Origin of the sequence: Shewanella eurypsychrophilus (genome assembly GCF_007004545.3) — a bacterium.
Taxonomy (GTDB): domain Bacteria; phylum Pseudomonadota; class Gammaproteobacteria; order Enterobacterales; family Shewanellaceae; genus Shewanella; species Shewanella eurypsychrophilus.
On sequence record NZ_CP045503.2, the window covers coordinates 5,308,528 to 5,366,198 of the forward strand.

A 57,671-nucleotide genomic window follows, 5' to 3' on the forward strand; every position below is an offset into this window, starting at 1 on the left:
AAAACAGGCGCCCGCGCCTAAAGGTTTTCCGTTGGTCTTACTGCTAGTCACCCTGACTCTCCTCGGTGGCTTTGGTTACTTCCTTTGGAGCATCAATAATAGTGCTGATGATACAGAGCAGACTGAAGCATCGAAGGTTGAGCAAACTGATAAATCGGTAAAATCTAAGCCTAAGAAAGATCCTAATGCGCTGCCTCCAGCTCCTAAAGAGGAATGGACCTATCAGCATGAACTTGAGAATAAAAAAGTCGAGATTGATCTTCCCGAAGAGGTGAAGCCAACTCGCCCTTATCAGATGCAATGTGGCTCTTTCAGAAAGGAATCCCAGGCTAATGAGATGAAAGCTGTCATTGCTTTCCAAGGACTCGAAGCCCAGGTTCGCAAAGTAAAAGGTACCAGTGGTTACTGGTATAAAGTCGTACTTGGGCCCTATGAACGAAAACGAGCAGCAGAAAAGCATAGACACACACTACAACGTGGTGGTCTAAACGGTTGCTTGATTTGGTTCTGGGAAGGAAGCTAAAAAAGTATCTAGAGCCTAGAATCTAGGCTCTAGATAACATCTACGACTCACAGCGTCTTTCATTATCTCTTAGTCATCAGCCTTATAGACAGTTTTCCCCCTTTTCTTCCTTGATATTTAGCTAACCACCCCCATATATCTTCTATCACCCACTGACGAACACCAGTTCGTGAGTTTGAGAAGAGGATTCAGTCGTGACCACAATCGTATCAGTTCGCCGTAATAACCAGGTCGTTATCGCTGGAGATGGCCAAGTATCACTTGGTAATACCGTGATGAAAGGCAATGCTAAGAAAGTTCGTCGCCTATATCACAATAAAGTTCTCGCTGGTTTTGCAGGCGGTACCGCCGATGCTTTTACCCTATTCGAACGTTTCGAAGCCAAATTAGAGATGCATCAGGGTCACCTGATGAAAGCTGCCGTTGAGATGGCTAAAGACTGGCGTAGCGATAAGATGTTACGCAAACTTGAAGCCTTACTTGCCGTTGCCGATGACAAATGCTCATTAATCATTACGGGTAACGGAGATGTGGTACAGCCGGAAAACGATCTAATCGCTATCGGTTCAGGTGGCAACTTTGCCCAGTCTGCAGCCACAGCCCTACTCGAAAATACTGAACTATCCGCGTTAGAGATTGCAGAAAAATCGCTAACCATCGCTGGTGATATCTGCGTGTTCACCAACCAGTTCAAAACTATCGAAGAATTAAACTACTGATCTTGAGCTGCTTAGCTTGAACAGCAAGTAGCAGCTTATTTTCAATACTGATGCGAACGCATGAGGAAAGAATATGTCTCAAATGACTCCACGTGAGATTGTCCATGAGTTAGACAGTCACATTATCGGCCAACACAATGCTAAACGCTCCGTGGCTATCGCACTGCGTAACCGCTGGCGCCGTATGCAACTTGACAGCGATCTGCGTCAAGAAGTAACACCGAAGAATATCTTAATGATCGGCCCAACAGGTGTCGGGAAAACCGAGATTGCCCGTCGTTTGGCTAAACTCGCTAAAGCACCTTTTATCAAGGTCGAAGCGACTAAATTCACCGAAGTGGGTTATGTCGGCAAAGAAGTTGAACAGATCATTCGCGACCTTACGGATTCAGCGATCAAGCTAACCCGTGAAGCGCAGATGAAAAAGTGTAAGGTTAAAGCCGAAGAAGCCGCTGAAGAGCGAATTCTAGATGCGCTACTGCCTAAGCCAAAAGAAGATTGGGATAGCGAGAGTAAAGATAACTCAGGTACCCGCCAAATTTTCCGTAAGAAATTACGTGAAGGTCAGCTAGACGATAAAGAGATTGAAATCGATGTCGCTGCACCTCAGGTTGGTATCGAGATCATGTCACCTCCTGGCATGGAAGAGATGACCAACCAGCTACAGAGCATGTTCCAAAATATGGGACCTGGCGACAGCAAGCGCCGCAAACTAACAATCAAAGAAGCTTACAAGCTGATGATTGAAGAGGAAGCGGCAAAGCTGGTCAACCAGGACGATCTGAAAGAACAGGCTATCGAGCTTGTTGAACAGCACGGTATCGTATTCTTAGATGAGATAGATAAGATCTGTAGGCGTGGCGAAAGCTCAGGACCTGACGTCTCACGTGAAGGTGTACAGCGCGATCTACTGCCATTAGTTGAAGGTTGTACCGTAAACACTAAACACGGCATGGTTAAAACTGACCATATCTTGTTTATTGCCTCCGGCGCTTTCCAGATGTCTAAGCCGTCGGATCTTATCCCTGAGCTTCAAGGCCGTTTACCGATCCGTGTCGAGCTAGACGCACTAACAGCCAATGACTTTAAGCGCATCTTAACCGAGCCACATGCTTCGCTTACCGAGCAACATGTTGCCATGATGGGTACCGAAGGGGTTAAAATTGAATTTACCGAAGATGGTATTGAGAGCATAGCCCAGGCGGCTTGGCAGGTGAATGAGCGCACCGAAAATATTGGCGCACGTCGTTTACATACTGTGATGGAAAAGCTAACCGAGGAGCTATCTTACGAGGCTTCAGATAAATCGGGAAGCACCTTCGTTATTGATGCTAAATACGTTAGCGATCACTTAGATAACTTAGTGCAAGACGAAGATCTCAGCCGCTTTATCTTGTAATAACTACTAGGACCTAGGTATCAGAACCTAGGTCCTAGTAAATACCTTTTATATCTCAGGCCTAATATTATGACTTCTCCAGACTATAATCCTGTCGTTACCGCCCTTAACCTTAAGCGTAAATCTCGCATACTTGAGGTGACATTTGATAATGGGCAGACCTTTCAGCTCAGCTGTGAAATGCTACGTGTTTATTCGCCTTCTGCAGAAGTGCACGGACACGGCAATCCAGTGTTAGTGACTCATAAGAAGAACGTTAACATTAAAGCCTTAGATCCAGTGGGTAACTATGCAGTTAAGATCACCTTCGATGATGGCCACAATACAGGACTATTTTCATGGAAGGTACTGCATGATCTCGGCACTCATCAAGTGGACTTATGGGAAAAATACCTTGCCAGACTAAGGGCTGAAAAAGCCAGTCGTGAACCCTTGATAGACATGGCTGTTAAGTACCATAATTGATTGAAGATTTTAGTATCTAGAGCCTAGGTACTCGATCCTAGGGCCTAGGGCCTAGGTACTAAGTTCTAGGACCTTAATTTATTTAATCTTAATTGAACTCTGTTTTTGAGTGCTTACATTCAGGGTGAAAATATCTGGCCTCGAATAATGGCCCGCTACATCTAAAACCCTTTTGGATAAGGCTGCCTGCTTAATATCGATTTCAGCATAGAGGATCCCCTTCTCTTTTGTTAATGGGCCAGCCACTATTTCACCACCTGGTGCTACCACGACTGAGTCCCCAGGGTTTATCCACTCATCTTCATCAGGATACAAGCTAGCCTTATCAGGAAAGTCTTCAGGTAGATCGCTGTGCTCTAGCGCTACACCACAGCTCAGGACCCAACAGCGCCCTTCTCTAGCAATATGTTGCATGGTGCCAATCCAAGCCTCACCACTATCATAAGTTGGCGCAATATAAACCTCCACTCCTTGAGAATAAAGAGCATACCTGGCTAAAGGCATATAGCTCTCCCAACATAACAAGGTACTCAATCTTCCCGCTGGTGAATCAACCACCTTCAAACTTGAGCCATCGCCAAAGCCCCACACCATTCTCTCAGGATTAGTCGGCATTAACTTCCGATGTCGATTTAATAGCTTTCCCTCCTCAGAAATCACCACAACGGTGTTATATAGTGTCGCCCTACTTTGCTCCGTTCCAAGTTCATTCATACCGCAAATGACGCTAACTTGATGCTTTTTAGCCGTCTCGCATAACGAAACCAGGTCGCCAGCTTCGATATTGACTGAACTATCAAGCAATCTGCTATGCAGTGCCTCACTGGTTCCCCAGTCTGCGCCTGGCCGTAATCGCCAAATCCAGGCTGGATAGCCAGAAATAAATGCTTCAGGAAAAACCACCAATTTAGCACCAGACAATGCAGCTTCTTCGATTAGCTGCTTGGCTTTCTCTATGGTTTTATCGCGATCTAATATAACCGATGACTCTTGAACGATAGCAACTTTAGGCATATTGGTTACATCCATCTACAGAGCAAACTCAGATATAAAGCAGACTCTGATATAAAGAGTGTTTAATTAAAGCTAGCTGAATGGGAGCGTAACGCCAATATTCTGAACGACAGAAGTGCCGCTATAGGTGCTATAAGAGGTGCACTTCTACTTTGGACAAGGGAGGTGCTATAAGAAGTGCTATAAATTGAGGGTTTATCTTACCAAGGGTAAGTCTCATCAAGGAGTTAGGACACCTGACGATGCCCTTAAACATAAGCTAAAACGAAGTCGCAAAAGCTAGTCTTTCTTCTCTATCGTGATCTCTAGATTTTTACTGTCAGTGGCAAACCACTTCTGCACATATATCGTGCCTAAAACAGGTGCCTGTCCCGGTTCAGGAAGCTCTTGATAGCGCACACTGTTCTTAGTCTCTTTCTCATATTCAAACTTAATGGTTTTCTTAGTCACTGTTTTCTCTCAATGTTGACGCATATTTAGCTAAACATTTTGTTAAACTATCACGCTAACCATTCAAATGCAGCCCACCATGTCCAAGCTCAAACCAGATATTAAGATTATTTATAGCGGTATCTTCACCAAGTGGGATGAACACAAGGATGAGCTACCTAGGCTCACAAAAGCAACCGTACATGTACCAGCCGAAATCGATATTGAATTTGGTTTTATCGCACAGATAAAGAAAGCCAAAAACCAGAAACTCAGATATTGCATCTACCATCCCGATATTCCTGATGATAATGGCAATATCAGGCCCCCTTTCGATGGGGAGGTCTACGTGGAAGAAAATGATTGGAAGTTTTATCTAGGCGATACAATCTGGGCGCCTGAGCATAATAAGGTTGGCAATTGGCGTATGACGCTTGAGCTTAAAGGTAAAATTATCGCCGATAAAACCTTCAAGGTACACATGAGTGACAATACCAGTTCCATTAAATAAGTGATCATTCAGCGGGAGTTAAAAACGCTGTAAGCAAGTAAGGGGATTGAAGCTAATAGTTATTCTATATCGAAAGCCACTTACGAAGCATAAAGTGTTTTTAAACCCGCACTCCGTGAGCTTCTCAGGACTTCCACTTCTGCGTTGCATTGCCTTAAAAGGGAATAACCATTTCTTCAGCAATGCGTCTTGAATTTAAAGCCCTGAGAAAGCTCTGAATAGGTCATACATTTAGTGGAATTGGTATAACCACCACAGGATGGCACTCAAACAAAAGCGAACTCTGATACAGAAAAAGTCGCTTCATTCAGGAAGAAGCGCGGACTTTAAACAAGAGGAACCCTGAGGGTTCACCTCCCTATCAAGCTATTTCTTTCCTGAACGAAAAAAGGCTCATCATTTCTGATGAGCCTTTCGTCTTTAATGTGGCACAGGGATAGCTGACTTTAAACAATAGGAACCCTAGGGTTCACCTCCCTATCAAGCTATTTCTTTCCTGAACGAAAAAAGGCTCATCATTTCTGATGAGCCTTTCGTCTTGAATGTGGCGGAGGGATAGGGATTTGAACCCTAGACGGGCTATAAACCCGTGCCGGTTTTCAAGACCGGTGCATTCGACCACTCTGCCATCCCTCCGAACGACGCTGATAATAGGGATTGTTAGCCTCAATGTAAAGCCCTTCATGAATCAAACGACCAAAAAACAGACCAATAAGCCATAATAACGTTTAAGCGGTTATTTTTTAAGTTGAATGGCCATAAAACAGCCTGGATTTAATGCCCCTGGATATTGTCAGGCTCATGAGGGTGACAGGATGACCATTCACAGCATCTCTAGTATTTGCACCATCACGATAAAAATACCGGCTAAAGTAGCAATGATTAATCCTGCCTGCCCACCTTTAACACGATAGCCTCCGAGACCCGTTTGCTTTCGCTGCGACACCACCATAGCCACCGGCAGAAAAATAGCTAATACGACCAAGGAAAATGCCGCATAGCCTAGTGCCACAATAAAGCCGCGGGGATAGAACATGGCAAATCCAAGCGGGGGAAGAAACGTCACCAGCGCCACCAGAAGCCTGTTACTCGGCTTGGCCTGGCGTTGCAATAGATCGGACATATAATCAGACAAGCCCAGACTCACACCGAGAAATGATGTCATCAGGGCCAAGTCGGCAAATATAGATACCAGGTTGGTTATCATTGGTGCATGCAGCAAATGGCTCAAGGAGCCTATGAAACCGTTAAGACTCTGGCTCTGCATAAGCTCAGCTTGTGATAATACCCCCTGACTTACCACCAACCACAGCAGATAAACCACCAGAGGTATGGCTGAACCAACAACCATCACCAACACCAAGCCCTTAGGTTCTTTACCCAAGTAACGCACGATGGACGGAATAGATCCATGAAAACCAAAGGAAGTAAAAATTACCGGCAGTGCTGCCATGATGACCCCCTGGTGTACGGGTAACTCAAGCAAATAATCCAGCGATACCTTAGGCATCAAAAGAACTAAGACTATCACCAGGGCGATGAGTTTTAAGGCAAACAGGCTACGATTGATTATGTCTACCGATCCAGTCCCTAGGGTAACCACGCTGCCAATAACTAAGGTAAAAATAATGGCCCCCGCCTGTATTGGTATATCAAGACCCAGCCAATTCGCTAACTTACTATGCAGCTGCTCTCCACCGCCAGCGATATAGGCTGCACACAAGGCATAAAACAGCAACATCATGGCGATACTGGCTACAACCTGGCCCTTACGGCCTAGAAGTTTATACGCCAGCGAGTGTAGGGTCGCATCGATAGGGGCAAATTGATGCACCTCAATCATCAGTAAGGCGGTATAGATCATCAAGGCCCAAACGAGCAACATGATCAAGCTGGTGACACCGTAACCAAGCCCAGCGGAGGCCAGCGGAAGAGCCAGCATGCCGGCCCCTATTGTCGTGCCAGCTATGATGAGTGTGCTGCCGACGATCTTACTGTGATTCATTTATACAGTTCCAAAACTGAAGAGAAGAGCTCGGAACTGGCACAACACCGGCTGGCCAGATTCCGAAAAGAAAATAGCATTGCCACAATGGTGAGAATTTAGCTGGTAGGTTTTATCTAAATTACCCTCTATCCATGCCACTGTGGCTACAGATAGTGATAATAACGTTCTATTAATGTCACGTTGACACCTTTCGAGGGTACTGTTAATAGGATGTTCTTTTGTAACAATGAGTTGCATTGCAACATCTAAGTTATAATCTCGGCCATACCTTGTCAATCCTGTCGGCTATAACGATGAAAATAAATACTCTGATAGCAAATCGGCTCGAGCCGGGATAATGCTGCTGGCCTTAGTTCGGCGCTAATAGCAGATGTTGCAATTCCAACAATGAACTCACCTGATAATGAGGATTGATCCCTTCAGGCACATCCCTACCTTCACTATTGAGCCAACAGGTATCAAACCCAGCATTTAACCCACCTTGTATATCTGAGTGTGGATTATCGCCTACCATTAATACTTTTTCTCTGGGTGGATGCTGCATATGACCCAAGGCATGCTCGAAAATGGCAACATCAGGTTTAGCAACCCCGACTTGCTCTGAGATAACCACAGGGGAGAAACTTTCTAATAGGCCTGTTCGTTGTAAACGTATCGTCTGCAACTCAGTAAAACCATTGGTGATGATCCCCATCTTAACGCGGCCAGTTAACGAGTCTATAAGTTCTCTAGCACCAGGTAACAAACTACAAATATCTGCCATAGCCGCTAAAAACGCACTATTAAGATGCTGAGTCGTCACTGACAGCTTATTCGCCCAGAATTCAAATCGAGTATTTTGTAGTTCTAACGCAGAAATATGGCCATCTTGATACTTAACCCACAGTGGCTTATTCACCTGCTGGTAGATATTGAAATCACTTAAAGAAAAGTCGACATCAAATCTTGAAAACATCAGCTGCAAACCTTTAAAGGCATCGAAATGAAACAGGGTTTCATCGGCATCAAATAAAATCCATTGGTACTTCATTGTATTTTGCGCTCCAGATAAGCAAAGCAATCATTATGCGCCGACAATAAGCTCCCTACTCATTTGTGTCAAACTCTCCTCATGGGTTTATCCCTCTGCAAAATAGCCAGTTTGTTACATCTGCTTACCTTTATCCCGAGCTAATTGAATCATCAAACGGAACTGACAAGTTAATCCAAGAGTCACACCTAGGTACAACAGTAATAAACAGGTAATAAACAAGGAATGAATAGATGATAAATGGAATGCTCAAGCTACTGAAACAGAACCGTTCTTTCTTACTTTTCATGCTATTAATGCTGGTATTTAGAAGCGCTGTTGCCGATTGGAACTCAGTGCCTACCGGCTCGATGAAACCGACAATTCTTGAAGGAGATAGGTTACTGGTTAATAAGATGGCTTATGATCTCCGAGTCCCTTTTACACATCTATCCCTCGTTAAAATGGCCGACCCAGCTCGAGGTGAGATTATCATCTTCGATTCGGTAAAAGCAGATAAAAAGTTAGTTAAGCGGGTTATCGGTATACCCGGTGATCTCGTCGAGATGAAACACAACAGACTCATCATTAATGGCAAGCCACTCAAATATCATCCGCAGAAAAAGTTAGCATCCAGTGCCGATAGCATAGAACAACTGTTAGGCGTCGATCACATGATTCGAACCCACGACACCCCTTCTCGCCTCGCCGATTTCGGCCCGGTAACTGTGCCTGATAATTTTTACCTGGCACTTGGCGATAATCGCGATGCTAGCGCAGACTCCCGCGTGATAGGTTTTATTCCTCGAAATGAGATCACTGGCAGAGCTAAGACTGTCGCCTTCTCCAATGATCACAATAATTATTACCTGTTTAGGCCCGAACGGTTTATGCACACTCTCTAGAAAGGAGCTAGGTTATAGGTGCAAGGTTATAGGTGCGAGACATCAGCGCTTAACATCTTCTAACGCTTCAGCTTGAATCATGCTCTACACATAAAAGCCGATTTTTGCTATTTTAAAGCCACTTTGTATTAAATGGATTTGTGATGAAACAGCTTATTTCGGCCTCTTTACTTTCATTAACCCTTCTAGTCTCTGGCTGTGCTACGACAACTGACAGTGAACAAGTTGAATACCTGACTTATGTAGAAGCTGGGCAAGAGGTTCCGATAACGACATTTACCGATACCCAAGGTAATTTAATTGATTTGAAGCAATCGGGTAACGCTAAATTATTAGTACTGTTTGCCACCTGGTGTCCTGACTCTCAGCGCGCGATGAAAGCCTTGGAAGCATCAGATCTGAATCTGGATCCCAATGTCGACATCATAGCGATAGGCCGCGAAGATAATAAAGAGGCATTAGACAAGTTTGCCACTGACTATGAAATTAACTTTCCCCTGATTGTTGATACCGACAGAGCTATTTATGCCAAATTTGCCAATGCTGGGATCCCCAGACTTATTCTTCTCGATGCTAATAACACTATTGTTAAAACCATCATAGCTGAAGGTGAAAATCCATTGGCCGAGGTACAGTGGTAACTGCCAGCGAGAATAGACCAAACCTGAAACGCAGAAAGTCTAGTGTCCAACCTGTATCGATAGTGGGCAGGTTTGATTGCTAAAAAGCACCTTGAAGTGTGCCTGTGTCATGGTGCGATACTGACAGATGAGTACTGTGCCATCGGCTTCTGATTTTACGAGCTGTGCAGTGACAGCCGTTTGACTCGAGGCAAATACCAAACTGGTAGAGAAGATAAACGAACAGACTAAAACCACTGCTTTTGGCATAAATTTTTGCATCATGTTTTTTATCATTCAGACATCCTTTGTGCGGGAAATACAGCAGAACACTGCATACGGTATAACTCTACCAGCACTAGCTGAACCTCCACTTAACAACAAGTTAGCTTTTAAGATTCCCCAGCTAATGAATCACTTAAGCGTTAACTGGCTCATCAAGATAATCACTAATCACGTGAGCGAGTCGAATGATCCCCTGCTCCATTTTTTCATTCCAAGGCAGAGCAAAAGTGATCCGAAAATAGTTGTCATACTGCTGTGAAAAAGAAAACATAGCACCTGGCGCAATCGATAGTTTTTTCTGAATAACTCGATTCCACAGCGCCTCACTGGAATAGCTATCTGGTAATCGACACCAGATACAGGGGCCACCCGTTGGCAGGCTCATGTAAATTGAATCATCCAGCACTGAGTTCATCAAGCTTTTCATTTTAAGATAATTAATATTCATCTGAGCTCTGAGTTTCCCTGTCAGCGTATGATACTCACCAGATGACATTAGGTTTGCCACCATATACTGCAATGCAATACTTGGCTCTTCGGCAATGATCTGTTTTGCATGCTGGCAGGCATTGAACGTATCGTTACACAACAGATAACCTAAGCTGATAGCAGGTGAAATAGTGTCGTAGAAATCACCTATGCTTATCACCTTACAATGGCTAGATTCACTCACTAGACTTGCGATAGTCACAGGTCGAGTTGCGCCAAAATATAGCTCACCGCGATCATATTCAATCAAGGTCACATCATGTTCATTTGCCCAGTTAATCAGGGATTGTTTATCCTCCAAGGACAAGACTCGGCCAGTGGGATCGGCAAAGTTGGGGTTAACCAGATAAGTATCAAAAGCCTGCTCTGTATGGGCCTTTGAAAGTAGTGCCAGCTCGTCTTCATAGTTCACTTGCATAGGCACTTCAATCACATCGGCATTAAACTGCTTCAATATCGCCTGAAAGAAAAATGATACTGGCGACTCCACCGCCACCGTTCTCCCTATGGCTTTAGCTGCTGTTAATGCCAACAGCAAGCCCTCTTGCCTACCGTTAGTCACTAACACCCGATCTTTAACAAACACTTGACCTGAGCGTAGTAGGTGGCGGCAAATTTCGTGCCTTAGCTCAGGGATCCCCTCGATAGGATCTTGCATCAAGAGTTTATAGGGACGATGCTTTATAACTTGCTTGTGCAAACGGTTAAGCAATAACTCTTGATCGATAACAGTACAGGGAGCCGTGCAAGAAAGAGGCAGAATCTCTGGATCGTTAAATGAATATTGCACCGCATTGGCTAAATCTAACTGTGCATGAACTCGATTGATGCTAGAGCCATAATCAGGTGCTGTTACTGCAGTTTTTTTTGCAATGAAGTAGCCTCGTTTTGGCTTAGAATCGATCCAACCTTGTCTTTCAAGCTCATGGTATGCCTGGATCACTGTCGACACTCCGACACCTTTATCTTTAGCATACCGCCTTACAGACTCGAGCTTATTACTCCCGGCAATATCTGAGTAAATGCCCGATTCAATCGCACGAATGATCTCATCGATGATTTGCTGATATTTAAACTCAGTCATAATTAGGGCTTAGCCATCTGTATTGGGTTTTATTGGCTTCAACTGTATCTGTTTTGGTTTTAAAGCTCCAGATAAAGTAAAACCCAATACAGTTACCTTTCAAGTAACAAAAATGAAAATTACAGGTACCCCGAATGAGCAAAATTATAACTGAAACCCAGCGCCTTATTATTCGAGAGTTTAATCTCGATGATGCTAAGGCCGTTTACCATTTTAATGCCCCGAAAGAGGTTAATCGCTTTACTGGTGATGCAGACATGTGTGAAAGCATCGAAGATGCAGAGAAGATTATTGGTGATATCTGGTTAGTGGAATATAAAAAGTTCGGCTATGGCCGCTGGGCCGTGGTACTCAAGGAAACTAATGAAGTGATTGGATTCTGCGGTTTTAAGAACGAAAGCCGTATCAAGGCCGTTGATATCGGTTATCGCTTTCATCCTGACTATTGGGGCAAAGGCTATGCGACAGAATCAAACATAGCCTGTATCGAATATGCCAAACAACATATGGATCTCGATAGGGTACTTGGAGACGCTGTAGCCGAAAACCTAGGTTCTATCAAGGTGCTAATCAAGCTGGGCATGAGCTACATCGAGCAATATCAAGAAGACGAATTTACCGTCAATCGATATGAGATTTTTTTAAAATCTAAATCTTAGCTATTTACCCTCTAAAACAAGCCCATCAATCATAGAGACCATGCGGCCAATCTCAGGTTTGGTGATGGTATCATCGGCCCCAAGTTGCAGTGCCTTGACACGATTACCTTCACTCATAAGTGATGAAAACATCACGATAGGCGTCTTTGCATAATGAGGACCATCACGTAAACGCTTGAGTAAGTGCAGGCCATCCATTCGGGGCATCTCCACATCAGAGACTATGGCATCAACAAAATTATCAACTGAGCCACCTTCCTCTTCAGCAAGTCGGACAAAGTCCTCTAAGATATCCAGCGCATCTTGGCCATCTTTCGCATCCAGAATATTATAGCCGGCCGACTGTAATGTCTTTTCTATCATCTTGCGAATAAAAGCTGAATCATCAACAACCATCACGGTTTTAGCCTGACGCAGAGCCAACATGCTGTCGTTGATAAGTACATTTTTATCCTGAGTCACATCGTATTTATCCATGCTCAACTCAGGATTAATATCAGAGATGATCTTTTCAAAGTCTAATATCATGATCAGATGATCTTCGCGCCTTACCACCGCCACCACACAATCTTGCTCACCAGATTCTAAAAACTGGCTAGGCGATTCAACATGCTCCCATGAGACCCGGTGAATACTCAGCACGGTGTCGACTAAAAAACCATTTATCATCTTATTGAAATCAGTAACGATAACGATCTTATTGGTTAGATCATCACAAGTCGGAATGCCTAACCAACTTGCCAAGTCAACCAAGGGAATTAAGTTGTCGCGCAATGAAAACACGCCCACCATATGCGTTTTGGCATTGGGGTAGTCTTCGGTTTCTGGCACGCGGATCACTTCTCTGACCTTGGCAACATTGATGCCATAATGACAGATCTTATGGCCGCCACCAGGTAGCGTTTTATGCAGGTGGAACTCGATAATTTCAAGCTCATTGGTGCCACTTTCCGTGAGAATTTCTGGTTTTTTGATGTCATTCATACTCGAAACTGCCATATCGTTAAATAGCACTAAAGAAAAATAGCGCGAAACAAAAACAATGCTAACTATGAGTATAGGAAGGGAATAGCGCTTAGTGTATTAATCAAGCAGGAAGGAAGATTAAAAGGGGAAAATAGAACTACAGTGACAACTGAAGCTCTAGATTAAATACCCCTAAAAAGTATTCGGAAATTATAGCTGCTGACCAAGGTGTTTATCCAAGAAGCTTAATATCGCCTTGTTCGCTTCGAGTATATTCTGCTCCTTATAGAAACCATGGCCCTCCTTGTCTTTTACTAACCACTCATAAGGATGCCCGGCCTTATCTAACGCTTTTTTTAGCGCCTCTGCATGTTCAATCGGAGCTCGTTCATCATCCTCTCCATGTATGATTAACACCGGTGCTTTAAGCTTACTGACATGATTAACGGGTGACTGGGCGCGCTGTTCCGCTTTGTCTGAGCCTAGAGTTTTATCCAGATAAGCATCCCCCCACCTCGTCGTTTTGATATCTCCTTCGTTGTAGAGCATCTCGAGATCGTAAACCCCTGCATAACCAATAGAACACTTGAAGGTATCAGGCTCCCTAATCGCACTCTGCAAAGCACTATAACCACCAAAACTCACACCAAAGATACATAGCTTATCTTTATCAGCGACCCCTTGCTGCACCGCATATTGAGTCGCTAACAGGATATCGTCTTGGATCTTAGTGCCCCAATTGCCATAGCCCGCTTCCAAAAAGTTTTCGCCATAACCTGCGGACCCACGAAAGTTAACTTGTACTACTGCATATCCCGCATTAGCTAACATCTGAACCTGAGGATCGAAACCCCAATAATCTCTGGCATGAGGACCACCATGTGGCATCACTACTGTTGGTAGGTTTTTACTCTTTCCTTTAGGCAGGGTCATCTGGCCATTGAGTATCAAACCGTCGGGTGTTTTTATTCTAAAGGGCTCAGTCAGTGCCATATCACTAGGCTTGATCCAGTTACGCGCGCTCAGAAGATGTCTTGCCTTCATCGTCTCGGTATCAAACAGATAGAAGGTACCGGGATTCCGATCGCTGCTCACATGTACTATGGCCTGCTTGCCATCACGAGTCTTGCTACTAACAACCACGCTATCACCGTTAAAAGCTCCCACTAACGCTTTATGCAGCTTAGCTTCAGGCGAACTGGGTTTGAGATAGAGATAATTTGGGTAATCTTCATCTAAACGTAGGCCGTACACTTCATTCAATGAGGAGCTCATGGCATAGGTAGGGTCGACCATTGCACTGCGATATAACTGAGTCTCTTCCTGGGTCTCTAAATTATAGTGATATAACCCTTTAGGACCTCCATCATCACTTTTGAGTGCATATACACTCTTGTTATCTTCACCAAAGGATATCGGCTCAAACTCGCCTTCAAATAACTCTCCAAATGCCTGCCAATCCTCTCCTTTACCTTTAGAGTAAAACAGCTTGGTATTAGCATTTTTATCCACTCCAGCAACGAAGCGAGGCACACCATCGTGATCAATCAAAAACTGGCTATAGGCGATGGGGGCACGTTTTAGTTTTCTAGCTTTCCCTGAATAAACATTGAGTTTAACCACCTCTGGTAACACGTCAGTTCGGCGGCTCAACGCTTGTTGGCGGATCAACACATGCTTATAATCACCTTCTAATATATCGAGTAAAAACCCACCATAACTTGATGGTTTTTTTGCACGGTATCCAAATATCATCTGCTTCTTTCTACCGTCAAAATTAACCGCAAATAGCTCACCATAACTAACAGGCTTAGCTAACGAGCCACGAACTCGCTCTACCTGAATAATCACCCGTTCATCGTTGACCCAATAGTAATCCGCCACCTGATCTTTAGCTTCACCACCTAGCCTAAAAGTGACCTCGAAGGTTTTACTATCTAGAAATGCTAATGTTTTGCGCCCATCGGTATTAATCAGCACAGCAAGGTGCTTACCGTCGGGTGAGATCTTTACATTGTGATATTCGCTGTGCCGAGAAAAGTCTTCGACTGTTTGCGCCGACAAATTAAATGATAAAAAACATAATAATGCAGATAAATATATACAAGATTTTCGATAAGCAGAGAAGCTGTAAGCACTCACCTCAGCCTTACTCATCTTTAAACTCACTTTTCTAAATAGAATAACCATATCAATTCCCTTTGATCAACAACATCCATAAGTACACAGCTAGTTTTACGGTAAATCTCAGTGAAACTTGACCAAAAACCAGTCAACAACAAGTGAACTATATTTGACCAACATATAGATAACAAGTTAATTAAACTAAGATTTTTGATACATTCTGATACGTGTTACCAATTGGATAAGTGTATAAAAAATACCGCTTATTTCCACTAGGCAAGGGCTATAAGATTCAGCAGATTAAGAGGTTGGTTTGAAAATTTAGACAGGAATAAAAAATGTTATTTCAGCTCTCGATAAGTCTCACTGCTCCAATCAAACACATATTCGACGCCTTGCCATTCATAGATGGTGCGGCCATCTCTTTGCACAACGCGGGCATTTTCGGGCAGGCTTTTAAGTCCAGTAGCATATTGCACACTGCTGGTTACTCGCTGGGGAGCCGCGATTGATTTAGGCGGAGTAGGCGCTCTTTTTACCGCTCGGCGCTCATTGTAATAGTAGTTGTCATCACGGTTATAACGATAAGGGTAGCGCCAACTGTTACGCCAGTAAGGACGGTATCCACTATTCAAACCATGGTTCCAACCGTTATTCCAAGAGTGATTACCCCAGTAAGGTGAGCCAGTGCCTATTCCGACACGCCAGCCACTGTTGTAATTAGAATTATGACCCCAACTGCTGCTCCAGGTAGGCTGAACCCAGACATTACTGCTCCAATTGAAGCGATCTGAGGCTAGCGATCCAAAACTAGAGAACAGCAATAAACCAGACAAGAACAAAGTCATGCTAATTCGATTTAATTGATTCATCTTGCCTCCTCACGTAAGCACCTTTATTGCGCCTCAACCTTAAGCCTAACCCCATATTACTCCTATTTACAGCAAGAAGTAATTTACCGATATCTTATCTATTTATTGTCTCTTCAATAATCGCTCTATTCCGTCCTAAGCAGTTAAACATACGTACGAAAAATGCTATAGTGCGCGCCATATCACATTTTTATAGCAGCGAGTATCAATGAGTTTTAAGGATCTGCGCAGTTTTATCACACACCTGGAAAGCCAGGGTGAACTCAAGCGTATCAGCCATCCCGTCGACCCTCACCTTGAGATGACGGAGATCTGTGATCGCGTGCTTCGTGCCAAAGGCCCGGCTCTATTATTCGAGAATCCCGTCGGCAATGATATGCCTGTACTGGCTAACCTTTTCGGTACACCAAAACGTGTTGCCATGGCGCTCGGTAAAGAAGATCCGCTTGCATTGCGTGAAGTCGGTGAGCTATTGGCCTTTTTGAAGGAACCAGAGCCACCTCGCGGCTTTAAAGATGCAATCTCAAAAATCCCCATGTTTAAGCAAGCGTTGAACATGCCGCCTAAAACCGTCCGCAACCCTCCTTGTCAGCAGGTAGTAAAGACAGGTGAAGAGGTGGATCTGACTCAACTACCCATACAACATTGTTGGCCAGGAGACGCAGCTCCTCTGGTAACTTGGGGTTTGACCATCACTAAGGGTCCACGTCAGAAGCGTCAAAACTTGGGGATCTACCGCCAGCAACTGCTAGGCAAAGATAAACTGATCATGCGTTGGTTAGATCATCGTGGCGGTGCATTAGACTTTAAAGATTTTAAAGAAAAACACCCAGGCGAACGCTACCCTGTAGTTGTAGCTTTAGGCGCTGATCCTGTCACCATCTTAGGTGCGGTCACACCAGTACCTGACTCCATGAGTGAGTATGCCTTTGCAGGATTGCTTCGCGGCGAACGCACCGAAGTCTGTAAAGCGATTAGCTGTGACTTAGAAGTCCCTGCCACCAGCGAAATTATTCTCGAAGGTTATATCGATCCCGAGGAGATGGCTGAAGAAGGCCCTTATGGTGATCATACTGGTTATTACAATGAGACAGATAAATTCCCAGTCTTCACTGTGACCCATATCACTCACAGAAAAGATGCCATCTACCACAGTACCTATACCGGTCGTCCACCTGATGAGCCAGCCATGTTAGGTGTGGCACTCAACGAAATATTTGTGCCTATCTTGCGCAAGCAATACCCGGAGATCATCGATTTCTATTTGCCACCAGAAGGTTGCTCCTATCGCATGGCAGTGATATCTATCCGTAAAGAGTACCCAGGTCATGCTAAACGCGTGATGATGGGCGCCTGGTCTTTCCTACGTCAGTTTATGTATACCAAGTTTATTGTCGTCGTCGATGATGACGTTAACTGTCGTGACTGGAACGATGTGATTTGGGCCATTACCACGCGTATGGATCCTAAACGCGACACTGTCATGATAGAAAACACCCCTATTGATTACCTCGACTTTGCTTCTCCGGTTGCGAGTCTTGGCTCAAAAATGGGCATGGATGCGACCAACAAGTGGCCAGGTGAAACCGATCGCGAATGGGGTACCCCAATTGTGATGGATAAGGCAGTCAAAGACAAAGTTGACTCTATGTGGTCTGACTTAGGGCTGGATAAAAATCCAGCGACATAGTGACTAGGGCTAAGGCCCTAGTCTATGCTTAATACAACTAAGAATTAATTCGCTTTAAAGCTCCCATAGAGGAGTGACATAGGAAGTTAAATGAACACCATAAGCTGTAAAATCGAAACTGTTACTCCATTCAACGATGCGGTTTATCGAATTATTCTAAAACCTGAAACAGCGTTCGATTTCAACGCAGGTCAATACCTTTGCGTCGTGATGGACGAGCAAGACAAGCGTCCGTTTTCAATCGCTTCTGCGCCTGGTTCAGAGCACATTGAGCTACATATTGGTGCCGCTGTCAGCGAAAGCTATCCTATGCAAGTGGTTGAGCGTATGAAAGATTGCCTCGCTAACGATGGTCAGATAGAAATTGAAGTGCCAGGCGGTGAGGCTCACCTACGCCACGAGAGTCTGCGTCCAAGATTATTGATCGCTGGCGGGACAGGGTTCTCTTATATTAAGAGTATTGTCGAGCAACAAATCGCACTCGGACAGAAGATCGAAACCACCCTTTATTGGGGCTGTCGCAATATCGATGCTATGTATTATCAAAGCATCGCACGTGAATGGCACGATGCTCATCCATGGTTACATTTCGTTCCTGTGCTTGAGGAAGCTGGCGGTGACTGGAAAGGTAAGAAGGCTAACCTATTAGCTCAGATTAAAGCGGACTTCGTTAGCCTCAGCGGCTATGACATCTATATCGCGGGACGTTTTGATATGGTTGGTGCAGCCAGAGAAGTCTTCCGCAGCGTAGGGGTTGAGGAAGATCACCTTTACGGCGATGCATTTGCGTTTATTAAGTAGAAACAGTTACTAGGGCGTTCGCAAGCTCACTACGAGTGACGAGAACGCTCTGCTACGAGGACAAAGCAAAAGCTTATTCCTCGTAGGGCGTAGCCCGAACTCGCAGACGCTTTTGGCCGCTCTCGATACTCGCAGCGAAGCGTCCTGCTTTTATCTCAAACCTAAATCTGCACTTTATCGTACTTATACCAAGCTACCGTATTACCCAGTAATGGCACAATCCAGACGGCAGTTTCTTTGTCTTTGTAGACACGATAAAAATAGAGATCTTCCTCTATAATTTCATGCTTTCTGATCTCTCGATAAAATGGCATTGCCGCTGAGCTCACTTTATCGGGTTTAATTAACTGCTTCTGTGACACCTTAACCTGAAACACATCAACATCTAGCTCGCCAATCTGCTCTCTGTACTGAGTAAAATGTCCCTTCACTTTATATTTTATCGGCGTGGTCAAGCAGCCTTCATCGGTCACACAGGCCGCCGAGTAAAACTTACCACTATTATCATCTTCATAGATTAAAGACAGGCTGATATCGGATCGAACTAACATCTCACCTTTTACCGGATAGTAAATATCGGCGTGGTAGTGATGTTCAATAAAATGGGAACTGCCTAACTCTGTAGGAGGAATGATCACTCGGTTATAGCGGATCCTCTGCTCCATGCTCTTGGTCAACTCAGCAAAGCTATCCATATTCAAACCGGCAGGCGTAAGATCGGTAGCAGCTATATTGATTAATCCATGTCCTGGGCAGCCCTTCTTATCATAATCAGGGCACACAGCCATAGAGTAGTAATTACCATCGGTAGCAGCATATCCACTATATGGCGTTAACTGGGCTAGGTGGTTACTCTCTGGAGCTAAGTGTTTCTGCCACATACTGGGATGAAGATGGGTCACATCATCCTTATAGAACAGTGGTACCTCTTGTTTTATACCGCCAATATTCAGCTGGATGGTTTTTTCACTGTTCCAAGTCCCAGCATTCTTTACCAAACCATGATAATCACTGCTGTACCATAGATAGGTCATCAACATTACAGCAATGACGATGCCGCTGATTTTCACCAACAGTGACACATCAACAATCGCATCGCGTACTGCAACAGGATCATTGACCGCCAGCATTTTTATATGAGAACGATTAGACACATTGAGCTGATAACCTCGCCCAGCAATTGTTCTTAAAACAACTTCAGGATAGGGTTCCAACTTTTTCCGTAAGGTACTAATGCATTGAGTCAGTGAAGTTGCAGCAACAACACGATCAACCCAACCAGCGGCCAATAGGTCCTCTTTAGTGCACACAACACCTAAGGAAATTATAAGCTGATTTAATACTGCCGACTCTGAAGGAGTCAGCGTAATCGTTTTATTTTCAGCGCGATCCACCAACTGCTTGGCTTCTTCGTCTAACTCCAGATAAGGAGTGATTTTTTGCACCTTAAACCTCAATTAATCGACAACCATTTTCTTGGTATAATAGATTGACTACAAATTAGTCTACTGACTTTAGTTGCTGAATAATGTGACTCTTTTCGCAAATAGTCTAGCTAAGCCCCTTACAAAATAGAAGGTTATCACACATTTTATTTCTGCTTTGGCATTATTCAAACAAGTCAACCGGACCTAATTTAGCAAGAGTGAAATTAGAAAACCAGAGTTAAAGAGGTCGCTTCTTAAAAATGGTATAACTCACTCCCATTAAACCGATTATCCAGCTCAACATAGCAACAACAAGGCCAAAAATCCCCCAGCCAGTTTCAGCAAATACAGAAAGACCTCCCCCACCAACATCTAAACCAGAGACATTCATCGCGCGGTACAGATCCGTTGGGTTTAACACCAGTAAGAAGTTAATCATTGGCTGACTGATAAATGAAAGATCGGCAATAAGTAAGGTTAACAAAAGCAGGTCATAAATAAGTACAAAAAGAAACCAAAGTAACAAAACCGTTGCGACCGCTTTGGCCTTTTCTGTCGCCTTCAAACTGACAATATAGCCAAATAAAATAAAGGTAATCGCGAGCATAATGCTACTACCGATAAACTGAGTAAACAGGATGATCGTATCGATAGTCTTATAGCCGTTCCCGATGAACAATAGCAATATGCAGGTAAAACCAAAGGCTGAAGTGATCGTTAATCCCATGATCACCCCATGCCCCAGTAGCTTACCTAGCAATATCTGTCCTCGTGTCAAAGGATAAGAGAGCAATAACAATAGCGTCCCAGCCTCATCCTCTCCAACAAAGGCATCATAGCTAATCAACATAGCGGCAAGCGGAATGATAAAGACGGCAATCGTCGACAGACTAGACATCAATGCTGAGATTTCTGGCAGCGACAGTTCACCCCGAATAGCGCTACCGGCAAAAGTCACGCTCAACGAAAGCACTAAGAAGATGATAGATATAAACATTCCCCAGCGATTCCTAAGCGAATCTTTGATCTCTTTTTTGGCAATAATCACGACAGGGGAGCGCTTTAACCGGCTAATATTCATAAACATACAAATGAACTCTTTTACTTTGACAGACTTAAGCTTTCACTTGTCTGATCATTATAATAACGATAAATTTCTGCAAGCCCTGGCTCCAAAATGGACAGATCGAATACACCATGCTGAGAAGTTAAATACCGTAATAAATCTGCTTTCTCGTCTCTATCTACATAGAGGGCTTCATTTCGATAAAGACGCTTCAAACGCTCTGATTGCGATATTACCTGACTGAGTGTTGGAGAGGTGATTTTAACCTTTAGCTTACTTTGCTGACGAAGTAAGCTCATGTTACCGAAGGCTAAACTTTTCCCTCTTGCTAAAATAAGTGCATGATCAATATTATTTTCAATCAAAGACAGCTCATGGGTACAAACAATCACAGCTGTCCCCTGCTGCTTTAACTCATCAATCTTCGTATAGAGGAATTGTGAAGCGCTGGGATCTAAGCCGACTGTGGGTTCATCGAGTAGCAGCAGCTCAGGTTCACATAAAATAGCCTGAGCAAAACCCAGGCGCTGAGCCATCCCTTTCGAATAGGTTTTCAGCTGACGATCTTTGGCATACCCAAGTCCGAACTCCTCGATAAGCTTGCTGACCTTGCTCGCACTGACACCTTTTAACTCGGCAAAGTAAGTTAAGATCTCCTCGCCAGTCAACTTATCGTAAAAACTTACATTTTCAGGAAGGTAGCCAATACGAAGATCTGCCCTAGCACCATGCTGGGAGACCGTTCGACCAAGGATATTTATTTCACCACTCAAGGGGGTGATCAGTCCAAGTAAGATCTTAATCAATGTCGACTTACCGGCACCGTTATGACCCAATAAAGCCATGGTCTGACCCTGAGGTAGATCGAAGCTAACATCGTCTAGCGCCAAAAAATGACCAAACTCATGTCTAATATTTCGTCCTGTTACAGCAAGACCGTTATTCATCCTAAATCCTATTTTTACAGGGCAACTGCTTGATAAAGTCATTCACCGTCAGCACTCGATACCCTTTATTGTAATAGAGGGTAACTATCAATAATGCCGCTCTCATCACCAAGCTCAAACTGTTTATCGGCCCATCTAAGTACTGCAACAATTGGGCTATCCATTAAAAAGCTGGCTTCTGGGTAAAGCCAAAATAGCTTATCTATATTATCATTTGGCCTATAGGGAGTATTGCCAATCCCATCTAAATTGTGATCCCAACCAAGGTATCCACTCCAGTAGTTGCCCTTACCATCTTTACTCCACTCAAGTCGCTTATTACCAACATATTTTACCTGGCTAAAGTTATCAATAAACAGGTTTTCATAAACCTGATTACCCTCTCCTCCCATCGCCATATAGAAGCCGATATCAGAGTGAGAAAATCGATTTCCCCGCACCGTATTATCACGAGCGCCGTAGATAAATATCCCTTTACCCTCTTTTCCTGGCAACACCTCTTCTGCGGGATTAATAATCTGCTCGACTTTATTGGACTCAACTAATGAATTTTTTGTCATATTGAGCAAAATACCAAAATCTAACGCAGCCCAGACCTTATTATGGTGCAAGTGAATCTGTTCAGAGTTCATCAAGGCATAGCCACCATCGACTCTATAGCTTTGATTATTCGCCGCCTCATCGAATTTGGAATACATATAATGAATGCCGTATTGCTGATCAAAAAAACGATTACCGAATATCTTGCTACTCTCTGTAGACTCTAAATAGATACCATCTCGAACCTGAGAAATGACATTATCGTTAATGGAGGCGGAGTTAACATGCCTAAGATGGATCCCATCCCCTCTATCGAGTATAAATAGTTCAGGATTGCCCTTGATGACATTAGAAGTGATCTGTATCTCGTTAACATTTCTGGCATAGATACCAAAGCCATCACCGATTAAGGTGTTGTTACTAATGTGCAGGCGATCGGCACCCTTTAACCCAAGAATGCCTGCATCACTCTCATAATGATCTGCGCCCCAATTCTGTATTGTTAATCCGGTAATCGTTACATCAGGAGATGAGATGGTGAAGGCGCTCCCCTTACCTAGCGCATCTATAATCACCTTATCTAGGCTGAAGATAGAGACTGTGTTGCTGATCTCAAACTGACCTTGATAAAGGCCTGGTTTTAATTGCAGTTGATCACCTGAATGCGCATGCTTCAAGTGATAAACAAAAGAGTCTGTGTCATGGATTTCAATAATCTTAGCCAGAGATAAGCTAGAGAAAGCCATCAGAAAAATAAATAGCCCATAGCGGAGCATGGTTCGCTCTCCAGATACGTTATAAAGGATAAGCGGTAAATTATCTTAGTTCCCCATAATGAGTTCAAGGTCGATATCTTCAAATTGCAACACAGCTCCACCAAACTCCCTGGCAAATTGCTCAGCAGTGTCTTTTGACTCAAATGGAACAATCGCTGGGCCCATTACCGCCTGCTTACTCGTGCCATATACATACCAAGCTGTCTTAGCATCGATAAAACTTGAATCTACTGGATGATCCCAATCAGTAATCGCCATATTGTGCACCATCAGACTTGATATTTGACGTTCATTTTCAGGCTGAAGTGCAAAGCTAAACATATCACGCGTAGAACAGAACTTAGGGACTAACGACTCTCCCCGCAGGTGAACCTGACCTTTGGGGCCAGGATATTTCTTGATCATCATGCCACACTGGTGACAGCGGTCATGCTGATGGATCATTTCGGCTTGCTGTTTTGGCGTATCATTTTCACTCTGACTACAAGCAAAAAGAAACGGCAGTATTAAGCATAATATAATGAGTTGTTTCATGAGCATTCCAACAAGCAATAGACTTACTCAACACCTCTATAGCAACCTTGCAGGGGATAACCTAGAGGTGTGAGTAAAAGATGAAGACTTTGAGGTTCTACTTCCTACAGAACATGTGGTGATCCCACCTAATACTCACCTTGCAGGGACAGCGTATTAGGAGGGCTACCTATTGGCTCTAGTTAGATAGAATAATTTTGACCTGCATAGATGATAAATAGTCGTAGGCACATCATGCCACTGACCGCACATACACCCGATGCATAAAAGGCTTGCGCTGAGTGGCTAAAACGCTTACTCGTTGCAAAGTTGAGTAATAGCGGGCCAGCAAAACCTACGCCCACAACACCCAGCCAGAATACACCCGCCCAGTCCCCCGTATGGAAAGCAGAAAAAGCACTTTGCATACCGGCATTACCAGAGAACAGAGACATAGCTATCATAAAGATAAACAGAATCTCAGCTGCCATGATTGGCCATTCAGCCCCATGAAGCAGTTTCATATCCTGACTATGCAGCTCTTCCTTAAACATTGATACAGCAAGCATTTTTGCACTTGCCGCCCCAGCTGAAATACCAGAGGCAATGAATAGCGCCGGCAGTACAGAGGTATTAATGATAGGGAAACGGATTAATGCTGAGATCAAGAAACCTGTATAAGCACACACCGCCATTGCTAAAACCAATACCACCACTTCACAGGGGCGACGTACTGCTTTTAGCTTGTCGATGATTGGCAGTAACATACCCAGAGCTGGGATCTTACGTATCTCATCTTCAAATGCGAACAGTGTGATCAAGGCAACCAGTGGAATATAAGCAGTCAGCGCAATAACACCTAGCGACATCACTGAGTTAAGGTTGTAGAAAACTAATATTCGCCAGAAGAACAGCGGGTTAGTTAAATCTAAAACCAAACAAAGCATGCCTAAGCTGATTGTCACTAAAGAGATTAGTGCAGCAGCTTTATAAAATGGCGTATTTTCTGTCTGCCCTTTATAGAAACGAATAAATATCGCCGTTGCTATAGCGCCACCTGAGATCCCTGCAAAGAACAGGTATACCGCAATAGGCCAAGGCCATGCGATACCATCAGATAGCCCCATAGTGAATTCCATTGAACCATCCATCTCTATACCCCCACCTTATTAATAAAACTTGGCCTGGCAATATCATCGAGAGTGAATTCCATTGAAGCATTCATCTCTATACCCCCCAGCTTATTAATAGCTATGTAGCGTAAACTTAGAGTGAATTCCATTGAAGCTTTCATCTCTATACCCCCACCTTAACAATAGGTATGTAGCGCAAACTCGGCTCGGTACCAAAACCAGGCTTCATTCGAACCGAATCCTTCACCCTGAGCAACTTGCTCACATAGGAGGTCGGATCGTTGGCATCACCAAAGATCAATGCATCATAGCGACACTGTTGGACACATGCTGGCAGCTCACCTATAGCCAACTTGCTTTCCAAACAGAAGTCACAGTTATCGGCAACATCGGTCTCTTTATTGATAAAACGCGCGTCATATGGGCAGGCACCGATACAGTACTTACAACCCGCACATTTATCGGCGTTCATGGTGACAATACCCGTTTTCTCATCTCTATGGGCTGCACCAGTTGGACATACCGTGACACAAGGAGCGTTTTTACATTGCTGGCAAGAGACGCGTACAAACTTACGTTCGCAATCACACTCTGTTTTGCCGCAATGAGGACACTTCTCACCAATAACGCCACCAGACTGCTGCTCCAATATCATGCGAGACTTGCCTTCAGGTAGATTATTGGCCTTGTTACACGCCTCTTTACACTCACCACAACCTGTACACTTGTTTTGGTCAAACACCATTACATAGTGAGGTTTATTTGCGTCAGACTCCTCTTTGACCGAACTACACCCTAAGGGAGCTAGTATCAAAGAGCTGGCTCCTAAGCATTTTAGGAACCTCCGTCTCTCTATATTCTCACTCACATCATCCTCCATCTATCAGCTATTTTGCTGATCTGTTTTTTATTTCGGTTTTCGTGACTTTACTCAGTTGTCGTCACTGAACGATTAGATATATTTTGCTCGGCTTTCAAAATTGCATTATTAATCGACTCACGATTGAAGCTTTGGCTATCACTCATAAGTAAAAGCTGCCACTGCTCAATGGCATGCTCATAGTCACCATGAAGATAGGCATGAGTCGCAAGTAGTAATCGTGATTGGTATTCATGCTTATCGAGTGCTAGCGCTCTTTTCAGTACTAAGGTGACCGCTAAGTTCATCTCACGGCCATCTCGGTAATAAAGTGCATTGGCTTTCATACCCAACACGCCAGCATCCTCTCCTGTTAGCTCAAGTAGCTCATCGAGCGTACTCACAGACTCACGATAAAGTCCGCCATCAGCATAAGATTGAGCCAGATTTAATAATGCAATTTCATTGGTTGGTTGTTCACTTGCACGACGTGCATTTCGATTGATATCTGCGGCGATCAGATAATCAATATTTTCATCTACCACAGCCTTATCCCACTCAGAGAAGCGCCCTAACTGAGAATAAAGTGTGCTACAAACAAATATGATCGCTATGGATAGTGCTGCTGGGATCTTGAAATCTACAGAGCTTGGGCTAAATGCATTACTGCCCACTTCTCTGTTATCAACTTCACAATGGCGCAAGCACTGGAGATGATGTCGCCATAACAATGCGATAAAAGCTGACAGAGTAATTGCGATCCCAACAACAAGACTATTCATAGACACTCTCTAAAACTAAATCTTCAAAAACAAACTAATTATCATGAGCTTATTAATGAGCCTTACCCTTTCCCATCATTCCACCCATTCCCATACCGCTAAGACCCATGCCGTGAGAGTTCTCACCAGGCTCCTCAACTTTTACCAATTCAACTTCAAAAATGAGTGTTGAGCTTGGAGGAATAATGCCGACTTGTTTCTCACCATAGGCAAGCTCTGCAGGAATAGAGAATTTAAAGGTCGACCCCTCTGGCATCAGTGTGATCCCCTCTTGCCAGCCTTCGATAACACTCATCAGTGCAAATCGGTTTGGCTCATCTCTCTCATATGTACTATCAAATTCTGTTCCGTCGACCAAGGTTCCTTTGTAGTGAACCGTCACTACATCTTCCGGATTGGCTATACGACCCTTGCCCATAGTCAGCACTTCATACTGCAGGCCAGATTCGGTCTCTGTGACCTGACCACTTTTCTTGTTGTTCGCCAGATAATCTTTACCGGCTTTAAGGCTCTCTTGGGCAATACGCTCATCTCTGGCTTCACGCGCACTGTTTAACTGTTCTGCACGCTGATTCAATAGAGTTAGTATTTCCTCATCGGAGAACTTCTGCTCGCCCTTGAGTGAATCGAGCACACCTTGAATAACAAGATCTACGTCCACATCGATACCTAACTGTGTCTGACCATATATCTGGCTAGAGACATACTTTCCTAATGATGCACCTATGCTGTAGGACTCTTTCTGTAAGTCGCTACTTATCTCATCACTCGCCATACTGAATCCAGATACAAACAGAGAGAGGCCAGTGATCACAGCAAGGGAAGTTTTAGTCATATTTGTCATATCGTATTCTCATCATTTAATCTAACGTGTTGATTCTTAGCTTTTCTAAACATCTATCTGTTATGGCTTTGCAGTAATACGGTTTGATAAACGCCATCCATATATGCCGTCATACATATGCCTGACACCGGTATATCCCTGTTTCATCACGGCTCTGGCCGCAATCTCACTGGCATTACATAATCGGTTGGCACAGTAAAAAACCATGACGGTATCTTTATTCTCTGGCAGTAGCTTTTTCCAATCTTTAACATTGAAATAGATAGCACCAGGGATATATCCCTCAGCCCAAAGTTCCAATGTATTCACATCGTAAAAGTAGACTCCTTCCTTACCCACTAGCGTTTCCGCCTCCATCATGGAAATGGGGTTAAGCTGGTATTCATAGACTTGGGCGGGGCCAAATTCTGAACCACTGCCAGCAAAGCAGGTTGCAGTACTCAAGAGTAAAGCGATTGAAACTATGATTTGACCAAGTGCTTTGTTCATATTTTTATCTCTTATTTACCTCGGTACTTTCTGCTGTAGCAGGTTCACTACAACATCAGGTACCGAGATAAGGTTTTGCTAACGGGTTATGACTTATTTAGCCGCGTAACCTGTACCATCTAAGATGTTTTGCGCTTGTGTTACATAAGTAAGTGCAGCATCTAGACGCTTCTGGCTGTAACGGAAACCGTGTACACCCCAAGAGCCATCTTTCTTGATTAGCTCAACAGTCTCTTGTGCCTTCTCAGCAAGCATCAGTACCTGTGTCTTGTCTTCAGTAGACAACTTGGTAACTTCTAATAGCTGGTCAATACGTACAAGAGCTTGCTCAACCTTGGCATAAACCTCTTTAACAGGTTTTTGCCACTTCATTACTTCACCGTAAATCTCTAACTGGTCTTCGTAATGTAAGCCGACTTCAAGTTCAGACTGGAACTGGCTGTGACAACCCTTGTTCTCAACCACATCGTGGTCAGAGATAGCGGTACGTGCACAAGACCACATAAGATCTAAGTAGTTACGACCTTCTTCGTTCTTAGCAACAGTCCAACCTTTAACACCTTCTGGTCCGCCAGTACGTGGCTGACCTTCTGGTGGGTTAAGCGTCTTACGAGTTGGGTCGACGTCAATCTTCCACATGTGTGACTTACGAACGGCATCAAAACCAGCTTGATCAGGGAACTGCATCGCTTTGAAGTTCTCACAGCTACCCATGTTAGGCATGTGACAGCTCTGACAAGTCTGCTTGTTGTGAGTGTCAGTGTTATCAGCAATCAAAGTTTGAGCTGCGTGACAATCTTTACAATCTTTCTTCAGCTTTGGCTTAGTGAAACCAGACTTCCAATCACCGTCTGTCACTTCATGTGGATCATGACATGTAGTACAGCGCATACCTTTTTCATAGTGCACTGAGTTGTACATCTGTGAACCTTCAGTACCACAAGATGGACAAAGTGACTTCATCTTCACGCCAAATGCGTACTCACCTTTTAACTGAGCTTCAGGTGTGTCTTGCAGAGTCGGATCGTACTGGAAGCGCTGGTGACAACGTTCACAGTTAGATTCCATACCGCCAGTACCACCATCTAGGTGACCACCTGCGCCATGACACTCTTCACAAGCAATACCCTTACTAATAGTGTGCTCTTGTAATTTCTTCGGATCACCTAAAGCATCGAAATACTCTTGCTGACTTTGGAAATCAAACTTGAAGGAGTGACAAATTTCACAGTAAGAACTAGCAGGCTGGAACAACATAGCTTCACGGTATTTAGCACCGTAAGAGCTCATGCCTTTCTGGTGTGAACCAGAAGCACCAAACGCTTCTAACGTTGTAGGGAAGGCTGGAATAACATCGTTAATCTTCTTCGCCATCTCAGGTGTGAGCCACTCTGCCCAACCACGAGAGAACTGGTTAGCACCGGCAACCATCTTGCCTGTACCATCTTTGAGTAAACCGCCCTCAATATGGTAAGTACCACGAACTAGCCATGCATCGATGAAACCATATTTGGTACGAGGGGTACCAACGGTCGCATAAATAGCATCTGGCGTAACACCATCTGGCAAGATAGAGGTATCTTTAGTGCCATACATTGTCTGTTCAATATCGTTATCAACCTCAGGATGCTCTCCTGGGAAACGAATTGTTTTAGCATGACGCGAACGTTGCCACTTCTCATATTGAGTCGCGTGACATTCGGCACATTTTTCAGGGCCAACGAAGTTATTTGGGTAATCTAGAATAGATTTTGCACCCAAACGATACTGTACGGCACGGGGCTTACCGACACCTTTACTGTATGAAGGGCTATGGCCTGTATCTAGATACTCTTCACCACGGTCACTAATGTGGTAATCACCCACAAGATTGCCCGACTCTTGATATTTAAACATGGGATGGTTTTCGAAAAGGAAATCAAACAACTCCTCCTCTTGCACGATATAATCCTGCAGTGTTTTAACCCCATTTATCCGCTCTGTACCTTGGTAGTTGGCTATAGACTCTTTAGCCGTTTTTCCCATTTGAGGTATGCTGTCATACTTACCAGCAGCGTTCGCATTGGCAATGGCACCAAAACAAAACAGCACGCTTAGCGCTACCTTGTGTTTCCATCGTCTCATCATTCACTCCTACTTATATTATTTTATTTTTTTGCTTTTACCGGCATGTTTTTTCAACATGCCGTTACGAAATCTAACCGTTCACCGAACGTCTTGAGCAACTGAGCAACACCTATTTTCCATATGAAAAACAGTAAAAAACCAGCTCAAGAACACAGTAAGGAAATCATTAGAAGCCATTAGATCTGAAAGCAATATAAAAGTTAATAATCAGTACGTTAGATAAGACCATATAAAACGTTTTAGATCTAAAAACGTATTATCAAAGGAAGGAATGTGGAAAATACGCTTAAATAAGGTAAAAAACCTGGCCATCGAAGAGGAACTCAAGCTTTAAGCTTGACATAGGCAGGGCTTGATTTGACTGGAGTCGATAGTGATCGCTATAAAGTGAGGGTAATACATCATGACGGTATCAACACCCCAACCATTGACAGCAAACTCCTGCAAACTGATTTCATTACCATCTTTAGTTCACAGCACATGCTCCAATGAAGGGCTCTATTAGCTAAACACGCATACTCAATACACATAAAAACCTGAGTTGAATAACCGCTGTTTGCATACTCGGGTGATGGCTTTCATTTCAGGTAAAGTAGAAAATGATGCAAGTTAAGTTTCTAACCTTAAGGTCTATTAATACCACTCAGAATAAGTATCTGAGCATTCAGCGGGAGTTAAAAGCGCTGTAGGCAAGGTCTATATATTGCTCCTCGGTAACTGCTCCTGCGTTACTCTACCTCCTATATCCATATAGTCGTGCAATATAGACATTCACCTCATCCATGTGGCTTGTGGATATTTGAAGCTAATAGTTATTCTCGGCTCTAGCATCCTGCTTCGCCCTGCCTTCTGCATCCATGCTGTCGTATAAAGAGAACATTCAACGTAGCACGTAGTGCTTTGAACCCCGCACTACGTGAGGCTCTCAGTGTTCCCACTTCGGTGTGACATTGACTCAAAAGGGAATAACCATTTCGTCATCAATATGCCTTGAATTGAAAAAACTGAGAGTCTCTGAACTGACCACATACTTATATGGAATGGTATAAAGTTTTAGAGGAAGTAGTTTAAAGGGGGGGGATGTAAAGGTGAGCGAAAAGGTAAGCTTCTATTCACCCCTATGGCGATGAAAAATCGCTATAGGGGAGTCATATGCAGGGCTAGATATCTACCGTGCTATAGGTAAACCAAGATGAGATACTACCAAACAGAGGCACTATCCACACCGCAGTCTTGTCATCTTGATAGACTCTATAAAAATAGAGCTCTTTATCCTGAATATCTCGTTTTCTTAACTCGCGGTAGAAAGGTATTGCAGAGTCATTCAGCTGATCGGGTTTAAGTAAGTTTTTTTGTTGAACCTTCACCTGAAATGTATCTATCCTAATTCCATCTACCGTTTCACTGTATTGCTTAAACGGACCACGAACCAGATATTTAATCGGTGTCGTCAAACAGTCTTGATCGGTAATACAGGTGGAAAAGTGAAACTCCCCAGTGTCATCTGAGTTGTAAATCAGCGACATGCTGATATCGGCTCGAATAAGTAGCTCACCCTTTACCGGAAAATAAACATCAGTATGGTAATTGTGCTCAACCAGCTTATCTTCTCCTTCAACACTCGGAGGTAACATAATACGGTTATAGCGGATCCGTTTCTCCATCCTCTTTGATAGCTTGATAAACTCGTGAATATCGAGCCCGGCAGGTTCTGAGTCGATAGAGGTGACGTTAATTAACCCTTTACCTTCACATGCAGTCCCTATGGCACCAGGACAGATAGCCATTGAATAGTTTTGCCCATCAGTAGTGGCAAAGGCATTAAAGCTTTTAAATGGCGCATCGATACCATCAGGAGAATTCAGATGTTTTTCCCACATTGAGGGATGAAGATGTTGGGCGCTATCGGTATAGATAAGCTGAGTACTTCCCTTTATACCGGTAATATTAAGCTCAACAGTTTTATCTGCACTTAACTTAGAAAGCGCCTGAGTAAATTTGTGATAGTCACTGAAATACCAGTAAGTCAGCATCAATAACAACGCAAAAACAATACCTGAGATCTTCACCAAAAGTGACACATCTATAATCGCCGAACGCAATGAATCAGCGTCATTAACCGCAAGCATAGTAATATTTGATGGCTTAGCAACATGCAGTTGATATCCACGGCGAGCTAACGTTTTAAGCTGAACCTCCCGATAGGGCTCAAGCTTTTTACGCAATGTACTAATACATTGTGTCAGAGATGTGGTTGCAACGACTCGGTCTGGCCAACCGGCTTCGAGTAGGTCGTCTTTTGAACAAACTGAGTCAGAAGATAGTAGTAAACGTTTTAATACTGCTGACTCAGAAAAGGTTAACTTTATAATTTGGTCAGACTTAAGATCCACGAGCTGATTAGCCGCGGCATCAAGTGATAGATATGGCGTAACTTTTAACACCTTAAACCCCTACTCATTAGCCCTGATATACATGTGTATTTTACGTATATTCAAGTATTTTGAGTGTGACACCTCACTCAAAAAGTGCAGTAGTAAGTGATACTTAGCCATGCAAGGTCACAAATTTAGAGTTTATTAATATTACTCAGGTTCATTAGGCTTGATGGTGGCGCTACTCTCCCTCTAAAAAATTAATATCTATCTGTTCATAACCAATAACGGCACCGCCAAATTCCTGTGCAAATTGTGAAGCACTTTGTTTGCTTGAAAATGAGGCAACAGCAGGACCCATGACTGCCTGTTTACCAGAACCATAGACATACCAAGCTTTAGTCGCATCGATAAATGCATCATCTTGTGGTTTTCCCCAAGGAGTATTGGCCACATCATGAACAAATAGTCCTGTTATCTGACGCTGATTTTCAACTTGAAGGGCAAACGAAAACATATCTCTAGTAGAGCAAAATTTAACACTATGCTCTTGCCGCTTCAAAAATACTTGCCCCTTCGGCCCTGGATACTTAGTGATCATCATGCCGCATTGATGGCAACGTTCATGATCTGAAATAGCTTCAGCTTGATGAACAGTATTTCGCACGGTTTCTTCACCACAAGCCAATAGTAAAGGTAACAAAATGGACAATAACAATATCTTCTTCATTGGATCTCCAACAGTAATAATGATGTGCTTTCAGACAACTTTTAACCACTAATAAGGGATAAGTGATTAAAAGCTGCCTTACACACAGCTAATCTAGAACTAGATAATTCATTTAGCCTACTGGCTTACCTGCAGGGTAGTACACAGAGGCTAACATTGATTAAAACAGACTCGATTAGCAAAGTTGAGTCACTAAAACTTGCCTGACACACCTGGCATTATTGCAGGGATATTCAGGGAGTCAGGCAATTATACCCATTGGTATATGACTCAAGACATCAGTAAATACGAACGTGGCTTTCGCACACTACCAACGTCTAAACCGCAAAGTTTTGTCCAGCATATAGGATGAACAGACGGAGACACATCATGCCCACAACCGCACACATACCCGACATGTAAAGCGCTTTTGCTGAGTGACTAAATGCCTTACTGGTTGCAAAGTTAAGCAACAGCGGAGCAACAAAGCCAATACCAACAACACCAATCCAGAATACACCGGCCCAGTTGCCAGTATGAAATGCAGCAAACGCACTTTGCATACCTGCATTACCTGAGAACAGTGACATAGCAAGCATAAAGATAAACAAGATTTCAGCAGCCATAATCGGCCACTCAGCACCATGTAGAACCTTCATATCAGGGCTATGTAACTCTTCTTTAAACACGCCAACCGCTACCATCTTCGCCACTGCTGCACCTGCCGATAGACCCGATGCAACAAACAGAGCTGGTAGCACTGATGTGTTGATAATTGGGAATCGGATCAATGCAGAGATCAAGAAGCCAGTATAAGCACACACAGACATTGCCAATACGAGTACAGCCTTTTCCGCTGGACTACGTAAACAGCGTAACTTCTCAATAATCGGTAATAAGAAGCTTAATGCCGGAATACGCTTGATCTCATCTTCCATCGCAAACAGAGTAATCAATGCCACCAATGGAATATAAGCGTTCAGCGCAAGTACGCCCACTGACATCACTGAATTCAAGTTATAAAAGACCAGAATTCGCCAGAAAAATAGCGGGTTAGTTAAATCAAAAACCAAACAGATCATACCTAAACTGATCGTCACTAAAGAGGTTAAGCATGCTGCCTTCAGGAACGGGGTATTAGTCGTCTGCTTTTTGAAGAAGCGGATAAATAAGGCAATAGATAACGCACCGCCAGAAATCCCCGCAAAGAATAGATATACGGCGATAGGCCAAGGCCATGCGATACCTTGGGATAAACCCATAGTAAACTCGATACTTCCATCCATCTTATACTCCTACTTTAACAATAGGGATGTATCTCAAGCTTGGCTCTGTACCGAAACCAGGCTTCATCCGAACCGAATCCTTCACTCTTAACAGCTTGCTGACATAAGAGGTCGGGTCGTTTGCATCACCAAAAATAAGAGCGTCATGACGACATGACTCTACACATGCTGGCAGCTCACCTTTAGATAACTTAGTGTTAAGGCAGAAGTCACAGTTATCAGCAACATCAGTTTCTTTATTGATGAAGCGCGCATCGTAAGGGCATGCACCGATACAATATTTACAACCCGCACATTTGCTCGCGTCCATAGTAACAATGCCGGTCTTCTCATCTCTGTGGGCCGCACCTGTTGGGCATACAGTGACACAGGGTGCATTTTTGCACTGCTGACAAGAAACACGCACATATTTCCGCTCACAATCACATTCTGTTTTGCCGCAATGAGGGCAGATCTCACCAGCAACGCCACCAGATTGTTGTTCAAGTAATAAGCGAGACTTTCCTTCTGGGAGGTTATTAGTCTTGTTACAGGCATCTTTACAGTCGCCACAACCAATACATTTATTCTGATCGAATACCATTACATAATGGGGCTTATTACTGCTTTCCTCCTCTTTGACCGAGCTACACCCTAAGGGTGCAATTATCAAAGAGCTAGCGCCTAAACACTTGAGGAACCTCCGTCTCTCTAAATTTTCACTCACAGCATCCTCCGATCACCGTCTACACGATGAAAGTTATTATTTTGAAGTTATAATATTTATATTTTTAATTAATAGGTTTTTTTATCTTTGCGTACGCTTTATTAATGGCGAAATCAATTGAATCACGATTGAAGTATTGAACCTTGTTATTTAACAAGGCCGTCCAACTATCAATCGCCTCCTGATAATGTCCATTTAAAAAAGCATGGTTTGCAACTAACAATCTCGTATTTAACTCTTCATTATTTAACGCTAACGCTCTTGCTATGACTAAAGAGGTTTCCATCGTCATCGTACGATCATCCCGGTAATACATAGCCGTTGCCTTTAACCCTAAAACTTCGGCATCTTCACCTGTTAGTAGTAGTAGTAAGCTATCAAGAGTTTGAATCGCCGCCATGTATAAGCCGCCATCCATTTGAGATTGAGATAAATTCACAAGTGCTATTTGATTACTTGGTTGTTCATCAACAGTTCTTATGTTTTTATTTATTTTTGCTGCAAGAAGATAGTCAACATTTGTCTCTGGTCTAGCAAAATCAATCTCATAGTGCCTTCCAATACTTGAATAAATACAGAAGATACTTATGATCATGATTAAATTAATAGCGACAACGAAGATGAAATTCCCCTTACTAGAAACAGACTTTTTTTCATTACCATTTTGTAGACATGTAGATCCATCATTACCACTTAGAAATAAAGAGTTATTTATTCCATAAAGAGTATGATGACCTAATGTTATGGTTATCAGACAAAAGATAATAAAGGTGAAGCTGATCAGTAAGGTATTCATAATGTTTCTATCTCAATAATAATTTATTGGCAAATTACTGATGTGGGTTTGAACCCATCATGCCACCCATCCCCATGCCGCTTAATCCCATACCGTGGGAATTCTCACCAGGCGCTTCAACCTTAACCAATTCAACTTCGAAGATTAGGGTAGAGTTGGGAGCAACAGGTCCAACAGTTCGCTCGCCATAGGCAAGTTTAGCCGGGATGGTCAACTTAAAAGTTGACCCTATAGGCATCAATTTTAGGCCTTCTTGCCAACCTTCAATCACAGTAATTAGTGAGAAACGGTTTGGCTCATCACGCTTGTAGGAGTTATCAAATTCGGTACCGTCAACGAGATAGCCCTTGTAGTGCACCGTAACTACATCGTTATCTTTAGGTATTTCACCATCACCCATAGTGATGACTTCATACTGAAGACCCGAATCAGTGACTGTCACATCATCATTATTACGGTTATCTGAAAGATATTTCTGGCCAGCTGCTAAGTTAGCCGCTGCAACTTTGGCAACCTCGGCTTCTCGCGCTAAATTTAATAGTTCAGCACGTTGATTAAGATAAGTAACAATATCTTCATCTGTCAGCTTAGATTCATCTTTCATTGCATCAAGTACACCTTCAACAACGATATCCACATCAATTTCAGCACCGAGCTGAGTCTGACCATAAAGCTGGCTTGATATATAATGACCAAACGAAGCGCCAATACTATAAGACTCTTTTTCAACATCGGTAACTAACTCACTGCTTGCAAAACATTGCACAGAAACAGATAGAGATAGACAAGACGCAATAGCTAATGCATTTTTTTTAAACGTATTCATAAAATAACTCTCATTAATTAACTAAATAATACTTAAGTTTAAACATCCATCTATTATGGTTTTTCAGTCATCCGGTTAGATAACCTCCAGCCGTAGATACCATCAGGCATCTGACGTATCTTGGTATAACCTAACTTGGTAACTGCTCTGGCAGCAATTTCACTCGCGTTACACAAACGGTTTGCACAATAAAAAATCATCACGCTATCTTTATTTTTAGGTAGCAAAGTTTTCCAATCTTTTACATTGAAATAAATAGCGCCTGGAATAAATCCTTCAGCCCACAATTCAAGTGTATTTACATCGAAAAAGTAGACTCCTTCTTTACCCACTAAAGTATCGGCTTCCATCATGGTGATGGTATTTAAGCGATTTTCATAATATTTAGCGGGTGCCATTTCAGAACCACCACCAGCGAAGCTGCTAGTAGATAGTGCAGTTAAACAGAAAGTTAAAATGATTATTCCAAGTACTTTATTCATAATGGTTCTCTTATTTGCTTCGACCCACTCAGATAATTGCAGGGGTCGAAGCAGGATAACAACTCAGTACTTAGTGAGACTTAGCTGAATAGCCAGTACCATCTAAGATTTTCTGAGCTTGGGTAACATAAGTCAGTGCAGCATCTAGACGCTTCTGGCTGTAACGGAAACCGTGAACACCCCATGAACCATCTTTTCTAATGAAGTCAACTGTCTCTTGGGCTTTCTCAGCTAGCATGAGTACCTGAGTCTTATCCTCAATAGATAGCTTAGTGACTTCTAATAGCTGGTCGATACGCTCTAGAGCCTGCTCAACATCAGCAAACACTTGCTTCACAGGGTTTTGCCACTTCATCACTTCACCGTAGATCTCTAGTTGATCTTCGTAGTGCAGACCTGTCTCTAGTTCAGACTGGAATGGGCTGTGACAACCTTTGTTTTCAACATTGTCATGATCAGAGACGGCTGTACGAGCACATGACCACATAAGATCTAGGTAGTTATGGTCTTCTTCGTTCTTAGCTACAGTCCAACCTTTTACAGCTGCATCGCGTGGCTGACCCGTAGGTGGGTTAAGTGTCTTACGCTCTGGGTGAATATCAATCTTCCACATATGCGACTTACGAACGGCATCGAAACCGGCCATATCAGGGAACTGAGTTGCAGTGAAGTTTTCACAGCTACCCATGGCTGGCATGTGACAGCTTTGACAAGTTTGCTTACTGTGAGTGTCGGTATTTTCAGCGATAGTCGCTTGAACTTCATGACAATCAACACATTGCTTCTTAAGTAATGGCTTAGTGAAACCAGATAGGAAGTCACCATCAGTCACTTCATGTGGATCGTGACAAGTCGTACAACGCATGCCTTTCTCGTAGTGAGCTGAAGCAAACATCTGTGAACCTTCTGTACCACAAGATGGACACGCTGACTTCATCTTCACACCGAATGCATACTCCATCTTTTCCTGGCCTTTTTCTGTATCGGCTAGTTCATCGACGAAGTTGAAACGCTGGTGACAACGCTCACAGTTAGACTGCATACCGCCAGTACCACCGTCTAGGTGACCACCTGCGCCATGACACTCTTCACAAGAGATACCTTTAGAAATGGTGTGCTCTTGTAACTTCTTGCTATCACCAAGGGCAGCGAAGTACTCTTCCTTAGATTGGAAGTCAAACTTGAAGGTATGACACATTTCACAATACGAACTAGCAGGTTGAAACAACAGCTCTTTTTCGTACTTAGCCCCGTAAGAGCTCATGCCCCACTGGTGTGAACCTGAGTCACCAAAATCTTCAATAGTCGTTGGGAATTCAGGGATAACCTTATTGATCTTCTTCGCCATCTCTGGGGTCAACCATTCGGCCCAACCACGTGAGAATTGGTTAGCACCGGCAACCATCTTGCCTGTGCCTTCAGAGAGGAGTCCATCACGAATGTGGTAAGTACCACGAACCAGATAGCTATCTAAGAAACCGTACTTAGTACGTGGTGTACCGATAATGGCATACACATCATTAGCTCGGATGCCATCCGGCAACATAGCGGCTTCACTGCCGTAAAGTTTGGCATTTAGATCGCCATTAGGAACTTCTTTATCGGTAATTTCGCTTGGGAAACGGACTACGTTTGCATGACGCGAACGCTGCCATTTCTCATACTGAACCGCGTGACATTCGGCACACTTCTCAGGACCAACAAAATTGTTTGGAAAATCCAGTGTTGATTTAGCACCTAGACGATATTGAACCGCACTTGGACGACCCACACGAGCACTGTACTTAGGGCTGTTACCTGTATCGAGATACTCTTCACCACGATCAGAGATATGGTACTCTCCGATGAGGTTTCCATCTTCGTGGTATTTGAACATTGGGTGGTTATTAAATAAGAAATCAAATAACTCATCTTCCTGAACAATATAATCCTGAAGAGATTTAACACCTTTAGTTTCTTCAGTTCCTGTATAATTCGCTATTGAGTTTTTTGCCGATTCGCCCATTTCAGGTATGCTATTGTATTTGCCGCCAGCGGCACTTACATTGCTAACAGCTCCGAAACAAAACAGCACACTCGCTACTGCTTTTAGTTTCCAGTTCTTCATCATCACTCCTAGTTATAGTAGTTTTTTATCATTCAACTAAGCTTCTCTATTGTTTAGCTGAACAACTTAACAATTGAGTTGACGCTATTGTCCATACCTAAACGATAAAAAAACATGAACTAAAACCATATTTGTGAACATGGAAAACCCAGAGAGGTAAAAACACATAAAAACTCAGTTAAAACAAAGTAATAAAGCCAACCAATTCACCTGTTTTTCAGATGTTTTAGCGTTCTTTTAGATCTAAACAGTTCTAAAAATATCGTGTTCACATATGAAATAATACGAAAGTAACTTTTATCGGCAATAAAGAGTGTAAGGGTCACACAATTGATGGCTAATACACGCTACCCTTAGATAAACTGTGATTAATGATATTCAATCAGTACAACATATCATTGTATTAAAAATAATCTGTAACAACGACACATCAACAAAAACAATAGACACTTTCATTAAACCAAGTGTCTAAAACTGAGATTAATCTTTATGATTCCAGAACTAGGCCTTATATTTTTAATTGTTAGTACAATTACATCTATATTACTTGGCATAATTACACTCGCAGGTTCATATAAACAAAATCATTACCTACTCAGTTATGTCAAAGTATTAACAGGAGTAATGACATTTTCATTATGCGCATCTATTACCTGCTTACTCATTTCCTTTGTTATAGATGACTTCACCGTTGCTTATGTGGCAAATAACTCAAACACACAACTTGCTTTAATCTATAAGGTTGCTGCAATTTGGGGGGGACATGAAGGCTCTATGTTATTTTGGGTCGTCGCTATGGCTATCTGGGGCTGTATCATCACCTTCTCAACTAAATATCAAGATAGGGCTTTTATAAACCGCTTTATCGCTATTTTGGCGTTAGTTATCGCAGGCTTTTGTCTGTTTATGCTATTTACCTCAAATCCTTTTGCCAGACTGCTGCCTAACTATCCAGTCGAAGGTCGAGATCTCAACCCGATTCTGCAAGACATTGGGCTTATTTTACATCCGCCTATGCTCTTCTTAGGCTACGTAGGCCTTGCTATCTGCTTCTCTGGTGCAATTTCAGCCCTACTTGGAGAAGGGTTAACTAAACAAAAAGCAGCCTATTTACGCCCTTGGGCTCTCATTGCATGGATCTTTTTAACCGGTGGTAATGCATTTGGTTCATGGTGGGCTTACAACGAACTTGGTTGGGGAGGTTGGTGGTTCTGGGATCCGGTAGAAAATGCCTCATTTATCCCTTGGTTAGTGGCAACGGCTCTGCTCCACTCTGTCAGCATGACCCATAAACGTGGTCTGTTTGGGTCAACGACGATCTTTCTCTGTATTCTCGCTTTCTCTTTGAGCCTTCTTGGTACATTCCTAGTGAGATCTGGAGTGGTTCAATCTGTACACGCTTTTGCTTCGGATCCAACCAGAGGTGTCTCTATTCTAGTCTTGCTCATTGCTTACTCAGGATCTGCACTCACACTATTTGCTTACAAGACGAGTAACCTTATCTTAAAAGTTGATTTTGCAGCACTCTCTAAAGAGAGCTTGTTATTACTCGGTAATCTACTATTGGTTGCAGCAGCACTTTCGGTCTTACTCGGCACTTGTTATCCACTTATCTATGAAGTTGTTACTGGGGCCACTATCTCTGTCGGCCCGCCATACTTTAACAGCATATTTATTCCAATTGCTGTTTGCGTCTTTATATTAATGGGGCTCACTCCGCTTATTAAGTGGCAGACAGCCTCAGTAATTGCACTCAAGACCCCAGCTATCTTGGCGGTAGTAAGTCTGCTAATTGCCATTGTGTTTACCATCACTAGCCGAGAGACGTTCTCAGTATGGTTACTGTTAGGTGCCTTCTCTGTTCTTTGGGTTATGTCGTGCATAGTACTGAGCTTGGTACTATTTCTAACTAATAAGAATCAGAGTAATTCACTGGGACTACAGGCTAACGATAAGCGAGCTAGAGCTCGATTCTTCGCCATGTGTTTGGCTCATCTGGGGGTTGCGCTATCAGTCTTTGGCGCCACTACCGTATCTAACTTCGAGCAAGAAGAGTTACTCAGAATGGGCCCAGGAAATGGCAAGGAGGTTGCGGGTTACACCTTCGTCTATGAAGAGACACAGCATGTTGATAGGGCAAGCTTTACAGCCATTCAAGCCAAGATAATGGTGCTAGATAAACATGAAAATTTGGTGACCTACATCTACCCGCAGCGACAAACATTTAAAACCAATGCAATGCAGATGTCAGCTGCAGGTATTCACTCTTCACTTTTTGGCGATCTCTATGTCTCTATGGGCACCGCGTTAAGTGAAACTGAATATCTAATCCGCATCAGCTATAAACCCTTCGTCAATTGGCTGTGGATTGGTGCTTTATTTATGATGTTCGCAGGCTGCTTAATGATCTATAGCCTTCGCTCAGTAAGAGAAGAAAAGGTCAGTGATAAAACACCAACCATGGCAAATTTATTATCAAGCAATGAGGTTAAACCATGAAAAGAGCCCCCCTCATAACGGTCACGATATTGCTATCAATGCTATTGGGCTATCTATTACCAGCGAGCGCTAATGCAGATGAAAGAGTAAAGCCCATAGCCGATCCAATTGCCTATACTGCTGACGAGATCCGCGATCTGGGATTAGATATCTCAAAACAACTTCGCTGCCCAAAATCAGTCAATCAAAACTTACTCGATTCACAGGCTCCTATCGCAAGTGAGTTGAAGGCACAGATTTTCTTGATGTTAAATCAAGGCCACAGTGAAGAAGATATCATCACGTTTATGGTTGAGCGCTATGGCGAAAAAATACGTTATATGCCGAGCCTTTCAAGTGGCACCAGTTTACTCTGGCTGGCGCCTTTGCTATTGGTGCTATTGGCTATTCTGAGCGTCTTTTTCTTCATTCGTCCCAAGATGGTAAATAGAGCAGATCAGGTTGAAATATCTCAAATCGATGGAACAAAATCATGATTAATTTTCCTAAAGTAACACCTATGGCATCAATGAAGCTAACCGTGAGTCTTGCACTTACAGCCTCTCTATTTTTAGCCAGCATCGCACCGGTGCAGGCCTCCATTCCAACCACTAAGGTCTATAGCACTGGTGAATCAATAGAGAAGCCAATGATTATGTCTCGATTTATTGAGATGAGCTCAGCAAGGTCGGTTCCCGATGTCTCTTTCATCGATACCGACGGCAATGAGATAAGCCTAAAGCAGTTCAAAGGTAAAGTGGTGATGGTCAATCTATGGGCAACCTGGTGTGCACCGTGCGTTAAAGAGATCCCTCAGATGGAGCAGATCCGTCAGACCAATCTAAACAATAACCTAGTGGTTATTCCGATCTCTATCGATGAAGAGCCTGAACTTGTAAAACCCTTCCTCGCTAAACATGGCTTAGCGGAATATCAAACCTGGCTTGATCCCAAGAAACAGATCGATCAAGTGATGCCTGCGGATGTCGTTCCTGCAACCTACTTTTTCGATGGTTCCGGTAATTTAATTGGCTTCTTACGTGGTTATCTCGATTGGGGAGATAAAGAGGTTCAGCCATATCTAGAAAAGTTAACGGCCAAGTACGCAGGTAAATAAACGCTCGTTTCAATCAGTTCTCACACCGTCCGGTATTTCTATCACTCTTTGGCCGGACGGGTTTTTCTCTATAGCTTCTATGCAGCGTCAACTGGGCGATACTCAAGTATATCCCCAGGCTGACAATTCAGGTATTCACAAATACTGGCTAAAGTTTCAAAACGTACGCCTTTCACCTTCCCCCTTTTTAGCAGGGAAAGGTTGGCCTCAGTAATGCCAATTGCCTTAGCTAGCTCCTTAGAACTGACTTTTCGCACCGCCATCATCACATCTAAATTTACGATTATTTGCATAATTTTCGGGTCCAACACGCTAAAATTAACACTTAAATAAACTCTTTGTTTTCGGCTTCAATCTCTTTGGCGGCCTTCAACAGATAAACGATCAGCAGCATCAGCAAGAGGGTGGTGATGTTTCCGAATTCAAGCCCAAGCTCTATGCTGGTATGTTCGAAAAATTGCTTATGATAGTAGCCAGTCGCTAGTTGTTGAATGATCTCCAGCACCATATCGAGCACCTTCAACCATATTAACCAGAGATAACAGCGCATCGCCTCATTACCAAAAAATTGCCCCTGTTGGAAGTGACTCAACAGACGTTGCAACCAATAAACCCCCACGAACAAGGTGATGAATAGCGGCGCCTGAATGGCCAACAGCACAGCATGGCTAGCACTATCGTGATACCAAAGGTCGAGAAACAACATACTCGTCTCGAAACGTATTTCATCCAGCACCAGATAGCTATAACCCAGATAAACCACCACTGCAGCCGTAGCCACTAACACCACTCCCCTGAAAAAACCGCTGATCTTCATCAACTTCTGCATGTTCGCGTTCATTGCCACAATCATTCCCTTATCTCGATTTTCACCGATTATACCAGACAGAAACATTTCATCATAAAAAAACATTTAATTATCGTTTTACAACAATTAATTTATGTATTAGTTTAATTAGCAATTCGTGAACAACTGATTTATTGATAAGACAAATAGACATCAGAGCTGTTATTTAAAGGAATGAACGATGAAGACACATAAGATTTTACCTAGCCTACTCTCGACAGCGCTCGCCGCGAGCTTGTTTATTACAGGCTGCTCACAGACCCCATCACCAACCAGCTTGCCAGCTCAGGTCGCTATCCAAGATCAAAATCAGCAAGTTCAACTGTTACCTGTTGAAACCTTTTTCAACGAGCAAGGGATCAGCGGACTCAAGAGCTCCAGTGACGGAAAATGGTTAGCCTTTTTCAAAGAGTATCAAGGCGCGAAAAACATCTATTTGATGGCAGCAGGCGCAGATTTAGATCAAGCCTTCCCTATTACCACCTCAAAAGATCCGATTAACAGCTTCCGCTGGTCACACCAAGGCAATGAGATCTTCTTCCTTAAAGATACCAGCGGTAATGAAAATACCCAGATCTATAAACTCTCTCTGGACACGAGTCAGCCTAAACCAGTAGCGAACATCACAGCACTAACCAGTAATACAGACATCAGATATGACCTACTCAAGCAACCAAAAGATAAGCCCAACACCTTGGTTGTCATGTCGAATCAAGATAATCCTCAGCAGATGGATCTCTTTCGCCTGAATATCGATTCCGCAAAAATAACCAATATTTTTTCTAACACCTACGGCTTCTCCTCCATAGAGACAAACCAGCTAGGCGTTCCGGTACTCGGCACCAGCAGTAACCCGGACAATACTTCTGATCTCTACGCCAAGATTGCTGGAGAATGGACTAGCCTGATCAAGACCCAATTTGGTGAGAATATAGATATTCTTAGCTTTGACGAAGATAACAACTTGGCCTATCTCCGTGCCAACATCCAAGGACGAGACAAGCTACAACTGCTACGCCTCAATATGACCACAGGTAAAATCATCACTCTACATCAAGATCCCCTGGATGAATCTGATGTTTATGATGTGCTCTTTAACGATGAAGGCGCACCACTGGCCGTCTCCTATTATGGCGGTCGTTTACGCACTTACCCGCTGGATGATACCTTTGCTGGCAACTGGCAGAAAATTAACGACCACTTCACTCAAGATGTGGAAATAACCATCACAGATAGAAACGAGAAAACCGGTCTGTGGCAGCTACATACCGCCAGCGATGTCGATATGGGTAGTGACTATCGCTTCGATGCCAAAACAGGACTGGTGAGCCTGTTACTTGAACAAGAAGCATCGATTAATCCTGAGCTGCTATCAAAGCGCCAGTCCATCACCTACCTGGCGCGAGACGGTGTCAGCGTACAAGCCTACCTGACCTTGCCTAAGGGTCAGAGTAAAAACCTGCCAACGGTTATTCTTCCCCACGGCGGTCCTTGGGCCCGTGATTACTGGACCTTAAGTTCAGGCTATTTCAACCCTATCGCTCAGTTATTAGCGAACCGAGGTTACGCCGTACTGCAGCCAAATTTCCGCGCATCGACCGGTTTTGGTAAACGCTTCCTCAACCTAGGTAATAAGAACTGGGGCACTGGCAGCATGCAAGACGATCTGACTGATGGCGCTAATTACCTTATCGACCAAGGCATTGCCGATAAGCAGCGTTTAGGGATCATGGGCGCATCTTACGGTGGTTATGCAGCCCTTGCAGGTGCGACCTTTACCCCGGATCTTTATCAGGCAGTGATCTCCTACGTCGGGCCTTCGAGTCTTATCACCTTACTCGAATCATTCCCGCCACACTTTCGTCCATACCTTGGACAGTTCTACAGCGCGGTAGGCGATCCTGAAATAGCTGCCGATAGAGAAGATATGTTGGCACGTTCACCCATTAAGTTCGTCGATCGCATCAAGGCACCGCTAATGTTAGTGCAAGGTGCTAACGACCCTAGAGTCACCCAGCTTGAGTCCGACAATATCGCTCGGGTGATGTATAAGCAGAACTTGCCAGTAGAATACATTTTGGCAAAAGACGAGGGCCATGGATTTAGGAAGCGCGACAATAAGCTAGCCTATATCGTTGCCATGGAGCAGTTCTTTGGTGAGCACTTAGGTGGACGAGTGGATAAGGCCGTCACTCCAACGCTTGCCACTCACCTAGATACGCTCAAGGTTGATGTCAGCCAGTTATAATTCAACGCAGAGCCTAACATCCAGATGTTAGGCTCTTAAAACTACAGTTTGCGATGCAATATAACTTGAGAGAGAAGAAAAAGTCACAACATAGAGATATACACTTGTCTATTTCAGTAAAAGCTTGTATAAATTGCATCCATAAAACGACTATGAATTACCATCAAAATGCTTTCAACCAGAGCGATCATCATTGCACTATTCCTATTGATATTTAGTTGCGAAATAGCGGCTATTTCAGCAGAAACTAAAGGGCTGGAATTGGGGGTAAATAGTCAGCTTCCTCACTGCTCAATCTTAAATAAGCACAGCACAAACGACGCATTTAAGCAGGCTGAAATTCAGCTGGTATCATTCCCTATACTCTATGCTTTAACAAATAATAAAGCCTTCATTTCATCGCCAACGGAGGCAAAGCTCAGGTTTACACACTCCTTACAGGCTATTTACTCTATTGCATTGATTTCAATTCTTATTTTTCTATTTATAAAGTTAAAATCAAAGCGAAGAGAGCATCTAAACGCAGCAAAAACAGTGCGAGAATCAGAGGAGAGGTTGAAGCTCGCTTTATGGGCATCAGGTGATGGAATGTGGGATTGGCACATTGAAAAAAATCAAGTATTTAGAAGTAATATCTCCAATCCAATTCTGCTAGGAAATAATGTTAAGACACTCCTCAATATTATTCACCCGAAAGACAGACCCAAAGTCGAAAATTTACTTGAAGCACACCTCACAGGAAAAACCGTATTCTTTGAAGCTGAGTACCGAATAAAGAATGAAGATGGTAGCTGGATGTGGTTACTAGATAGAGGTAAGGTCACCGAAACAGATAATCAAAATAGGGCCGTTCGAATGACCGGAACCCTGAGAGATATCACCGCCAAAAAGCAGACTGATAACACTCTGAGATTATCGGCACAAGTGCTCGACAGCATGAGAGAAGCGGTTATTGTTGGCGATAATAACCATCAAATCATCTCAGTGAATCCTGCTTTTACTACTATTACAGGCTTTTCATTTGAAGAGGTGCTCAATAAGCATATTCTTGACTTTGCATCGAATAAGAAAGCCTTCTCACAATACCGAAAGGTCCAGCGTGAGCTGTCTACAAACCATTACTGGTCTGGTGAAAGTACCATAGTCCATAGTGATGGTCGTCAGATCCCGACCTGGCTTGAGGTCACTAAAATAGATGATCACCACGGCAACAATGATTATTTCGTTGCCGTTTTTAACGATATTAGTGCACGTAAAAAAGCCGAGGAGGATCTGCGGTTTTTAGCTAATTATGATGCCTTAACAGGCCTACCAAACCGCAGCTTATTCCAAGATAGAATTCAACATGCGACTAAGCAAGCGAACAGAACAAACAGGCTTGTGGCGCTGCTGTTTATCGATTTAGACCGCTTCAAGTATATCAATGACTCTATGGGTCATCATGTTGGCGATCAATTGCTTAAGTCTGTTGCACAACGGCTCAGAAATATTGTTAGACAGGGAGACACCGTCGCTCGAATAGGGGGAGATGAGTTTACTATCATTTTAGAGAACCTGAGTAAGCAGAGCGCTGCCAAGCAGGTATCAGATAAAATTATTCAAGCCTTTAATACCCCCTTTACCCTAGAGGGCAACCAATTTTCAGTCTCATCATCGATTGGTATCAGCCTGTACCCCAATGATGCTAATAGTAGTGAAGAGTTAATAAAGTTTGCCGATACCGCCATGTATCACGCTAAATCTCAGGGACGCAATAACTATCAATTTTACCTACCGGAGATGAACGAGGTCGTATCTCGCCATGTACAGATTGAAGCGGGCTTAAAACAAGCGATAGAACGTAATGAACTCTACCTAGTCTATCAACCCAAATATACTATCCGCGAACATAAGATAACCGGTTTTGAGGCACTACTACGCTGGCATTCGACTGAGTTAGGTAGTATTACTCCCATGGAGTTTATTCCCGTTGCAGAAGAGATAGGTATGATTGAAAAGATTGGCCATTGGGTGTTAAACCAGGCTTGCCAACAGCTCTCTGCCTGGCATCAAATGGGATATACAGAACTAAACATTGCCGTCAATTTATCAGCAAAACAGCTCAAAACGGATCTGGTCTCTATCGTTGAAGTTGCACTCGGGGTGGCTAACCTGCCCGCCTCAGCGTTGGAATTAGAAATAACAGAGTCAAGCATCATGAATAACCCCGCAGATGCAATCACCATTTTTACTCAACTAAAGACATTAGGTATTGCACTTGCCATTGATGACTTTGGTACAGGCTATTCAAGCTTAAGTTATCTAAAACGCTTCCCCGTTGACACTCTGAAAATCGATAAAGAATTTATTCACGATATCGACAGTCAACAGGCTGATGCCACCATAACCACAGCCATTATCGCAATGGCAAAAAGCTTACAGCTCGAGGTCGTCGCCGAAGGTGTTGAAAATCAGCAACAGCTTGAACTGCTAACGCTACAAGAATGCGATCAAGTCCAAGGATTTCTCTTTAGTAAGCCGCGAAAAGCAACAGAATGCACCGAACTACTCAGGGCGGCAGCTGGTGCTATATAGATATATGGGAATACCAAGATATTGTTTGACTCTATAAACAAAAAAAGCGCCGCAGCGCCTTTTTATTATCAATGTTCAATTTAAACGGGTGAAACGCGCTGCACCTGCTTAATCCAACCCGATGGGCCTTCAATATTACCCTTCTGTATATCTGTTAACACCTGATATATACGACGAGTGTTATCACCTACATGGCCATCACCCACAGTAATGACGCGGTTATCTTCGAAGATATACGAGCCTACAGGAGAGACTACAGCCGCAGTACCAAAACCACCCGCTTCGATGATCTCACCAGACTCAATATCGGCAATAAACTGATCTAGCATTACAGTCTCTTGGCGAACTTCACAGCCTAGCAGCTCACCAAGATCTAAAATCGACTCAGAGGTTATCGACTTTAAGATAGTGTCGGTGAACTTAGGAATGATCACTGTGCCATCTTTTAAGATATGGAAGTGATTCATTGCACCCACTTCTTCGATCTGTTTATTGCTTGCATCTAAGTACAAGACTTGAGCCGCGCCATATTCGGCTGCAGCCTTACCGGCTTTTAATGACGCCGCATAGTTACCCGCAGCTTTCGATGCCCCTGTTCCACCAGATACTGCACGATGGAAACGCTCGCTAATAAGCAATCTGATCGCTTTATCGAAGCCATCAGAGTAATAAGGACCACTTGGGCTTAAGATCACACAGAAAGTGTACTGTTCACTTGGGCTGACCGATAATCTGTCTTCGGTAGCGAAAATAAACGGTCGAATATAGAGACAGGCATCTTCCTGCATCGGAAACCAGAGTCTATCAACATCAATAAGCGCGTTAATTGCTTCTAACTGCATCTCTTCAGGTAAACCAGGAATACAGATAATATCGGCAGAGCGGTTAAGACGTTCAGCGTTCTTATCTAAACGGAAAGTGTAGATCTCACCATCATCATGCCTAAATGCCTTCGCACCTTCGAATACTGACTGGCCATAATGCAGTGCAATGGCACCGGGTGCGATTTGGAACGGTCCATAAGGGACGACTCTTGGATCACGCCACTCGCCATCGCGATAATCCATCAAAAACATATGATCGGTTCTGAGGTTACCGAAGCCCACATTAGTTTCAGGCTCGAACTGTTCAGTACGGCGCTCAGACGCAGATTTTAAATTATAGTTTATTTGCATTGCATACCACCTTGATTACTGAATAAGCAGCCTATGGAGGAGAGGCAATAAAGTCAAGTGGAATGGGGCTTACCTAAAATAGATTCCGCTAATTTATTAACAAAATACAAGCTCACAAAGTAAGGCTGAATCGCAATGATAGGATTAGAGGCTAGCGCTCTTATCTCGGCTATTTGAAGCCTTGCCGATTGATGTGCAATTCTCACAACTTCTAATTTGCTTATGCCCTTTATCCAAAAACTCACAAATTCGTGCAGACAAGTCTGTCATCATCTCTTTAGTGATTGGGCGGCGCCATCGATATTGATTCATAATACGGCTGATATGCCGATAGCCTAACTCATCACTCGCTATAAGGTACTCATCATTCATTAGCTTACTTTCAAAGGAGGATGCCGCCCCGGCAAGGAAGAAATACAACGACTGAGTTAAGTCTCGAACATCGATTTCGGTAGCCTCTAGCTCATCACTCTTTACAGCCTCCTCTAGCGGTCCTCGAATGCAACTCCAAAACAGGTTAACCCGATTACGCAGCACCTCTATTTTATCTGCACTCGCTAATTGCCAAAACATACTATTTATAGACACAACTCTCAATATATTAAATATTGGGCTACGCTTAACAACTTCAAATGTAAATAAGATCGCAAGCACTGATTTCTGCTGAATATTTAGACTTGGATTTTCACTTATAAAAATGGGTATTTGACTCGAGATTGTATTGCGTAAAAATAGGCAAGCTAATACATCCTCTTTAGATTCAAAATATTTATAAAGTGTATTAGTTGAACAGCTAGCCCCCTTAGCTATCTGAGCGAACCTAAAAGACACAACACCTTGATTACTAATCAATTCCTCAGCGATATCTAATAACTGATTACATCTTGATGAATCACATTTACTGGTAGGACATTTCACAAACAGACCCGGTAACAGTTACTTTTAGATATTTTTATTTATATTCAATGTTATTAATACATAAAAGAAACATTTTCTTGAAGTCCCCCACAAAAATCTTTATCCTCTATTCCTAAGTGTGATTTAGCGCATGTTTGAATAAAGCGACTAAGCATATTGTTACCCCAAGTTAATCGGAGATAACAATATGCAAACAAGACGTTCATTCTTAAAGTTTGGTGCTGGAGCTGCAGCCGTTGGTGCACTCGCTCCCCTCACTGTCAGTGCTAATTCATCTGATGTTAAATGGCATGAAAAGCATGAAATTGTCATCGTTGGATCAGGATTCGCTGGACTTGCAGCAGCGGTCGAGGCTGGCAAGTTAGGGGCTAAAGATATCCTGGTAATCGAAAAACTCGGTGTCTATGGTGGTAATAGCACCCTCAACGCTGGCCAAGCCTGTTTCGCCAATACCGATCTACAAAAACAACTAGGTATCGAAGACAGCGCCGAACTCATGGTGCAGGACCAACTCAAGTCCGGTCGTGGTTATGCCAGCGAAGAGTTACTCAAACACAGTGCCGAGCTGGGCCCATATATCTATCAACTAACCAAAGATTGTGGCTGTGTTTATCGCGATCACATCATCAACACGGGTGGCACCAGTGCAACCCGTAGTCACCAAGTAGTAGAGCGTAGTGGCGCTGGCTTCATTCGACCTATGCTAAAAACTGCACGCAGCTATGGCGTTAAAACTAAAACTCGTCATAAGTTCGAACACTTAATCACGGCTGCTGATGGCACAGTACTTGGAATTCAAGTGCGCAAGGACTACCACTTTGGGCATGAAGATTCTGGCACGCTCATTAACATTAAAGCCGAAAAAGGTGTGCTGATTGCCACCGGTGGTTTTGGCGCAAACGTCGCCTTCAGACAAGCCTTAGACCCAACACTCGGTAATGAAGTGGGTTGTACCAATGCTCGTGGTGCGACCGGAGATGGCCTCATCGCCATGCTATCCGAAGGCGCTATGCCCGTACATTTAAGCTTTATCCAGTCGGGCCCTTGGGCGTCGCCTGATGAAGGTGGATTCGGTTACGGCGCAGGTTTCTCACTGTATAACTTCCCACATTCTATCGCTATCGACCGTAATACGGGCCAGCGTTTCATGAATGAAACCGCCGATCGTAAGACTCGTGCAGATCTAGAGGTTCAGCGTCGCGATAAAGATGGCAAGCCAAACCCAGCCCTACTCATCGCACCAAAACATGAAGCACAAAAAGATCCCTCTATGGAAAATGTGCTTCGTTATAACGTTGCCTGGGAATTTGACAGTGTTGACGCCATCGCCAAGCATTTTGAACTACCGACAAAGCAGCTTAAAAAACAAATAGATGACTGGAACAAATACGTTAAAGCTGGTGAAGACCCTCAGTTTGGCAAACGGATGAACATGAGTACAGGTATCTACCTTACCGCACCATTTATCGTACAGCGACTATGGCCAAAGGTTCACTATTGCCAAGGCGGGATTCAGATCAACACCAAGGCTGAAGTGATCGCCGCCAAGAATGGTCAACCAATTAGAAAATTATACGCGGCAGGCGAAGTCTCTGGTGGTGTACATGGTGTAAGTCGTTTAGGCGGATGTTCAACCCCTGAATGTATGGCATTTGGTGTTACTGCAGCGCGCTCGATGATGAAGGCATAAGGAAAAGAAAATGAAACTACTCAATACACTACTTGTGCTCACCTTAGGCGCTTGCCTAGCAGTCTCGGCGCAAGCCCGCGATAAGCGTGACTACCACGAGATGGTTTATGACTCAGGTTGTAAAACCTGTCATGACCAGGGGCTAAAGAGCTTTCCATCAGATGAGTCTTGCCTGCAATGCCACGACATGGCTGAGCTAGCAGAACAGACAAAACGTGAAGGTCACGATGCTAAGCAAAACCCCCATGACAGCATGCACTATGGCCAAGAAGCTCCCTGTATGGAGTGCCATGGTGAGCACACCAAGAAGCAGGCGCTATGTATGGATTGCCATAACTTCGATTATCCCAAATTCAAATAATCAGTATCAGTTTATCTCGATAGAAACATGGAGTAGCTAAGGCTGCTCCGCAAAAAAAATCACTACATAATATTAATAAGTTAAGGAAATGATGATGAAAAAATTACTCGTAGCTTCGGCTATTCTTGTCACAGGGTGTGCCGTTGCCGGCGATAAGCCAGCCGATCAGCCTTGGCATAACGCCCAGCCTACGCTTTCTACAATTAACGCACCGACCAAAGTCATGCCTATGGTGTGTAAACAAGAGCAAGCTATGGCTTATCTTAAAGAGCTTAAGTCGGGTGAAAAAGATATTTACAACATCAAGTCAAACGATCACGGCGGCAAAGGCGCAAATGACTCTGGCTGGTTAACTTGGCGTGTTGATGACCCAAGCAACTTGATCCCATGCCCAGCAGGTGGCGCATCTGCGACTGAAGTTGGCATGTGTTGGAAAGAGCTTAACGATGAGCCAACGGTTATCGGTTTAGTGCGTGTTGCACCTGGTACTGCAGCGCCGCATTACCATCGTGAAATGGAATGTTACTACGGTATCAGTGGTGCTGGTCTGACTTGGTCACAAGAGCGTATGCAACCATTTGGGCCTAAAGACTATATTGAGATCCCAAGTAAAGCGATGCACTACACGCCTAACACATTTGACGACCAAGACTTGATCTACATGTACTGGTTCCCACTCGATGGCAAGTTCTCAACCTTCAAGTACCAGTGGCCACAAGATGTAGGTCCAGGTGAGCAGCTGATGTTTGATTTCATTCCATACACTAACTCTAAACTTGTCCGTTCAGGCAACGGTGGTTACGGGTGGGATGTGGTTCAAAAATCTAAGTAATCAAACTTAACTCTAGAGAGTGAGGCCAGCTCAGCTGGCCTTATCAAATACTATGAAAACACTAATTTTGGCTCTTAGCTTACTCTTTAGCCCAGCCCTTTTAGCCGAAGAGGCGATATCGATCCTTTGGAATAACTTGGCTCCAGGGTCTGCTGGCTTAGCGGTAGAAACCAATGTCAATCTAGAGCTTGATGGTAAAAAAGTGATTATCCCGGGTTTCGTGGTGCCACTAGATGGCCAAAAAAGTGGCTATACCAAGCACTTCTTATTAACGCCACAACAGGGCGCCAGTGTCCACACACGGCCTTCCCCGCCAAACCAATTGATCCATGTCGCGTTCGATGTCCCCATCAAGATACCCGATCTGCAACAACCTATGTATATCGCCGGGATCTTGAGCGTGAAGAGTGAACAGGCAGGTTTTGCAAAAACTGGTTACCAGATGAAAGGCATCGAAGCTATCGCGTATCCGGTGCAAGTCAGCATGCCAAATGCAAGCCATAGAGCACCGACACGAATTCGTTAAGTCACAAATAAAATACAAAGGTAATGATGATGAACAAGACACTCTTTGCGCTTTCAGCCCTATTTGCTGCGATAACAATGACAGGCATAACAGCGCCTGTCATGGCCGATACTCAATCTGAAAATGGTATCAATATCGGCGGCGCGGTACGTGTTAACTACGCCTATAAGGATTATAGCGAAGCCTCTAAAGACAAAGGTGGTGATTTCACTTTCGATATGGCCGCGATTAAATTTAACGGTAAACTCGATGACTGGGGCTTGGCGGCCGAATACCGTTTTACCGCCAGCACTGATTATATCAAGTACGGCTATGCCTATTACGACATGACCCCCGACTGGCAACTACAATTTGGTATCAACAAGGTTCCCTTCGGTAACCGTGAATTTATCTCCAACAGCTTCTGGTTCGGTATTCCTTATTACTTAGGCTTCGAAGATGATCATGACATAGGTGTTAAGGCTACCTATGAAAACAATGGTTGGCATACCGATATGGCTTTTTACAAGAGTCCTGAATATGGCCCAACTGAAAACAAGCGCTACGCTGCTGACCTCTATTCAGGCACCATAAATGGTACCGAGTATCACAACGAAGAGACTAATCAGCTCAATCTGCGCCAGACTTATACCCTTGAACATAACGGTGGCAGTACTGAGTTAGGAGGATCGATTCAATACGGACAAATTTATAACAGTGATACTGGTAATAACGGTGACCGCTATGCCATCGCCGCCCACCTAAACAGCAACTTTAATGGCTGGAATCTACAGCTACAGGCGATGCAATATGAATACGATGCTGCTGACGCCCTTGACCCGAATAAAATCGGCATATCAGTCGTCAGCTGGCAATATGAAATTGCCACCAAAGGCCAGGTCTATAGCGTTAACTTAGCTAAGAGCTTCCCAACCGACTGGGGTAGCTACAAGGTGTATAACGACTTTGGTTTGATGACACCCGATGTGGAAGACAGTGACTATGATGACAGTTTGCAAAATGTCACCGGCGTCGCCATTGCAGCGGGTCCGACCTATACCATGTTCGATATTATCTTAGGTAAAAACATGACCTTCTCAACCGCCAACAATGATCATGTTGGTCTACCAGAAACTGGCGATGACTGGGACCTTAGGGTCAATGTTAACTTCGGTTACTATTTCTAGTCACTGTAAGAATAAGCTCTGCATTGACGCTAGAGCTTTAGGCTCAGATCTGTTCCCATCAGAGCCTAGTACCCTTGATATAAACTTTAGGACCGGCTCACAATTCAAGCACATCACATCGACATTTTGGTCCAGCCCTTGGTGAAAACCGAGGGCTTTTTCTATTGAGAATAAAAACTTGTGCAAACACACAAGCGGACAAACCCAGAAAATTTATTCGCGGCAGTCATCACAACACTAAACATGCAAATAAAAAACAATATAAAGCAACAATTTAGAAAATTCTAAATAATCGACTACTCTAACTCGGACAAAAAAATGTTAAATCGCCTCTCTATCGTACAAAGGATCTGGTTGCTGTTAATTTTTGTGGTGATCGCGTTTATCGTAAGCTCCGGATATGAGGCCTTTAGCCAGAAATCACGGATGCTGACAGAGCGAAAAGCAGAAATTAGCAGCGTCGTTAATGCTGGAATGTCCCTGCTCAAGCGAGCACAAGAGTCTGTCGAGCGGGGAGAGATGACTCTTTCTGAGGCTCAGAAGATGGTGAAGTCTGAAATTTCTGCCATGCGATACAGAGGGCAAGACTATCTATGGATTTTTGACACCGACGCAAAACAATTGGCCCATGGCACCAGCCAGAAAGATGTGGGTAACAATCTGATTAATTTTACCGATCCTAATGGGAAAAAAGTCTATGTCGCCTTCCTCGATGTGATACGCAGAGGCGGCGAAGGTTATGTCGATTATGTGTGGACCAAGGCCGGCTCAACAACTCCCGAGCCCAAAGTCAGCTTTGTTAAGTTATACCAGCCCTGGGGCTGGATATTGGCAACGGGCGTCTATACCGATGATATCGATACCGAATTTAACCAACACATTAAAGAAAAATTGATGTTTTTCGGCTTGCTTCTGACAATGATTTTCTTCGCATCCATGCTTGTCATTCGCTCGATCACTCGCCCGCTAAACGCTACAACGAGCGCAATGGAAGAGATTGCTCAAGGAGATGGCGATCTAACCATCAGGCTCGCGGTATCGAGTAAGGATGAGCTGGCGCAATTGGCCACTGGATTTAACCAGTTTGCCGAAAAGGTTCGCCAGATCATAATCGAGATGCAGCAGAGCCAGACAGTCCTGGATAGTGCCACAGGTGAGATGTCGGTGATCACTAGCCGCTCTAGAGAACTGCTTACCCAGCATCAACATGAGAACCATCAGGTCGCGACCGCTATCCACGAAATGAGTGCGACCATCACAGATGTCGCCCGCAACGCCGCCGATGCAGCAAAGTCGGTACTAATCGTTCAAGACAGGGCATCGAAAGGCAATATTCTGGTTGAGGATAACATCAGCTTCATCAATGAGCTATCCGATACAGTTCATCAAATAGTGGCCGCAATGAATGGCATAAAGCAAGAGGCACACGACATCAGCAGTATCTTAGATGTCATTAAATCGATTGCAGATCAGACTAATCTATTGGCACTCAATGCAGCCATAGAAGCAGCCAGAGCCGGTGAGCATGGCCGCGGTTTTGCCGTGGTCGCCGATGAGGTACGCACCTTAGCCATGCGCACTCAGCAGTCGACACAAGATATTGAACGTATGATCCTTAGTATGCAGACTCGAGTCGAAGATGCGGTTCACACCATAGACTTAGGCAGACAAAAAGCAGACTCGAGTGTTCAGCAGGCAAAACTCACCGCAGCAGCCTTTGGCGACATTAGCGCCGATATTGACGTGGTCGCCGATATGAATACTCAGATAGCCTCGGCAACCGAAGAACAGAGTGTGGTAGTTGATGCCTTGCATCATAATATCGAAAATATCAGAGAGGCATTCGATGAGTCGGCTCAGGGAGCTCAGCAGATAGAGGTAGCCGGGCAACAACTGCAGGAGTTGGCTACGGATATATCATCGACGCTGGGACAGTTCAAGGTATAGGCCACAACCTGCTCAGAAAGGTACTAAAGACAGCCTTCGATTCGAATCGAAGGTTTTTTTATTTAAACCGTTTAGCCCAACTATATTGACCCATAAATTTTGTAAGACCACGATAGAAGGTCTCTCTTCGGCTAACGAGAAACTCATCTCTTCATGTCGATTGCTACACAAAGGAATTATTCATGAGCTTTGTGATCCACGTCATAGAAACATTAGAGTAATAATTTGTAACCCAATATAGAATTCATTTCACATTTTTATCGCTAACAAGTCTGAAGAAATACAGCGAGATAAACGAGCCTAAACGCCCCTTGAAAGAATATCGGTAACTCAGTAATTAACAATATTTAGCTCGCTCCCCCAAAAAACCAATCCTACTCTCTCAAGGTGTTAACGACTCACCTAAAGCTAAGTATAAAGCTGGTGGCTC

53 protein-coding genes, 1 tRNA gene and 1 pseudogene (1 of these 55 running past the window's edge) are annotated in these 57,671 nt (G+C 43.6%); 21 read left to right on the forward strand and 34 right to left on the reverse strand.

The window, feature by feature from the left end; genetic code table 11:
* From FM038_RS22725 to FM038_RS22740, 4 genes are all read left to right on the forward strand, one after another.
* On the forward strand, positions 1–523 hold the 3' portion of the coding sequence (locus tag FM038_RS22725) for an SPOR domain-containing protein (RefSeq protein WP_142873708.1). It extends 65 nt beyond the left edge of the window; 523 of the gene's 588 nt are visible here — the last part of the coding sequence; its start codon lies off the left edge, out of view; the stop codon is at positions 521–523.
* 194 nt (positions 524–717) lie between these two features.
* Complete coding sequence (gene hslV / locus FM038_RS22730) at positions 718–1,242, forward strand: ATP-dependent protease subunit HslV (protein WP_142873707.1); 525 nt, start codon at positions 718–720, stop codon at positions 1,240–1,242.
* Positions 1,243–1,315: 73 nt separating this feature from the next.
* Positions 1,316–2,641, forward strand: a complete 1,326-nt coding sequence (hslU, locus tag FM038_RS22735; protein WP_142873706.1) for an ATP-dependent protease ATPase subunit HslU — start codon at positions 1,316–1,318, stop codon at positions 2,639–2,641.
* A gap of 69 nt (positions 2,642–2,710) precedes the next feature.
* Positions 2,711–3,106 (forward strand): gamma-butyrobetaine hydroxylase family protein, encoded by a 396-nt coding sequence (locus tag FM038_RS22740; RefSeq protein WP_142873705.1) that lies wholly within the window; start codon positions 2,711–2,713, stop codon positions 3,104–3,106.
* 78 nt (positions 3,107–3,184) lie between these two features.
* Here FM038_RS22740 and FM038_RS22745 read toward each other — a convergent pair whose 3' ends face one another.
* Both FM038_RS22745 and FM038_RS22750 read right to left on the reverse strand, forming a co-directional pair.
* The gene (locus FM038_RS22745) at positions 3,185–4,120 is read right to left on the reverse strand and encodes a carbon-nitrogen hydrolase family protein (protein WP_142873704.1); all 936 of its coding nucleotides are present in this window, start codon (positions 4,118–4,120) and stop codon (positions 3,185–3,187) included.
* 279 nt (positions 4,121–4,399) lie between these two features.
* A complete protein-coding gene (locus tag FM038_RS22750; RefSeq protein WP_185965822.1) occupies positions 4,400–4,570 on the reverse strand; it encodes a hypothetical protein in 171 nt (56 codons plus the stop codon).
* A 79-nt stretch (positions 4,571–4,649) separates the two neighbouring features.
* On the opposite strand from FM038_RS22750, the gene FM038_RS22755 reads away from it, so the two are divergent.
* The gene (locus tag FM038_RS22755) at positions 4,650–5,060 is read left to right on the forward strand and encodes a DUF3859 domain-containing protein (RefSeq protein WP_142873703.1); all 411 of its coding nucleotides are present in this window, start codon (positions 4,650–4,652) and stop codon (positions 5,058–5,060) included.
* A gap of 545 nt (positions 5,061–5,605) precedes the next feature.
* Here the strand turns inward: FM038_RS22755 and FM038_RS22760 are convergent.
* The 3 genes from FM038_RS22760 to yjjG all read right to left on the reverse strand — a co-directional run bounded on the left by FM038_RS22760 (position 5,606) and on the right by yjjG (position 8,098).
* Positions 5,606–5,696 (reverse strand) — tRNA-Ser (locus FM038_RS22760).
* A gap of 187 nt (positions 5,697–5,883) precedes the next feature.
* Positions 5,884–7,065 carry an aromatic amino acid transport family protein gene (locus FM038_RS22765; protein WP_142873702.1) on the reverse strand — a complete coding sequence of 394 codons (1,182 nt, stop codon included), beginning with the start codon at positions 7,063–7,065 and terminating at the stop codon, positions 5,884–5,886.
* A 352-nt stretch (positions 7,066–7,417) separates the two neighbouring features.
* On the reverse strand, positions 7,418–8,098 hold the full coding sequence (gene yjjG / locus FM038_RS22770; protein ID WP_142873701.1) for a pyrimidine 5'-nucleotidase: 681 nt from the start codon (positions 8,096–8,098) through the stop codon (positions 7,418–7,420).
* Positions 8,099–8,331: 233 nt separating this feature from the next.
* Between yjjG and lepB the strand changes: the two genes are divergently transcribed.
* Positions 8,332–8,982, forward strand: coding sequence for a signal peptidase I (gene lepB / locus FM038_RS22775; protein WP_142873700.1), 651 nt, complete (start codon positions 8,332–8,334; stop codon positions 8,980–8,982).
* 143 nt (positions 8,983–9,125) lie between these two features.
* Positions 9,126–9,623 carry a TlpA family protein disulfide reductase gene (locus FM038_RS22780; RefSeq protein WP_142873699.1) on the forward strand — a complete coding sequence of 166 codons (498 nt, stop codon included), beginning with the start codon at positions 9,126–9,128 and terminating at the stop codon, positions 9,621–9,623.
* A 39-nt stretch (positions 9,624–9,662) separates the two neighbouring features.
* On the opposite strand, the gene FM038_RS22785 is transcribed toward FM038_RS22780, so the two are convergent.
* Positions 9,663–9,899, reverse strand: coding sequence for a hypothetical protein (locus FM038_RS22785; RefSeq protein WP_142873698.1), 237 nt, complete (start codon positions 9,897–9,899; stop codon positions 9,663–9,665).
* A gap of 121 nt (positions 9,900–10,020) precedes the next feature.
* Entirely contained in the window at positions 10,021–11,460 is a 1,440-nt protein-coding gene (locus tag FM038_RS22790; RefSeq protein ID WP_142873697.1) for an aminotransferase-like domain-containing protein, read from the reverse strand.
* A gap of 134 nt (positions 11,461–11,594) precedes the next feature.
* On the opposite strand from FM038_RS22790, the gene FM038_RS22795 reads away from it, so the two are divergent.
* The gene (locus FM038_RS22795; RefSeq protein ID WP_142873696.1) at positions 11,595–12,119 is read left to right on the forward strand and encodes a GNAT family N-acetyltransferase; all 525 of its coding nucleotides are present in this window, start codon (positions 11,595–11,597) and stop codon (positions 12,117–12,119) included.
* Here the strand turns inward: FM038_RS22795 and FM038_RS22800 are convergent, their stop codons facing one another.
* The 3 genes from FM038_RS22800 to FM038_RS22810 all read right to left on the reverse strand — a co-directional run bounded on the left by FM038_RS22800 (position 12,120) and on the right by FM038_RS22810 (position 16,081).
* The gene (locus FM038_RS22800) at positions 12,120–13,103 is read right to left on the reverse strand and encodes a chemotaxis protein (protein WP_142873695.1); all 984 of its coding nucleotides are present in this window, start codon (positions 13,101–13,103) and stop codon (positions 12,120–12,122) included.
* Between the two features lie 192 nt (positions 13,104–13,295).
* The gene (locus tag FM038_RS22805) at positions 13,296–15,275 is read right to left on the reverse strand and encodes an alpha/beta hydrolase family protein (protein WP_223292952.1); all 1,980 of its coding nucleotides are present in this window, start codon (positions 15,273–15,275) and stop codon (positions 13,296–13,298) included.
* 275 nt (positions 15,276–15,550) lie between these two features.
* On the reverse strand, positions 15,551–16,081 hold the full coding sequence (locus tag FM038_RS22810) for a hypothetical protein (protein WP_142873694.1): 531 nt from the start codon (positions 16,079–16,081) through the stop codon (positions 15,551–15,553).
* 208 nt (positions 16,082–16,289) lie between these two features.
* On the opposite strand from FM038_RS22810, the gene ubiD reads away from it, so the two are divergent.
* Both ubiD and fre read left to right on the forward strand, forming a co-directional pair.
* A complete protein-coding gene (ubiD, locus tag FM038_RS22815) occupies positions 16,290–17,771 on the forward strand; it encodes a 4-hydroxy-3-polyprenylbenzoate decarboxylase (protein ID WP_142873693.1) in 1,482 nt (493 codons plus the stop codon).
* Positions 17,772–17,861: 90 nt separating this feature from the next.
* On the forward strand, positions 17,862–18,572 hold the full coding sequence (gene fre / locus FM038_RS22820) for an NAD(P)H-flavin reductase (protein WP_142873692.1): 711 nt from the start codon (positions 17,862–17,864) through the stop codon (positions 18,570–18,572).
* 161 nt (positions 18,573–18,733) lie between these two features.
* On the opposite strand, the gene FM038_RS22825 is transcribed toward fre, so the two are convergent.
* The 19 genes from FM038_RS22825 to FM038_RS22915 all read right to left on the reverse strand — a co-directional run bounded on the left by FM038_RS22825 (position 18,734) and on the right by FM038_RS22915 (position 39,362).
* The gene (locus FM038_RS22825) at positions 18,734–20,017 is read right to left on the reverse strand and encodes a winged helix-turn-helix domain-containing protein (RefSeq protein ID WP_142873691.1); all 1,284 of its coding nucleotides are present in this window, start codon (positions 20,015–20,017) and stop codon (positions 18,734–18,736) included.
* A gap of 220 nt (positions 20,018–20,237) precedes the next feature.
* Positions 20,238–21,086: an ABC transporter permease subunit gene (locus tag FM038_RS22830; RefSeq protein WP_223292953.1), complete on the reverse strand. Its 849-nt coding sequence runs from the start codon at positions 21,084–21,086 to the stop codon at positions 20,238–20,240.
* Between the two features lie 14 nt (positions 21,087–21,100).
* A complete protein-coding gene (locus tag FM038_RS22835; protein WP_142873690.1) occupies positions 21,101–22,012 on the reverse strand; it encodes an ABC transporter ATP-binding protein in 912 nt (303 codons plus the stop codon).
* Between the two features lie 65 nt (positions 22,013–22,077).
* On the reverse strand, positions 22,078–23,328 hold the full coding sequence (nosD, locus tag FM038_RS22840; RefSeq protein ID WP_142873689.1) for a nitrous oxide reductase family maturation protein NosD: 1,251 nt from the start codon (positions 23,326–23,328) through the stop codon (positions 22,078–22,080).
* 45 nt (positions 23,329–23,373) lie between these two features.
* Positions 23,374–23,862 carry a nitrous oxide reductase accessory protein NosL gene (locus FM038_RS22845; RefSeq protein ID WP_142873688.1) on the reverse strand — a complete coding sequence of 163 codons (489 nt, stop codon included), beginning with the start codon at positions 23,860–23,862 and terminating at the stop codon, positions 23,374–23,376.
* A gap of 182 nt (positions 23,863–24,044) precedes the next feature.
* On the reverse strand, positions 24,045–24,992 hold the full coding sequence (gene nrfD / locus FM038_RS22850) for an NrfD/PsrC family molybdoenzyme membrane anchor subunit (RefSeq protein WP_142873687.1): 948 nt from the start codon (positions 24,990–24,992) through the stop codon (positions 24,045–24,047).
* 145 nt (positions 24,993–25,137) lie between these two features.
* Positions 25,138–25,842, reverse strand: a complete 705-nt coding sequence (locus FM038_RS22855; RefSeq protein WP_142873686.1) for a 4Fe-4S dicluster domain-containing protein — start codon at positions 25,840–25,842, stop codon at positions 25,138–25,140.
* A gap of 59 nt (positions 25,843–25,901) precedes the next feature.
* On the reverse strand, positions 25,902–26,615 hold the full coding sequence (locus FM038_RS22860) for a tetratricopeptide repeat protein (protein ID WP_142873685.1): 714 nt from the start codon (positions 26,613–26,615) through the stop codon (positions 25,902–25,904).
* Positions 26,616–26,667: 52 nt separating this feature from the next.
* Positions 26,668–27,459, reverse strand: a complete 792-nt coding sequence (locus FM038_RS22865; RefSeq protein ID WP_142873684.1) for an FKBP-type peptidyl-prolyl cis-trans isomerase — start codon at positions 27,457–27,459, stop codon at positions 26,668–26,670.
* Between the two features lie 60 nt (positions 27,460–27,519).
* Positions 27,520–27,948 carry a rhodanese-like domain-containing protein gene (locus FM038_RS22870; RefSeq protein ID WP_142873683.1) on the reverse strand — a complete coding sequence of 143 codons (429 nt, stop codon included), beginning with the start codon at positions 27,946–27,948 and terminating at the stop codon, positions 27,520–27,522.
* A gap of 93 nt (positions 27,949–28,041) precedes the next feature.
* A complete protein-coding gene (locus FM038_RS22875) occupies positions 28,042–30,072 on the reverse strand; it encodes a multiheme c-type cytochrome (RefSeq protein ID WP_195873290.1) in 2,031 nt (676 codons plus the stop codon).
* Between the two features lie 1,163 nt (positions 30,073–31,235).
* Positions 31,236–32,519, reverse strand: a complete 1,284-nt coding sequence (locus tag FM038_RS22880) for a winged helix-turn-helix domain-containing protein (protein WP_142873682.1) — start codon at positions 32,517–32,519, stop codon at positions 31,236–31,238.
* A gap of 172 nt (positions 32,520–32,691) precedes the next feature.
* Positions 32,692–33,180, reverse strand: a complete 489-nt coding sequence (locus FM038_RS22885) for a nitrous oxide reductase accessory protein NosL (protein ID WP_142873681.1) — start codon at positions 33,178–33,180, stop codon at positions 32,692–32,694.
* Between the two features lie 317 nt (positions 33,181–33,497).
* Entirely contained in the window at positions 33,498–34,445 is a 948-nt protein-coding gene (gene nrfD, locus FM038_RS22890; RefSeq protein ID WP_142873680.1) for an NrfD/PsrC family molybdoenzyme membrane anchor subunit, read from the reverse strand.
* A gap of 1 nt (position 34,446) precedes the next feature.
* A complete protein-coding gene (locus FM038_RS22895; protein WP_142873679.1) occupies positions 34,447–35,151 on the reverse strand; it encodes a 4Fe-4S dicluster domain-containing protein in 705 nt (234 codons plus the stop codon).
* A gap of 64 nt (positions 35,152–35,215) precedes the next feature.
* Positions 35,216–35,947, reverse strand: a complete 732-nt coding sequence (locus tag FM038_RS22900; RefSeq protein WP_142873678.1) for a cytochrome C biosynthesis protein — start codon at positions 35,945–35,947, stop codon at positions 35,216–35,218.
* 34 nt (positions 35,948–35,981) lie between these two features.
* Positions 35,982–36,773, reverse strand: a complete 792-nt coding sequence (locus FM038_RS22905) for an FKBP-type peptidyl-prolyl cis-trans isomerase (RefSeq protein WP_142873677.1) — start codon at positions 36,771–36,773, stop codon at positions 35,982–35,984.
* 53 nt (positions 36,774–36,826) lie between these two features.
* A complete protein-coding gene (locus FM038_RS22910) occupies positions 36,827–37,255 on the reverse strand; it encodes a rhodanese-like domain-containing protein (protein ID WP_142873676.1) in 429 nt (142 codons plus the stop codon).
* Between the two features lie 70 nt (positions 37,256–37,325).
* Positions 37,326–39,362, reverse strand: coding sequence for a multiheme c-type cytochrome (locus FM038_RS22915; RefSeq protein WP_142873986.1), 2,037 nt, complete (start codon positions 39,360–39,362; stop codon positions 37,326–37,328).
* A gap of 489 nt (positions 39,363–39,851) precedes the next feature.
* Here FM038_RS22915 and FM038_RS22920 point away from each other — a divergent pair, with 489 nt between their 5' ends.
* Genes FM038_RS22920 through FM038_RS22930 form a run of 3 tightly spaced genes read left to right on the forward strand, consistent with a single transcriptional unit; the run spans position 39,852 to position 42,957 of the window.
* A complete protein-coding gene (locus FM038_RS22920; protein WP_195873154.1) occupies positions 39,852–41,861 on the forward strand; it encodes a heme lyase CcmF/NrfE family subunit in 2,010 nt (669 codons plus the stop codon).
* Positions 41,858–42,337 (forward strand): cytochrome c-type biogenesis protein, encoded by a 480-nt coding sequence (locus FM038_RS22925; protein WP_142873675.1) that lies wholly within the window; start codon positions 41,858–41,860, stop codon positions 42,335–42,337. Before FM038_RS22920 ends, FM038_RS22925 begins: the two co-directional genes overlap by 4 nt.
* Positions 42,334–42,957, forward strand: a complete 624-nt coding sequence (locus FM038_RS22930) for a TlpA family protein disulfide reductase (RefSeq protein WP_419555608.1) — start codon at positions 42,334–42,336, stop codon at positions 42,955–42,957. Before FM038_RS22925 ends, FM038_RS22930 begins: the two co-directional genes overlap by 4 nt.
* Positions 42,958–43,034: 77 nt before the next feature.
* Here the strand turns inward: FM038_RS22930 and FM038_RS22935 are convergent, their stop codons facing one another.
* Both FM038_RS22935 and FM038_RS22940 read right to left on the reverse strand, forming a co-directional pair.
* Entirely contained in the window at positions 43,035–43,250 is a 216-nt protein-coding gene (locus FM038_RS22935) for a helix-turn-helix domain-containing protein (protein WP_142873674.1), read from the reverse strand.
* A 32-nt stretch (positions 43,251–43,282) separates the two neighbouring features.
* Positions 43,283–43,870, reverse strand: coding sequence for a DUF2975 domain-containing protein (locus FM038_RS22940; RefSeq protein WP_223292954.1), 588 nt, complete (start codon positions 43,868–43,870; stop codon positions 43,283–43,285).
* A 115-nt stretch (positions 43,871–43,985) separates the two neighbouring features.
* Here FM038_RS22940 and FM038_RS22945 point away from each other — a divergent pair, with 115 nt between their 5' ends.
* Together FM038_RS22945 and FM038_RS22950 are read left to right on the forward strand one after the other, a co-directional pair.
* Positions 43,986–46,052, forward strand: coding sequence for a S9 family peptidase (locus FM038_RS22945; protein ID WP_142873673.1), 2,067 nt, complete (start codon positions 43,986–43,988; stop codon positions 46,050–46,052).
* A gap of 168 nt (positions 46,053–46,220) precedes the next feature.
* The gene (locus tag FM038_RS22950; RefSeq protein ID WP_142873672.1) at positions 46,221–48,626 is read left to right on the forward strand and encodes a sensor domain-containing protein; all 2,406 of its coding nucleotides are present in this window, start codon (positions 46,221–46,223) and stop codon (positions 48,624–48,626) included.
* Between the two features lie 80 nt (positions 48,627–48,706).
* On the opposite strand, the gene FM038_RS22955 is transcribed toward FM038_RS22950, so the two are convergent.
* The 3 genes and pseudogenes from FM038_RS22955 to FM038_RS25350 form a co-directional block, all read right to left on the reverse strand.
* Positions 48,707–49,801, reverse strand: a complete 1,095-nt coding sequence (locus FM038_RS22955; protein WP_142873671.1) for a branched-chain amino acid aminotransferase — start codon at positions 49,799–49,801, stop codon at positions 48,707–48,709.
* 144 nt (positions 49,802–49,945) lie between these two features.
* Positions 49,946–50,389: a hypothetical protein gene (locus FM038_RS22960; protein ID WP_223293116.1), complete on the reverse strand. Its 444-nt coding sequence runs from the start codon at positions 50,387–50,389 to the stop codon at positions 49,946–49,948.
* A gap of 162 nt (positions 50,390–50,551) precedes the next feature.
* A pseudogene (locus tag FM038_RS25350) lies at positions 50,552–50,719 on the reverse strand (TetR/AcrR family transcriptional regulator); the annotation flags it as partial.
* 187 nt (positions 50,720–50,906) lie between these two features.
* Between FM038_RS25350 and FM038_RS22970 the strand changes: the two are divergent.
* The 6 genes from FM038_RS22970 to FM038_RS22995 all read left to right on the forward strand — a co-directional run bounded on the left by FM038_RS22970 (position 50,907) and on the right by FM038_RS22995 (position 57,241).
* Positions 50,907–52,409, forward strand: coding sequence for a flavocytochrome c (locus FM038_RS22970; protein ID WP_185965821.1), 1,503 nt, complete (start codon positions 50,907–50,909; stop codon positions 52,407–52,409).
* 10 nt (positions 52,410–52,419) lie between these two features.
* Positions 52,420–52,770 (forward strand): cytochrome c3 family protein, encoded by a 351-nt coding sequence (locus FM038_RS22975; RefSeq protein WP_142873668.1) that lies wholly within the window; start codon positions 52,420–52,422, stop codon positions 52,768–52,770.
* Between the two features lie 94 nt (positions 52,771–52,864).
* Complete coding sequence (locus FM038_RS22980) at positions 52,865–53,602, forward strand: cupin domain-containing protein (protein WP_223292955.1); 738 nt, start codon at positions 52,865–52,867, stop codon at positions 53,600–53,602.
* A 52-nt stretch (positions 53,603–53,654) separates the two neighbouring features.
* Positions 53,655–54,128 (forward strand): DUF3299 domain-containing protein, encoded by a 474-nt coding sequence (locus tag FM038_RS22985; protein ID WP_142873667.1) that lies wholly within the window; start codon positions 53,655–53,657, stop codon positions 54,126–54,128.
* A gap of 77 nt (positions 54,129–54,205) precedes the next feature.
* Positions 54,206–55,294 carry a hypothetical protein gene (locus tag FM038_RS22990; RefSeq protein ID WP_419555654.1) on the forward strand — a complete coding sequence of 363 codons (1,089 nt, stop codon included), beginning with the start codon at positions 54,206–54,208 and terminating at the stop codon, positions 55,292–55,294.
* 318 nt (positions 55,295–55,612) lie between these two features.
* Complete coding sequence (locus FM038_RS22995; protein ID WP_185965820.1) at positions 55,613–57,241, forward strand: methyl-accepting chemotaxis protein; 1,629 nt, start codon at positions 55,613–55,615, stop codon at positions 57,239–57,241.
* The last annotated feature ends 430 nt before the right edge of the window (positions 57,242–57,671 follow it).

Coding starts and splice junctions, on each gene's coding strand:
- hslU (WP_142873706.1), top strand. CDS start 1,316: ATGTCTCAAATGACTCCACGTGAGATTGTCCATGAGTTAGACAGTCAC.
- FM038_RS22740 (WP_142873705.1), top strand. CDS start 2,711: ATGACTTCTCCAGACTATAATCCTGTCGTTACCGCCCTTAACCTTAAG.
- FM038_RS22745 (WP_142873704.1), bottom strand. CDS start 4,120: ATGCCTAAAGTTGCTATCGTTCAAGAGTCATCGGTTATATTAGATCGC.
- FM038_RS22755 (WP_142873703.1), top strand. CDS start 4,650: ATGTCCAAGCTCAAACCAGATATTAAGATTATTTATAGCGGTATCTTC.
- FM038_RS22765 (WP_142873702.1), bottom strand. CDS start 7,065: ATGAATCACAGTAAGATCGTCGGCAGCACACTCATCATAGCTGGCACG.
- yjjG (WP_142873701.1), bottom strand. CDS start 8,098: ATGAAGTACCAATGGATTTTATTTGATGCCGATGAAACCCTGTTTCAT.
- lepB (WP_142873700.1), top strand. CDS start 8,332: ATGATAAATGGAATGCTCAAGCTACTGAAACAGAACCGTTCTTTCTTA.
- FM038_RS22780 (WP_142873699.1), top strand. CDS start 9,126: ATGAAACAGCTTATTTCGGCCTCTTTACTTTCATTAACCCTTCTAGTC.
- FM038_RS22785 (WP_142873698.1), bottom strand. CDS start 9,899: ATGATAAAAAACATGATGCAAAAATTTATGCCAAAAGCAGTGGTTTTA.
- FM038_RS22790 (WP_142873697.1), bottom strand. CDS start 11,460: ATGACTGAGTTTAAATATCAGCAAATCATCGATGAGATCATTCGTGCG.
- FM038_RS22795 (WP_142873696.1), top strand. CDS start 11,595: ATGAGCAAAATTATAACTGAAACCCAGCGCCTTATTATTCGAGAGTTT.
- FM038_RS22800 (WP_142873695.1), bottom strand. CDS start 13,103: ATGAATGACATCAAAAAACCAGAAATTCTCACGGAAAGTGGCACCAAT.
- FM038_RS22805 (WP_223292952.1), bottom strand. CDS start 15,275: ATGGTTATTCTATTTAGAAAAGTGAGTTTAAAGATGAGTAAGGCTGAG.
- FM038_RS22810 (WP_142873694.1), bottom strand. CDS start 16,081: ATGAATCAATTAAATCGAATTAGCATGACTTTGTTCTTGTCTGGTTTA.
- ubiD (WP_142873693.1), top strand. CDS start 16,290: ATGAGTTTTAAGGATCTGCGCAGTTTTATCACACACCTGGAAAGCCAG.
- fre (WP_142873692.1), top strand. CDS start 17,862: ATGAACACCATAAGCTGTAAAATCGAAACTGTTACTCCATTCAACGAT.
- FM038_RS22830 (WP_223292953.1), bottom strand. CDS start 21,086: ATGTTTATGAATATTAGCCGGTTAAAGCGCTCCCCTGTCGTGATTATT.
- FM038_RS22835 (WP_142873690.1), bottom strand. CDS start 22,012: ATGAATAACGGTCTTGCTGTAACAGGACGAAATATTAGACATGAGTTT.
- nosD (WP_142873689.1), bottom strand. CDS start 23,328: ATGCTCCGCTATGGGCTATTTATTTTTCTGATGGCTTTCTCTAGCTTA.
- FM038_RS22845 (WP_142873688.1), bottom strand. CDS start 23,862: ATGAAACAACTCATTATATTATGCTTAATACTGCCGTTTCTTTTTGCT.
- nrfD (WP_142873687.1), bottom strand. CDS start 24,992: ATGGATGGTTCAATGGAATTCACTATGGGGCTATCTGATGGTATCGCA.
- FM038_RS22860 (WP_142873685.1), bottom strand. CDS start 26,615: ATGAATAGTCTTGTTGTTGGGATCGCAATTACTCTGTCAGCTTTTATC.
- FM038_RS22865 (WP_142873684.1), bottom strand. CDS start 27,459: ATGACAAATATGACTAAAACTTCCCTTGCTGTGATCACTGGCCTCTCT.
- FM038_RS22870 (WP_142873683.1), bottom strand. CDS start 27,948: ATGAACAAAGCACTTGGTCAAATCATAGTTTCAATCGCTTTACTCTTG.
- FM038_RS22875 (WP_195873290.1), bottom strand. CDS start 30,072: ATGAGACGATGGAAACACAAGGTAGCGCTAAGCGTGCTGTTTTGTTTT.
- FM038_RS22885 (WP_142873681.1), bottom strand. CDS start 33,180: ATGAAGAAGATATTGTTATTGTCCATTTTGTTACCTTTACTATTGGCT.
- nrfD (WP_142873680.1), bottom strand. CDS start 34,445: ATGGATGGAAGTATCGAGTTTACTATGGGTTTATCCCAAGGTATCGCA.
- FM038_RS22900 (WP_142873678.1), bottom strand. CDS start 35,947: ATGAATACCTTACTGATCAGCTTCACCTTTATTATCTTTTGTCTGATA.
- FM038_RS22905 (WP_142873677.1), bottom strand. CDS start 36,773: ATGAATACGTTTAAAAAAAATGCATTAGCTATTGCGTCTTGTCTATCT.
- FM038_RS22910 (WP_142873676.1), bottom strand. CDS start 37,255: ATGAATAAAGTACTTGGAATAATCATTTTAACTTTCTGTTTAACTGCA.
- FM038_RS22915 (WP_142873986.1), bottom strand. CDS start 39,362: ATGAAGAACTGGAAACTAAAAGCAGTAGCGAGTGTGCTGTTTTGTTTC.
- FM038_RS22920 (WP_195873154.1), top strand. CDS start 39,852: ATGATTCCAGAACTAGGCCTTATATTTTTAATTGTTAGTACAATTACA.
- FM038_RS22925 (WP_142873675.1), top strand. CDS start 41,858: ATGAAAAGAGCCCCCCTCATAACGGTCACGATATTGCTATCAATGCTA.
- FM038_RS22930 (WP_419555608.1), top strand. CDS start 42,334: ATGATTAATTTTCCTAAAGTAACACCTATGGCATCAATGAAGCTAACC.
- FM038_RS22935 (WP_142873674.1), bottom strand. CDS start 43,250: ATGCAAATAATCGTAAATTTAGATGTGATGATGGCGGTGCGAAAAGTC.
- FM038_RS22940 (WP_223292954.1), bottom strand. CDS start 43,870: ATGTTTTTTTATGATGAAATGTTTCTGTCTGGTATAATCGGTGAAAAT.
- FM038_RS22945 (WP_142873673.1), top strand. CDS start 43,986: ATGAAGACACATAAGATTTTACCTAGCCTACTCTCGACAGCGCTCGCC.
- FM038_RS22950 (WP_142873672.1), top strand. CDS start 46,221: ATGCTTTCAACCAGAGCGATCATCATTGCACTATTCCTATTGATATTT.
- FM038_RS22955 (WP_142873671.1), bottom strand. CDS start 49,801: ATGCAAATAAACTATAATTTAAAATCTGCGTCTGAGCGCCGTACTGAA.
- FM038_RS22970 (WP_185965821.1), top strand. CDS start 50,907: ATGCAAACAAGACGTTCATTCTTAAAGTTTGGTGCTGGAGCTGCAGCC.
- FM038_RS22975 (WP_142873668.1), top strand. CDS start 52,420: ATGAAACTACTCAATACACTACTTGTGCTCACCTTAGGCGCTTGCCTA.
- FM038_RS22980 (WP_223292955.1), top strand. CDS start 52,865: ATGAAAAAATTACTCGTAGCTTCGGCTATTCTTGTCACAGGGTGTGCC.
- FM038_RS22985 (WP_142873667.1), top strand. CDS start 53,655: ATGAAAACACTAATTTTGGCTCTTAGCTTACTCTTTAGCCCAGCCCTT.
- FM038_RS22990 (WP_419555654.1), top strand. CDS start 54,206: ATGACAGGCATAACAGCGCCTGTCATGGCCGATACTCAATCTGAAAAT.
- FM038_RS22995 (WP_185965820.1), top strand. CDS start 55,613: ATGTTAAATCGCCTCTCTATCGTACAAAGGATCTGGTTGCTGTTAATT.